The following is a 56,685-nucleotide window of genomic DNA, read 5'->3' on the forward strand; positions in this document are numbered from 1 at the left end:
CGGCCCCCGCGGCTGCCACCGCCGGGGCCCCGGCGGTGGCTCCCACGGCGCCCCGGCCGCGCGGGCAGCGGGGCGGCGGCCGTCGGGTGCGGGCCGCGCGACCGCTGGGCGTCGGCGACCGGCAGCGGCTGCTCTCCGGTGCGCACCACGATCCGCACGGGCTGCTGGGGGCGCATCCCGTGAAGGACGGTGTCCTCTTCCGGACGCTGCGGCCGTACGCCCGCGCCGTCACCGTCGTCGCCGACGGGCAGACGCTCCCGGCCGAGCTGAACGACGACGGCGACGGCTTCTTCTCCGGGGTGCTGCCGCTGCGCGCGGTGCCCTCGTACACGCTCCGCGTCCGCTACGGCGACGCCACGCAGGAGCTGAACGAGCTGGAGATCCGGGATCCGTACGGCTTTCTGCCCGCCCTCGGCGATCTGGATCTGCATCTGATCGGCGAGGGCAGACACGAGGAGCTGTGGAGGGCCCTCGGCGCCCGGATCATGACCCACCAGGGCGTCAAGGGCACCCGTTTCACCGTCTGGGCGCCCAACGCCCAGGGCGTCAGGATCGCCGGTGACTTCAACTACTGGGACGGTACGAGCCTCCCGATGCGCTCGCTCGGCTCCACCGGGGTGTGGGAGCTGTTCGTGCCGGGGGTCGGTGAGGGCGCGCTCTACAAGTTCGACATCACCCGTCCCGACGGTTCGCACACCCTGCGCGCCGACCCGATGGCGCGGCGCACGGAAGTACCGCCCGCGACCGCGTCCATCGTCACCGAGTCCCACCATGTCTGGCGCGACGAGGAGTGGATGGCGCACCGCGCGGACCGTCCCGTGCACGAGTCGCCGTTCTCGGTGTACGAGGTCCATCTGGCCTCCTGGCGGCCTGGCCTGACGTATCGTCAGCTCGCCTCCCAGCTGCCCGCGTACGTCAAGGACCTCGGCTTCACCCATGTCGAGCTGATGCCGATCGCCGAGCATCCCTTCGGCGGCTCCTGGGGCTATCAGGTCACCGGCTACTACGCGCCGACGGCCCGGATGGGCACCCCGGACGACTTCCGGTATCTCGTGGACGCCCTGCACCGCGCGGGCATCGGGGTGCTCGTCGACTGGGTGCCCGCCCACTTCCCCAAGGACGACTGGGCGCTGGCCCGGTTCGACGGCCGGCCGCTGTACGAGCACGCAGACCCGCAACGGGCCGAGCACCCCGACTGGGGCACGCTGGAGTTCGACTACGGCCGTACGGAGGTCCGTAACTTCCTGGTCGCCAACGCCGTCTACTGGTGCGAGGAGTTCCATGTCGACGGACTGCGGGTCGACGCGGTCGCCTCGATGCTCTACCTCGACTACTCGCGTGAGGAGGGGCAGTGGACCCCCAACGAGCACGGCGGCCGGGAGAACCCGGACGCCGTCGCCTTCCTCCAGGAGATGAACGCCACCGTCTACCGGCGCTGTCCCGGCGCGGTGACCATCGCCGAGGAGTCCACCGCCTGGAACGGGGTCACCCGCGCCACCCACTATGTGGGGCCCGACGGCTTCGGCGGGCTCGGTTTCGGTCTGAAGTGGAACATGGGCTGGATGCACGACTCCCTGGACTATGTCTCCAAGGAGCCCGTCCACCGCAAGTACCACCACGGCGAGATGACCTTCTCCATGGTGTACGCGTACAGCGAGAACTATGTGCTGCCGATCTCGCACGACGAGGTGGTGCACGGCAAGCGGGCGCTGGTCTCCAAGATGCCCGGCGACTGGTGGCAGCAGCGCGCCAACGAACGCGCGTATCTCGGCTTCATGTGGTCCCACCCCGGCAAGCAACTCCTCTTCATGGGACAGGAGTTCGCCCAGGGAGCGGAGTGGTCGGAGGGGCACGGCCCGGACTGGTGGCTGCTCGATCCGTCGTACGCGGCCGAGCCCGACCACCGGGGCGTGCGCGATCTGGTCCGCGATCTCAACACGGTGTACGGCGCGACGCCCGCGCTCTGGGAGCGGGACACGGTCCCCGAGGGCTTCGCGTGGGTGGACGGTGACGCGGGTGAGGACAATGTCTTCGCGTTCCTGCGGTTCGACGCGGACGGCTCGCCGCTGCTCGCGGTCTCGCACTTCTCCCCGGTGGTGCGCCATGAGTACCGGCTCGGCGTGCCCGAGGAGTTCTCCGCCTGGACGGAGGTCCTGAACACGGACGCGGCGCGCTACGGCGGCGGCGATGTGCTCAACGCGGACCCGGTGAAGCCCGAGCCGGTGGCGGCGCACGGCCGGCCGGTGTCGATCCAGCTGACGCTGCCGCCGCTGGCGACGGTCTGGCTGCGACCGGTCTGATACGGACGTCTCTCCCCCGTATGAGGAGGTGGCGCCGCCCGATGTCCTGGGCGGCGCCACCTCGTCGTTCCGCGATCAGGGGCCGGAGTCAGAGCCAGAGCCCAGGCTCCGGCCTCAGGCCACCGGCGCCTGCTCCGCCGCCAGCGTCGCGGCCACCTCGGCGGGGGCCGGCATCGCCGCGATCTGGTCGGCGACCGTACGGGCCGCGGCCCGGAAGCCCTGGTCCGCCAGTACGGCGGACGCGGCCTTGGCGACGCCCTCGGGGGTGGCCGTGCCCCCCGGAAGGCCCAGTCCGGCGCCCGCCGCGGCCACGCGGTCGGCCTGGATGAACTGGTCGGCGCCCTGGGGAACGACCACCATCGGGATGCCGGCGGCGAGCGTGCCCAGTGTGGTGCCGGCGCCGCCGTGGGTCACCACCAGGTCCGTGTCGTGGAGCAGTTCGCTCAGCGGGGTGAAGCCGACGAACGTCACCCGGTCGTGGTCGACGTCGAAGTCCTCGGCGGACGCGGTGAGTCCGAGCGTGACCCGCAACTCGGCATCCGAGGCGGACAGTTCACGCAGGATCGGGCTGAGCACCTCGGGCGCGGAGAAGACCGTGCCGAAGGTCACCAGCACGCGCGGACGCCGTGGCTCGGGGTCGGCGGGCGCCGACGGCCGCCGGCCGCCCTGCCCGTGGGGCTCCGGGCGCAGCGGCAGCCGGCCGGACGGGGGCTGCCAGCCGTCCTGCTGCATCGCGGGCGGGCAGGTGTCCAGGTAGTGGGCGGCGGGGCGGGCGGTCAGACCGCGCTCGGCGTAGCGGACGGCGGCGACCGCGTCCATGGCCGCGCGGAACTCGGGCGGCATGGCGGGACCGTATGCGAGGGTCGCCACCGGCACATCGAGGTCGGCGGCGGCCAACGGGCCCACGTAGTCGCACAGTTCGGTGACGATCAGCTCGGGCCGCCAGTCGCGGGCGGCGGCCAGCGCCTCGTCCGCGGTGAGGTCGATCCTGGCCCCGGCGAAGAACTCGGCGACCACTTCCGGGGCCGGCTCGCCCTTCGGGTCGGCGCCGGTCCTGCGGGCGGCTTCCGCCACCAGCACATCGACGGTCGGTCCCGCCGGCAGTAAGTCGAAACCTTCCCGGGCCAGTACGGGAGCGAGGCCGCCCGCGGTCAGGAACGCCACGTCGTCGCCTCGTTCACGGAACGCGTGGGCGAGGGGGAATTGTGGCAACAGATGGCCGTGGGCGGGAGTGCTTGAGAAGAGTATCCGCATATCGATCAGCGTATTGCTCCATCGAGTCCGGGGAGCGGAATCCGGACTCCGGGCAGAGGACGCCCGGCGCACGGACCGCGAGCGGACAGACTGGAACGCCGGTCCCCGAACGGGCGGACGCGCGCGGGAGTACGCGCGGCCCGCCCGCGTCCTGGGCGGGGCTCGACGGATACGGCCTACGGCGAGGCCGTTTTCAGCCGGGACGGAACCTCCGCGTCGCGGACGATCCCGAGCCGCTGGGTCGCCCGGGTCAGCGCCACATAGAGATCGTTCGTGCCGCGCGGCGAGCCGTCCATGATCCCCTCCGGGTCGACGACGATCACCGTGTCGAACTCAAGGCCCTTCGCCTGCCGTGCGTTGAGCAGCACGACGGGCCGGGTCAGATCGGGCGCGATGCCCCAGGAGGCGTCGGGCAGCTCGGCGGCGAGCCGCGGCAGCAGCGCGGCCGTGGCGATCACCGCGAGCCGGCCCTCGCCCGGGTGCTCGATCGCCATCGCGGCGGCCGTACGGGCCAGATCACCCGGCTTCGCCGAGCGTACGAGCGGCCCCTCGCCCGTCGCGCGCACGGACCTCGGCGGCTCGAAGAGCGGGTCCGTGAGCCGCCGCACCTCGGCCGCGACCTCCATGATCTCGGCGGGCGTACGGTAGTTGACGCCCAGCTTGGACAGCTCCCAGCGCCGCTGTACATACGGCTCCAGGATCTGCTGCCAGGAGTCGCAGCCCGCCGCGTCCCCGGTCTGGGCGGGGTCGCCGACCAGGGTCATGGACCGGCTCGGGCAGCGGCGCATCAGCAACCGCCAGGCCATCGCGGAGAGTTCCTGTGCCTCGTCCACGACGATATGGCCGAAGGCCCAGGTGCGGTCGGCGGCGGCCCGCTCGGCGGCGCTGCGGGTGTCGGTCTCCTCGTGCCGCTCCGCGAACCGCTCGGCGTCGATGACGTCGTGCGCGGCGAGGACCTCCGAATCCTCGTCGTCCTTGTCCTCGAACTCCTGCGTACGGGAGCCGTAGGAGAGCTCAAGCACACCCTGCGCGTAGGCGATCCGCTCCTGGCGCTCCAGCGCGGCGGCGGCGCGGGCGGCGCTGTCGTCCTCACCGAGCAGTTCGGCCGCCTCGTCGAGCAGCGGTACATCGGCCGGGGTCCAGTCGATCCTGGCGTCGGCGCCGGTCCGGGGCCCGCAGCGGCGTACGGCGGCGGCGTCGCGCGAGCCGAGCAGGGCGCCCGGATCCGCCAGGAAGTCGGAAACGAGCTGCTGCGGGGTGAGCCTCGGCCACAGCGTGTCGATCGCGGCCTGCACCTCGGGGCTGGTGGCGATCTCCTTGCCGAGCTGGGCGATATCCGTCGGGTCGAGGAGGTTGGGACCGCCGAGGGGGTCGGCGCCGATCCGGTCCGCGAGCTGTTCGGTGAGCGCGTCGATGATCCGGAAGGCGAAGGTCGGCCGGGCGGGGTTGTGCGGCAGTCCGGTGTCCCGGGCGCGCTGCCGTGCCTCGTGGACCGTGTCGCGGTCGAGCACGAGCGTGCCGTACTCGGCGTGCGCGATCTCCATGACGGGGCGGGGCAGCGACTGCCGGCCGCGCAGCTCCTCGGCCAGTACGCGCGCCATGTCGGCCCGGCCCTTGACCTCGGCCGCCTCGGGGGTGTCCGTGCCGGTGGCCCGTACGCCCGGGAACAGCTCCCCCACGGTCGACAGCAGCACACCGGTCTCACCGAGCGAGGGCAGCACCTCGCCGATATAGCCGAGGAAGGCGGGGTTGGGGCCGACGATCAGCACGGCACGGCGGGCCAGCTGCTCGCGGTACGCGTAGAGCAGATACGCCGCCCGGTGCAGCGCGACGGCGGTCTTGCCGGTGCCGGGGCCGCCCTCCACCACCAGCACACCGCGGTGCGGCGCGCGGATGATGCGGTCCTGCTCGGCCTGGATGGTCTGCACGATGTCGCTCATCCGGCCGGTACGCGCGGAGTTCAGCGCGGAGAGCAGCACGGCGTCGCCGTCCGGGTCCTCGTATCCGGTGCGTGTGGTGTCGGTGAGGTCCATGATCTCGTCATGGAGGTCGGTGACACGGCGCCCGTGGGTGGTCAGATGGCGTCGTCTGCGCAGCCCCATCGGGGAATGGCCGGTGGCGAGATAAAAGGGGCGTGCGACAGGGGCCCGCCAGTCGATCAGCAGCGGGGTGCGTTCCGGGTCGTCCTGTCGCATTCCGATGCGCCCGATGTGATGGGTCGTCCCCTCGCTGAGATCGATCCGGCCGAAACACAGACCGGACTCCACCGCATTCAGCGCGGATACCCGGCCCGAGTGTTCCGCGACGCTGATATCGCGCTCGACACGGGCCTGCCGCACGGTGGTGACCTGGCCGATCGACGCCTCCACGGCGGTCTCCGCCTGCTCCCTCAAGGCATCGAGACGCTCATAGAGGAGGGAGACGAATTGCTGCTCATTCTGCAATTCCTCGGTTGACAATTCAGCCCCTGTCCGATACGCTGCTTTCCAGTGACCTGGTTCATGTCGTCATTATCGAAGACATGGAAACAGTCAATATATGCAGAGGAAGGCCCCGGTCGTCAATTCGATCCGGGGTCTTTTTATGTTCCACACCTTTCTCGCACATATCGGCCTCGCCGCGCCCTCGGGCCGAAGGCTGTCTGTATACTCGTTGTATGCAACCTTCGCTGTGGGGGAAGTCATGACGTCGGGCAGGGAGAAGGCGTACGCGTTCCTCAAGGAGAACGTGCTCACCGACCCGGACAGACAGGGCGAGTTCCTCTCCGAGCAGGAGCTGGCGAACCGCATAGGGGTCTCCCGCACCCCCATCCGAGAGGCGCTGCTGCTGCTCGCCGCCGAGGATCTCGTACGGCTGGTCCCCAAGCGGGGGGCGCAGATCGTACCGCTGTCGGGGCGGGAGATCACCGAGCTGATGGAGCTGCGCGGCATCGTCGAGCGGTACGCCGCGGAGCAGGTCGTCCCGGGAGACCGGGACGGACTGGTGGCCGAGCTGACCGGGCTCCTGGAGCGCCAGCGGACCCTGAGCGGGCCCGAGCACGCCAAGGAGTTCATCGCGGTGGACCATCTCTTCCACGCCACGATCGTGGCCTCGGCGGGCAACTCGCTGCTCAACCGGCACTATGACGGGCTGCGCAGCCGGCAGATCCGGGCCGGGGTGGTGGCGCTCTACAACCAGCAGGGGCGGCAGGAGTCCGTACTGACCGAGCACCGCGCGATCCTGGCGGCGATCGCCTCCGGTGACCGGTCGGCCGCGCACAGCGCGATCGACGGCCACCTGGAGACGACGCTCAAGGTCCTGCTCGCCGGTTAGACACGTACGGCGGGACGCGTACGGCGGGACGCGTACGCGCCGACCGGCTTCTGTCAGGCGTGCGGATCAGGCGTGTGGATCAGGCGTGTGGATCAGGCGTTGGGGTCGAACGGGATGCCGACGGGCTTGGCCTTCTCCAGGTGGCTGTTGAAGTTGCCGTCCTTGAGACCGAAGACGGCGCTGCCGAAGTTGGCCTGGCTCAGCTTGTCGCGGAGACCCGCGGGGTAGCCGTTCCAGCCGACCAGGGTCGGGAACTGCCAGGTGCCCTTGTGGTTCTCCGGCGGCTCGTCGTTGTTGTTCGCAGCACGGAAGCAGTGGGTGCCGATGCCGTCCTTGTGGTAAACGACCTTCGGGTGGGTACCGTCCCAGCGGATCTGGTCACGGGTGTGGATGTTGAAGTTGCCGTGGGCGGACGTGGAGACGTACTGGGCCACGTTGTTCTGCGTCCACACCACGACATGCTCCCAGTCGTGACGGTGCCCGCCGAGCCCGCTGCCGGCCACGGCCTGGTCCTTCTCGAAGTAGAGGCCGTAAATGATCGCGCACCAGCCGTTGTTGCACTTGGACCGCGCGTATCCGTTGGTGTTGTCGAGGTCCCACGAGTCGCGGCATGAACCGTTGACGGCCCCGGTCGTGTTGAGGCCGGGGGCGATGGTTCCGTCGGGGCCGATGGCGGGGGTGGGGTAGCAGCCGTCCGTGTCGTAGTCGAAGGCCGGCTGGAACGTCTGCTCCAGGCCGTCCGCGTTGCCGGGCAGGGCCTTGGGGGGATCGGCGAGCGCGCTGCCCGGCACAGCGATGACCAGCGCGATGGCGCTGCCGAAGATGAGCGAGACCTTGCGGATGCGCGAGCTTTTCTTCACTGCGTCCTCCTGATCGGCCGCGACGTGGGGGGTACGCCGTCCGGTTGACATGCTCGGATCAGCTTCGCCCGCCCCCGTTGACGCGTCGAGCATCGCCGGATGTCGGAGCGATGAAGGGTCAGCCAATACGGAGGGGGGTGAAGCAGACCGGAGTTACACGCTGGGTGAAGTGTGACGGCAGAGGACGCCGAAGTGAAGCGGGCGGAAGTGAGGCCGCCGAAAGTCGAGTTGAGCCGGGTGCCGGTCCTGGTGCCTACCGCTTCGGCTCAACTCGGTCTTCGCCCTTCCGGGTCTCCGTCAACTCGGGATGGGGGCGGTGGGGGTGGTCAGCCTGCGGTTGGCCAGGACGGGAACGGCACGGCGGACCGCGGCGACCTCGTCCAGGTCCACGTCCGCGAGCAGCGTCCCGGGGCCGGCGCCGAGCCGTTGCCGTACGGTCCCGTCGGGACCGACGAGGGCGCTGTGGCCGATGCCTGTGGGGGCGGCCGACTTGGTGGCGGATGCCGCGGGATCGGAGGCGGCGGGATCGGCCTGGCCCACGGCGGCGAGCCAGAGCGTGGCGTCCAACGCCCTTGCGCGGATGAGCAGTTCCCACTGCTCACGCTTGCCAGGACCGGCGCCCCAGGAGGCGGGGAGCAGCGAGAGCAGCGCTCCGGCGTCGGCGTGCGCCCGGAACAGTTCGGGGAAGCGGACGTCGTAGCAGGTGGCCAGGCCGATCCGGACACCGTCCACCTCGATGGTCACCACCTCGGAGCCCGCCGCGACGGTGTCGGACTCGGCGAAGCCGAAGGCGTCGTAGAGATGGATCTTGTCGTAGGCCGCCTCGACGCCGGGACCGGTCGCGAGCAGGGTGTTGGCCACCTTGCCGTCGGGCGCCGGGGTGAACATGCCCGCGACCACGACGAGTCCGGTCTCCTCCGCGAGCCGCCGCACCGCCGTCGCCCAGGGGCCGTCGAGCGGCTGCGCGAGCGGCGCCAGGGGGGTGCCGAAGCAGGCCATCGCGGCTTCGGGGAAGACGATGACGCGGGCGTCGTCCGCCGCGGCGCGGTGGGCCTCGGTGCGAAGGAGTTCGAGGTTCCGCTCGGGGTCGGGGCCGGTGGTGAGCTGGCTCAGCGCGATGCGCATGAGGTGGTTCCCTTCTCGGGGCGCGTGGCTCGGGGCTCGGGTGTCGGGCTCGGGGCTCGTGTGTCGTGTGTCGTGTGCAGGGGCCTAGGTGCCGGGCTCGGGTGTCGGGCTCGGGTGCCGGGCTCGGGTGTCGGGCTCGGATCTTGGGTGCGGCGTACCGCTCACGCCTGTACGCGGACGGGCTGTTCCGTACCGCTCAGATCCTCGTCGTCGGCCGGGTTCCCGTCGCGGCCCAGGGACAGGCCGACGACCGTGACCACGGCGGTCAGCGCGACATAGAGGGCCAGCGGGATCCAGGAGTCGTACGCGTCGAGCAGGGCGGTGAACAGCAGTGGCGCGACGGCTCCGCCGATGACCCCGGCCAGTGTGTACGCGAGTGAGGAGCCGGTGTAGCGCAGACGCGGCGAGAACTGCTCGGCGATGAAGGCCGCCTGCGGCCCGTACATCAGCGAGTGGATGGCCAGCGCCACCACGACCCCGAGCGCGAGCAGCGGCCAGTTGCCGCCGCTGGTCATCGGGAAGAACAGGAACGGCCAGACGCCGGCGGCCACGGCCGAGGCGCCGTACAGCAGACGCCGGTTGATCCGGTCGGAGAGGGCCCCGGCCAGCGGGATCAGGAAGACCTGGAACGAGGAGCCGATGAGGACGGCGGCCAGCGCGGAGCCGCGCGACATGCCGAGTTCGCCGGTCGCGTAGGTCAGTACGAAGACGGTGAACAGCGCGTACAGCACGTCCGGGGCGACCCGGCTGAGGATCGCGGCAGTGAGCGCGCGGGGATGCGTGGTGAAGACCTCACGGATCGGCGCCTCGGGGCGCTTCTGCTCGGCCTCCATCGCCTTGAAGACGGGGGTCTCCTCAAGCTTCGCGCGGATCCACAGCCCGAAGACGACCAGCACCCCGGAGAGCAGGAAGGCCACACGCCAGCCCCAGCTGGTGAACTGAGCCTCCGTCAGCATCGCGCCGAGGGCGGCGAGTACACCATTGGCCATCAGGTTGCCGGCGGGCGGGCCGATCTGGGCGGCCGAGGCGTAGAAGCCGCGTCGGCGCGGATCGCCGAACTCGCTGGAGAGCAGGACGGCCCCGCCCCACTCGCCGCCGACGCCCACGCCCTGGGCGAAGCGGAGGATGACGAGCGCGATGGGCGCGGCCACGCCGATCGTGGCGTAGGAGGGGAGCAGACCGATCAGGAGTGTCGCGGCCCCGATCAGTACGAGGGTCGCGATGAGGACCTTCTTGCGGCCGATCTTGTCGCCGAGCCGGCCGAAGACGAAGCCGCCGAGGGGCCGGGAGACATAGCCGACGGCGTAGGTGGAGAAGGCGAGGAGCGTACCGGTGGCGGGGTCCTCGGACGGGAAGAAGACATCGCCGAAGACCAGCGCGGCGGCCACGGAGTAGATGGCGAAGTCGTACCACTCCAGGGCGGTCCCGGTGAGGCTGGCGAAGAAGGCGCGGCGGACCGCGGACCCGCCCAGCGATTGCGTTTCCATTCCCTTACCCCTGCTCGTGTCCATGTTCGTGCTGTTCTTCACGATGTCCGTCCTTGCTGAGGTGCGCTATCGACCTTCCGGCATACTTCTTGTATACAGGTCGTATGCGCAAGCCTTCCGCGCAAAGTTAACCTCGCTGATACCGCGATCGATGTGGAGAACCCCATGGCGCTGCTGACCTTCGAACTGCCCGACGGCACCACCAGGCGCGTCGATGTCGTCCAGGTGCTGAACGCCGGATACGCCGGCCGCAGCCAGGACGATGTCGCCGCGCATGTGGCGGAGCTCGCCGAGCTGGGGGTACCGGCACCGTCCGTGACGCCCGCCCTCTACCCGGTCGCCCCGTATCTGGCCCAGCACACCGACCGGGTCAGCGTCCAGCACGGACGTACCTCGGGCGAGGCGGAATGGGCCCTGGTGGTGGACGGCGACGGGGAGCTGCTGCTGACGGCCGCCTGCGACCACACCGACCGTGAGCTGGAGGTGCACGGTGTGGCGTGGAGCAAGAACGCGGGCCCGGACGTCCTCGCCCGGCGGGCCTGGCGGCTGGCCGACGTACAGGAGCGGCTGGACGCGCTGACCCTGCGGGCGTGGGTGACCCACACCGGCTCAGGGGAGGCGGCCCTGATCCAGGACGGCACGCTGGCCGAGCTGCTCACTCCGGGGTACTGGGCCGAGGTGCTGCGGGAACGGGGCGATCTGGTGCCCGGTACGGTGCTGATCTCCGGCACCATCCCCATGGCCGAGGGCGTGGACCAGTTCGCCGACCACTGGCGGGTCGAGCTGGGCGACCCGGCGACGGGGGACGTGATCGAGCTGGCTTACGACGTGGTGCGGATGCCGGCGCCCATCGGCTGAGGCGCGGTCGGCGTCGTCGCCTTGGGGAGGGTCTGGGGCGGGGACCCCGTACGGGATCCCCGCCCGCTCGCCTCGAAGGGTCAGACCACCTCTTCCAGCTCCTGGAGAAGCTTGCGCTTCGGGCGGGCTCCGACCATGGACTTCACCGGTTCGCCCGCGCGGAACACCATCAGTGTCGGCATCGCGAGGACCCCGTACCGGGCCGTGACCTCGGGGTTGCTGTCCACATCGAGCTGGACGACCTTGAGCCGCCCGGCCTGCTCCCCCGCCACGGCGCTCAGCACCGGCGCGAGCTGTCGGCACGGGCCGCACCAGTCGGCGGTGAATTCCACGAGCACGGGCAGTCCGGCTCCGAGCACCTCATGGTCGAAGTCCGCGTCCGTCACGGCGTCGACACCGTCTATCACGATCATTTCGCTGTCTCTCCTCGATTGGCGCGGCCGAGTTCGCGCGCGCTCGTGTCACGCGCGCTCGTGTCACGCGCGCTCGTGTCACGCGCGCTCGTGTGTGGTGTCAGCTCGCACAGCGGCTCAGGCCCTCCCGGCACCTCCGCCTGGTCCGCCAGCCCGGCCCGCGCCGCCTCCGCCTGCGCGAGCTGCGCCCCGACCTGGGCACGTACCGACTGGAGCTCACCGATCAGCCCGTCCAGCTCGCCGAGCTTGCGGCGGTAGACGGCGAGTGAGGCGGGACAGGAGTCCCCGGCCGGATGCCCGGCGCGCAGGCACTCCACGAACGGCCGCGTCTCCTCCAGATCGAACCCGAAGTCCTGAAGGGTCCTGATCTGCCGGAGGAGGCGCAGATCGCTCTCGTCGTAGGTGCGGTAGCCGTTCACGGCCCGCCGGGCGGGCAGCAGCCCGCGTGACTCGTAGTACCGCAGAGTCCGCGTGGTCGTCCCCGCCCGCTCCGCCAGCTCGCCGATTCGCATGTCTTCGACCGTAATCCTTGACGCCGAGGTCAAGGCAAGGAGAAAGGCATTGACGCTGTGCCCGGGCGCCGCTACAAGACGTACTGAGGACATGCTGAGAGCGCTCTCAGCGCGGTCCCTCGGTCTTCTCAGCCCTCTCAGTCCCATCAGTCCTCTCAGTCCCCTCGGCACCATCCGCACCGGAGGTGTTCCTTGAGAACGAGACGCGTCAGAGCCACTTCCCGCACCCCTCGCACACCCCGCACACCCCTCATCGCGGCGATCCTCGCCATGACCGTCGCGCTGGCCGGGTTCATCGGCGTCACCGGCGCCGGCACCGCCCAGGGCGCGATACCGCCCGCTCCCGGCTGGAACCTCCAGTGGAGCGACGACTTCAACGGCGCGGACCGTACCCCGCCCTCCGCCGCCAACTGGCAGACCGACACCGGCCACGGCTACCCCGGCGGGCCGGGCAACTGGGGTACCGGCGAGATCCAGAACTACACCGCGAGCCCCGACAATCTGAGCCTCGACGGCAACGGAAACCTCCGTATCACCCCGCTCAGGGACGGCGCGGGCAACTGGACCTCGGCCCGGGTCGAGACCCGGCGTGCCGACTTCAAGGCTCCGGCGGGCGGCACCCTCCGTATCGAGGGCCGTATCCAGATGCCGAACGTGACGGGCGAGGCCGCGCTCGGCTACTGGCCCGCCTTCTGGGCCCTGGGCTCGCCCTACCGGGGCAACTACTGGAACTGGCCGGGCATCGGTGAGTTCGACATCATGGAGAACGTCAACGGGATCAACTCCGTCTGGGGCGTGCTGCACTGCGGGGTGAGCCCGGGCGGCCCCTGCAACGAGACCACCGGACTCGGCGCCAACCGCGCCTGCCCCGGGGCCAGTTGCCAGTCCGCGTTCCATACCTACCGCTTCGAGTGGGACCGCGCGGTCACACCCAACGAGCTGCGCTGGTACGTGGACGACCAGCTCTACCACACCGTGCGGCAGAACCAGATGGACGCCGGTACCTGGGCCAATATGACCGAGCACGCCGGGTACTTCATCCTCCTCAACGTGGCGATCGGCGGCGCGTTCCCCGACGCGCTCGGCGGCCGGACCCCGACCGCGGCGACCGTCCCGGGCCGCCCCATGCTCGTCGACTACGTGGCCGTCTGGACCCGTGGCGGCACGCCCCCGACGGATCCCCCGACCGACCCGCCGCCGTCGGGCTCCTCGACGCTGTACGCGCGGACGGGCGCCGGACTCGGTGACTCCGCCGGCTCGGCCGCGTCGGCAACCCTCGCCACCGCGGGCGGCGCCAACTACGACGGCACGCCCCACACCCCGCAGGTCTTCACCTCAGGCGGCATCACCCGTACGTACAACGGCGGCGCCACCCAGTTCGACCTGTTCGTGGACGCGGGGACGTCGGTCGGCAACGGCCAGCAGGTGAGGGTGAGTTACGACCGTACGGGCGACGGCACCTGGGACCGTACGGAGACCTACGAGTACTTCGCGACCGATCCGGTGCCGGGCTATGAGCACTACACCCAGGCCAGGGGGCTGAAGTCGGCCACCGGATCGCATGGCGACCTGGTCAACGGAAAGGTGCGGATCGAGGTCTGGAACGCGATCGGCACCGGCGCGAGCACGCTGGGGATCGGCAACCAGTCGGTGATCCGGATCCCGTTCGCCTGACGCGACTCGACATCGGTCGACGCGGTCGGTCGACGCGATGTCGGTCGACGGCAGGGCCGAAAGGACCGACCGGACTCAGCCGCCCGATCGCGGGGCGGTGATCCGCGCCTCGACCGGGATGTTCCGGTACCAGAAGCCGCACAGTCCTTCCCAGAGCTCGCGTTCGGCCGCGCTGCTGAGCGTGCCGGGCGCGGGCGCGGGTGGCTGCTGTTGCTGCTGCCGCTCCGCGGGTCCCGCCTCCGGCAGGGGCGGCCTGCCGCCGTGCCGGGCCGTGTCCAGCAGCAGCCCCCGGTAGAGGTCGAAGGCGACACGTGCCGGTGAACGGGGCGGGCAGGAGCGGGAACAGCCGGGGCCAGACGAGCACGGCGTCGATTCCGTACCGGGTGCGGGGGTAGTCCTCGGCCCCGCGCAGGACATGGAACTCGTCGTGAACGAAGCCTCGTTGAGACGAGAGTGGCAGACCCCACCGCCACGCGCGGCAGAACGCGCAACAACCACCCCATCGAGCCGGAGCGCGCGGTGAGCGGGGCCCGGCCCCGGAACTTCTTGGGATGCCGGGTGCGTCTCATGGCACGATGAGCTGGTCTCTGTGATCGGTCCGGTCGTGGGGGAAATGGGGGCTGTTGCGTCGTGGGTTACACCATTCCAGAGGGCGTCGACACGATGCTCGACGTGGTCGGCGTGGGCTGGCCCAACGTTGACGAGGACGCGTACCGCGACATGGCAGACGCGTTAAGGGAGTTCGCGGATGACGCGGACGACGACGGGCACGCCGCGCATCAGCACATTCAGCGTCTGCTCTCCAGCGGGCAGAGCGAATCACTGACCGCTCTGGATGCCCACTGGTCCAAGGTGCAGGGCAAACACAAGGACCTGGCGAAAGCGGCCCGGATCATCGCAGGCGCACTCGACCGCGTCGCGGACCTCATCGTGGCCCGGAAGATTGCCGCAGTCGGTGAACTCGCCGATCTCTGCGCCACAGTGGGGATCACCCTGGCCTTCGCACCGGTGACGGCCGGTCTGTCGACGCTCCTGGCAGGGGCAAAGATCGCGGCCACCCGTATGGCGTTCAAGAGAATCCTCAAGGAGATGGCGGAGGCAGCCGTCGCGGAGATCGTCGCCACCCTCACGGAGCCGGCCGTCGCCGCGATCGAGAACGTCGTGGCGGACCTGGCTGTCCAGACCGCGCTCAATGTCGTCGGCGTGCAGGACGGCATCAACACCGATCAGACGGTGCAAGCCGGCAAGGACGGTCTCCAACTCAACTCAGTGTCGGGACAGGCAGGTCCGGGCCCTGGCGGCGGCCCGGTCATCGACCATGACGCACACGGCAACACGGGCCTGCACCTGGCCGGCGTGCAGATCTCCATGCGCGACAAAACCGGTGGCAAGCTCACCAAGGCCAAGAACCACCACGGCCGCGCCAAGGGCAAGGACGCCCTGACCGCTGTCCTCGACACCACCATCGACGGCGTCACGGAGAAGCTTGGCAAAGCTCTGAAGGACCTCGGCAGCCACGTCGGCGAGACCCTGCCCAGATCCATTGGCCAAAGCTCGAAGAACCACAAGGACACCGACCAGGACATCCGCGACAGGATCAAGAAGATCGAGTCCCCGGCAGGCAGGAACGAGAGTGACCGCGGCGGCGGGGGCGGGGGAAACGGTGGCGGTGGGGGTGGGGGCGGCACGCCTGGCGGAGGCCCCAACGGGAGGCCGATAAGCCCGCAGCCGGGTTGGCATGGGAAGAGCGCCGGCAAGATGAAACACCATCGGCGCGACGCACTTGACGTGAATCATCTCAGCGCGGAGCAGCAACGGGAGGCCCTCGTTCGGGAAACGCGCAGTCTTGCCGACGACGCCCGCAACCAAGAAGCAGGGCACCATCCACCCGGCAAGGACCGCCTGGTGAAGTCGTGTGCGGGAGGTCTGTTGCACGAGGGAACGCTGACGAGCCACTCAAGCTCTACGAAGCGACACGGACAGACGCTCCTCGACACCCACCCCGCACTCAAGAGCGTCGTGGATCAAGTGGAGAAGGAGATTCGAGCCGAGAACGAGAACCCCGGTGCAGGGCATGGCAAGTGCGCGGAGATCGCGCTTGTATCTGACCGACTCCATGGTATAGAAGAAAGAGATAAGACAGCGATTCGCACACCGGAGGACATTCGCAGAGTGATGAGCGGAGCACTCGTCCACTCCCTGCAAATCGGGGAGCAGGACTCTCCCACCGGATTCAAAAACCATGGCGATTACAAAGAACCGTGTCGTTCTTGCTCAAGGATTCTCCCGTTGATCGGCGTCACGGCACACAGTTAGAATGAGGATTACGATGCCGATACTTTCCACAGCCGAAGAAGTCGACGCGTGGCTGACAGAAGCCGGATGGCACCCGGGGCGCAACGTCGGGGAGGAGGCGTCCGAAGCGATCGCGGCGGTGATCGAGCGCTACAGTTCCTACGGTGTGGATATCGAGCCCTCCGCGCCTGCCCTCGCTTTCATCCGGGAGCACGCGTTCCTTCGGGCGGTCATCGACACCGCTCCGGAGAACTTCGCGATATTCACGCCGCATCTCGTCTTCAAGGGAGACGCCGAGGAGATCTCTGAACTTGCCGAAGATCTCGGCACAAAGCTCTTCCCCGTCGGATACGACACCTACGACGGCTCGACCATACTCATGGACGAAACCGGTCGGTTCTTCTTTTCGCATCACACCGGGGCATATTATCTTGGGCGTGAAAAGTACGAGGCGCTGATGAGTCTGATGAGCAGCGAAATGGAAGATGCGGAGGACTACTTTGTCTGACCTCGTTCCCGGCGTGGCCGCGTCACTGCTCGTCCACGGCGAGATCTTCAGCCACACGAGTCTCCATGGCGACGAGCAGCCCGATCTTCACCCCGCTGTACGGGAGTTCTTCGACACGCTGCCCGTGGACCAACGCGAGCCGTTCATCGGACACTGCGCCGAGTCCGCTCTGGTCTCGGACCAATTGTGGGGCCTGGACCGCCGACACACCGACGGTTCGACGACGACCCTCGACGGGGCCGTCGCCCATTTCGCAGGTGCCGCACTCGTCGCGAAGAAGATCCGCAGCCACGGCGACCCCGAGCACGGCGCCCCTGCACAGGTGTGCCGCTCCTGCTCTGTGCTGCTCAGCCGGCTCGGCATCGAAGTCATCGGCTCATGACACGGGGCCGGGACGCGCTGGCTACCGCAGGCTGGTACAACGGCCGTGATGTCAGGGACGACGCCCTGTCAGCCATCCTCAGGACCGTCGCACTCGTCGAGCCGGTGGCCGATGGAGCGGTATGGGCGCTGTTTCCGGCCGCAGAGCGGGTGTTGCGAGAGTTCCACGGACTGCGCGTACAGCCGACCGGACCCGGTCACGACGTGGCGGCCACTGGATGTGTGATCGACCCCACGGAAGCCCGGCACGCCCTGCGCCCGTTCACGCTTCTCGCTGAGTCCCTGGGCTCCCGGCTGTTCCCGTTCGGCCGTACGGACGCGGACGCGCTGCTCGCAGTCGACGAGAAAGGGCGCCTCTTCTCCATCGATCACGGCGGGCGCTGGCATCTCGGCGACACTGTGCCCGAAGGCCTCGCCGCGCTGGCAGAAGGACGCGCCCCACACAGGATTGCCGCACAGCGGTGGGCTTGGATCGCACCGTCGACAGCGGACGGGAAGCCGCTCGTCAACGCGGTACGCACCGCACTGGTCGCCACGTACGTCCTGCACCATCGCCGGGTGTTCAGCGCCCGCGACCTGCGGCTGACCGTCACCGCGCTGCGCGGCATCGGAGCGGAGGTCCTGAACCGCACCGTTCCTCTGCCAAGCGGCTCGCTGGAGGAGAGCGCGACGCCGCTCGCGGCCGGCATGGAGGCGCTGATCGAGGCCGAGGGAGTCACGGTGCGGGGTGCCGAACTCACTGTGACCGTAAGCGCCCCGCAGAACACCAGCGCCCCGCTGTCCTCCGTCAGCTGCGCCGTGCGCATCGGGCACTCGGCGAAGGCCCCGGGAATGACGGAGCTCTCCCTCTCCGCAGGCGCGGGCGCTTCGGTCGGCGAATCTCGGGCAGCCGTCCAGGCCTGCTCGGAGGACCTGACGCGCTACACCCGACGCTCCTCGCCGTAATGAGGTCGAGAATCCGTACTCCCCTTCTGGGAAAGGACCCTGTGGCCGGAGTTACCCACGGCCAGGTTCCGGGAGGCGAACAGTCCCAGGGATCGTTCTTGGAGAGTGGCTACGGCCTGGCCCGCGAGCACGTGACTGGAAGGGGTGCTCCGTCGCGCCGACGAGCCGTCCGGAGCCGCTACGGTGACGCCAGGGGAGGTGGTGATCATGATGGAGACGGTCTTTCACAGCGATGACCTGCCGCCGGCGGAGCGGCTGGCCCGCTTCGACGCGTTTCAGGTCGACAGTCCGCACCCGATGCGGGTGGAGAGCGGTGAGCCGGCGCGGTTCAGTGCCACGGCGCGGGCGCTGGATCTCGCGGCCGTGAATGTCGTCGAGCTGACCTGTTCGCCCTCGGACGTACGGCGCACCCCGCGGCTGATCCGGCGATGCGACCCCGAGTTGTACTCGGTCGTCTTCGCCCTGCGCGGCGGGCTCGGTGTCGTCCAGGACGCCCGCGAGGCGGAGTTGGGACCGTTCGACTTCGCGCTGTACGACAGCTCGCGCCCCTTCGACGTGAAGATCGCCGGCGACCGCGGGACAGCCGCGCTCGTACGCGCCCATGTACCCCGCGCGCTGCTCCCCCTGCCCGCGGACCGGAGCGCGGCGCTGATGGCGGTGCCGCTCCCGGGTCGCGAGGGCGTGGGGTCACTGCTCACCCAGTTCCTCACCAGCCTGACGACCGACTCCGCCGCCTACCGGCCGGCCGACGCCCCCCGGCTGGGTACGGTCGCCCTCGATCTGCTGACCGCGGTACTCGCCCACCACCTCGAAGCCGACGCGCGCGTGCCGGACGACTCCCGGCAGCGTGCGCTGCTGCTGCGCATCGAGGCGTTCGTACAGCAGCATCTGCACGATCCCGAGTTGTCACCCGGCGCCATCGCCGCCGCACACCACATCTCCGTCAGCTATCTGCACCGCCTCTTCCGCGCGCGCGACGACACCGTCGCGGCCTGGATCCGCGACCAGCGCCTCGAACGCGCCCGTCGCGACCTCACCGACGGCACGCTGCGGACCGTACCCGTGCACCGGATCGCGGCCCGCTGGGGCTTCCCGGACCACGCCACGTTCACCCGCGCCTTCCGCACCGCCTACGACCTCCCGCCCCGGGACTACCGCCGCCAGGCCCTCGAATCCCCGGCGTAACCGGCTTTCGCGCGGCCGCCGTCTCCCCCGTGGACGGCGGCCACGGAGGCCGGCACTCGACAGCGCGACCATCGCCTGCCGCAACAAGGATGCGCGACGCCGCCGGTGCGGTCTTTGACGTGTAGTGCACGACTACTTGACGAAGCGTTCACTCCGGCGCGTGCCTGCCGCTGGAAGTGCGGGCACGGCACGGAGAGTTGAGCCGGCCTGTTCTGGCCGGAGCACGCGGTTCATCCGGGTGGGCAGCCGCCCGGCCGGTTGGCTTTCCCCGGCTTGCTGGTGGGACGGGCATGCCGGTCCCACCAGCGGGTCAGGAGTGGTCAGGCGCGGGAGACGCGCCAGTCGGCCACGTTGGCGGCGCGGTTGTAGTAGGCGTTGGTGCAGACGTCGTACTTGCCGCCGGCCGGGCCGGTGCCGTTGGTCTCCAGGAATCCGCCGTTGCCGCCGTAGACGTTCCACAGATGAACGGTGTCCCCGATGTGGACGACGGTGTCCTGCGGGTCGGAGGTCTGGGCGAAGATACGCCACTCGGCGGTGCCCGTGCCGCGGTCGGCGCTCTTGGCGGTGGAGACGTCGTACTTGCCGCCCGCCTTCTTCTGCTGCGCGGTGGCATGCCCGTTGGTGTCCAGGTAGCTGCCGGCCGAGTACAGGTTGCGCAGGGTGATCAGGTCTCCGCTGGCGACCGGCGTGCCGGCGGCCTTGCCGTCGGCGGAAGCGACCTCCCAGGTTCCGGTGCCCGCGCCCCGGTTCGGGCTGTCGGCGGTGGAGACCCCGTAGACGCTGCCGGTGGCAGAGCTGTGGCCGTTGGTGTCGAGGTAACCGCCGCCCCAGTTGCTGTAGGCGTTCTGCAGGTGAATCCGGTCGCCGTACTTGAGTGCTTCGGCCATGGTGGGGTCCGTTCTGTGGTCGATGGCGTGTGGCCACCCATTGCGGGCGGCCAACCGATCGTCCCGACCTGGCGTCGCGGCGGGAGAACTTTCAAGATCACCCACTCATATCGAGTGAATCGGCCCTGATATACCCGCCTCGATGTTTATGGAGACTGCCTGTGAGATCCCGACGAACACCGGCGACCGACTCAGGCGAACGATGGAAGGACGCCGGCCGGGGTGTTCAGCCAGGGGCGGGTGGTTCCGTCCCGGTCCACGGTCAGGCCGAATCGGTCGACGGCGGGCCGTCCTTGGCTGATCCACCAGGTCAGGGCCTGCTCCACTTCGTCCCAGAGGCGGCGCGGGCCCGACTGGTAGACCGTGGCGTCCGGCGCGCCCGGACTGAAGACGACAGCCGCCCACGACTGGCTGAGGAAGTCGAAGAACCACGCCTTCGCGTCGCCTTCCTTCCCCGAGTCACCGGCGTTCACGACATGGGCGCAGTCAGGCACGCAGAGCCCGACGACAAAGTCGGCCGCGTCGTAACGGCTCCCAATGTCCGCCAGGGTGAGGGAAGTTCTGGAGTCTTCGGCGTTGCCAGGAAACTCTTTCACGTGTTCGACGAACAAGTTCCAGTCGAGACGCTGGTCTCGGAGCTTCATGAACTCGACCATCCGGATGAACGGGCCGACAGCGCGCCCGTCCTCGCCTACCGCTAGCCGAACGAGCCCGTCCTGATGGCTGTAGTGGGTGCCCCAGGGAGCAAGGATGATCCCGCCAGGTCGCGTCTGTTCCAACCACTTGGCCGGGAAATTCCGTACCCCCGCCGTGACGATCACCCGGTCGTACGGGGCGCCGATGGGCCAGCCCTCCCGGCCGTCGCCCTCGACCAGTCGTGGACCGAGTCCGGCACGCGTCAGCGCGGCGGAGGCGCTTGCCGCGACCGCCGGGTCGATCTCGACGCTCACCACGTTCCCGTTGCCCAGACGGTGCGCGAGGAGCCCGGCGTTCCAGCCGGTGCCGGTGCCCACCTCCAGCACCCGCATTCCGTCGCTCAGCTCCAGATCACGGAGCATGGAGACAACGACCGACGGCATGCTCGCCGAACTGGTTGCCTTCGAGCCCGGCTTGTCGCCCGTATGCTGCCCGTCATCCCATTGAGTGACCAAGGGGACATTCTCGTACGCGGCTCTCGCCCAGCGGGCGAGGTCATCGCTTCTGAAGACGGGAACGCTGAGGCTGGTCGTCATGTCATAGGCCCAGAACGGATCCGGCAGGAAGAGCGATCGTGGCACGGCCCTGAGCGCCTCGGCCCACTCAGGCGTCAAAACCCCGATGTCGAGGAGATGCCGCGCCAGTTCTTCACCAGCGCGGCGTTCCTGCTCAGATACAGCTGTCACTTGCGGTGCTTCCCGTCGCCATCCGGCGATCCGCCGTCCGGATGCGGCTCCAGGATCGGTTTCCATGGCTCACCGGGAAGGCTGTCCTTCTTCTCGTCGTCCCTGCCGTCCTCGCTCCTGCCCAGCTGTTCGGCCATCGGCAGACGCTCCCCTCACAAGTCACCCGAATCACCTCTCTCTCACCCATTGAAGCGATCGCCGGGCTTCCCTACGAGAGGTTGGCGTCTTCTCGCCGCCCCCGTGCGCCCCGGGTCTGACACGCCCCCACACCTCGTACCCATTTGCCGGTCAGTAGGCATATCCCCGAAATGGGCGAGGTACTTATCCCTCGCCCACAACGTCCGCGCTCGTCCTGGAGTACGCGATGACCGAAATCGGGGAAACGACCACCTGTCCGTTCGACTTCAGCAAGGGCATGGACTTCGACCCCTCGCTCGGCGACCTCATGTCCCAGGGGCCCGTCACCCGGATCCGGCTGCCCTACGGTGAGGCGGACGCGTGGCTCGTCACAAACTGGGACGGGGTACGGCAGGTGACGACCGATCCCCGGTTCAGCCGCGCGGGGATCATGAGCCACAACTACCCCAGGATGACGCCGGAGCCGATCGTCTCCCCCGAGTCGATCAATGTGATGGACCCGCCCATCAGCAGCCGGCTGCGGCGGCTGGCCTCGCAGGCGTTCACGCCGCGGCATGTGGACCGGATGCGGCCCGCCGTCGAGGGCATCGTCGATCAGCTCCTCGACGAGATGGCCGAGGACGGCCCGCCGGCCGATCTGGTCGGGCATCTGTCGGACAAGCTCCCCCAGCACACCATCTGCGAACTGCTGGGCATCGCGCCGCCGGACAGGCCGCGGATGCAGGAGTACGCTCATCAGCTGCTGTCCACGGCCCCCGACTCCCGGCAGGCTGCCGCGGACGCCAAGGCGCAACTGCGGGAGTACTTCGGCGGGCTGGTGGCGGAGCGGCGGCGTGCGCCCGGGGACGATCTGATCAGCATGCTGGCCGCCGCCAAGGACGGCGACGACGCCCTGGACGACAAGGACCTGGCCGTCATGTCGCTGACGCTCATGCTGAGCGGTCACGACACGGCGACCTGCCAGATCAGCAATATCGCGTTCCTCCTGCTCACCCGCCCGGAGCTGATGGACCTGGTGCGGAGCCGGCCGGAATCGCTCAGGCAGGTGCTGGACGAGCTCCTTCGGTACATCCCCTTCCGCAAGGGCGTGGGCATCCCGCGCGTCGCCACGGAGGATGTGGAGATGGGCGGGGTGCGGATCCGGGCCGGTGACTTCGTCCATGTGTCGTATCTGACGGCGAACCGAGATCCGGAGCGGTTCCCCGACCCCGATGTCATCGATCCGCACCGTCCGCCCACCCCGCACATGACGTTCGGCTGGGGCGGGCACCGCTGTATCGCCGCTCCCCTGGCCATGGCGGAGCTGGAGGCCACCATCGGCCGTCTGGTGGACCGCTTCCCGGGGCTGCGGCTCGCGGTGCCGGCCGAGGAGCTGCGCTGGGACACGGAGACGATCCGGCGCTTCCCGCACGAGCTGCCGGTGGCCTGGTAGACAGCCCGCCCCGGATCGCCGCCCCAGCCCCGGAGCGGCCGTCCGTGCCGCTGCCGTCCGTACCGATGCCCGATCACATCGGTACGGACGGCCGGGGTACGGAGGTTGTCGTCCCGGCGGTCTTCCTCACTTCGTTGCCCCTACGAGGTCGAGTCCCGCCGCGAGCAGTTCTTCGAGCGCCGCGAGATCGTCCGGCCCCGGGTCCATGAGCGGCGCCCGCACCGGTCCGACCGGCCGTCCGCGCAGCCGCGCCGCGGCCTTGACCAGCGAGACGGCGTAGCCGGTGCCGCGGTCGCGCAGTTCGACGAGCGGTACGTAGAAGCCCCGCAGCAGCCGCTCGACGGCCGCGTCGTCGCCGTCGCGCTGTGCGGCGAAGAAGGCGTTGGCGATCTCGGGCGCGAAGGCGTGCACGGCGGAGGAGTACGCGGTGATGCCGATGCTCGCGTACGGCCTGGCCTGGACCTCGGCGGTGGCGGCGCCGTTGAAGAAGAGGAAGTCCTCCGGCGCGGCCAGCTTGAGGCGTTGCAGCCGGTCGAGGTCGCTGTGGCCGTCCTTGAGGCCGATGACTCCGGGGATCCCGGCCAGTTCGCGGACGTTTTCGACGCCGAAGGTGACCTGGTCGCGCTGGTAGGCGATGAGCGGCAGCCGGGTACGGGCGGCGATCTGGCGCAGTTGCGCCACGAGTCCGGCCCCCGGCGCCCTGACGAGATAGTGCGGCAGTACGAGCGCCGCGTCCGCCCCCGCCTCCTCCGCGATCCGGGCGAAGCGCGCGGCCTGGGCCCAGCCGTAGCCGATCCCGGCGACGACCGGCAGCCGTCCGCCGGCCTCCTGTACGGACGCGGTGATCACCTGCCGGTACTCGTCCTCGTCGAGGGAGAAGAACTCTCCGGTGCCGCACGCGGGGAAGATCGCCCCGGGACCCGTCTCGATCTGGGCGGCGAGGTAGTCACGGAACGCGGGCAGATCGAGCGCGGGGCCGCCGGGTCCGCCCCGCTCGCCGGTGAAGCTGGTGAGCGGGAAGGAGAGCACCCCCTTCGCCATGCCGTCGCGCAGCCGGGCCGTCGTCGTCGCCGCGTCGGCCGTGAGGGCCACCATGTGATCGTCTCCCCATGTAGATGACGTCTATGTATGAGGATGGAGGTTAGGGATGTGGACGAGGGTCGTCAAGAGATACGGCAGCGGCGGCGGAGGTATCGCCGCCGTACGGCGGCGGTACGGCTGTCGTACGTCCGCCGTACCGCCGCCGATTACGATCTGAGCCATGTCCGACGACAGCGGCGGCGTACGCGAAGTGAAGTCGGCGGCCCGCACCGTCGAGCTGCTGGAAGTCCTCGCGGCCCGGGGCGACCGGCCCGCCCGGCTGCGTGAGCTCGCCGAGGAACTGGACGTGCCGCGCAGCAGCATGTACGCGCTGCTCCAGACGCTGATCGACCGCGGCTGGGTCCGTACGGACACCACGGGATCGCTGTACGGCATCGGCATCCGGGTGCTGCTCACCGGCACCAGCTATCTGGACGCCGACCCGCGCGTGGGCGCCGCGCGTCCGTTCCTGGACGAGGCGTCCGACGAGCTCGGCGAGACGATCCACCTCGCCCGGCTGGACGGTGGCGATGTCGTCTATCTCGCCACCCGCGAGTCGCACGAGTATCTGCGCCCGGTCAGCCGGGTCGGCCGCAGACTGCCGGCGCACGCCGGGGCGCTCGGCAAGGCGCTGCTCGCGGAGCGCGACCCGGCACGGCTGCCACTGCCGGAGGGCCCGCTGCGCCGGCTGACCCCCAATACCCACCCCGATCGCGCGTCACTCGCCGCGGATCTGGCGCGGGTTCGGGAGCGCGGCTTCGCGATCGACCGCGAGGAGAGCATGGCGGGCATCACCGGGTTCGGCTTCGCGCTGCGTTACGACGTACCGGCCACGGATGCCGTCAGCTGCTCGGTGCCGACCACACGCCTGACGGAGGAGCACGAGCGGCGGATCGTCTCGGTCATGCGCGAGATCAGGGCCAAGATCGAGGCGACGGCCCCGAGGGCGGCGGGCTCCGCGCCGCAGTGGCGTTAGGGCGTGTACCGAAAGTCCCGCCTGGCTCGTATCGAAAGTCCCGCCTGGCTCGCGACGCCCTGCGGGCGGACGGCGCTACTTTCGCCACACGCCCTAGGCCCTGCCGTTCGGCTCGGGCCCGAGCGCCCGTTCCGGGCACGCGACAGACCGGCCGCACGGAAGCGTCTCCGTACGGCCGGTCTTCGTGGGGCCGGGGTGAGGGGGGAGACCCCGGCCGGGATCATGGTGCGAGTGGGGGGATCAGACCCCCGCCTTGTCCGCCTTCTCCATGCTGCGCGGCTCGGGCACGCTCTGGGTCGCGTCCCCCGTGTCCCCCGCGTCGCCGACCGAACCGTGGTCGTCCACCAGGGTCTTCTCGTCGAACGGGATCTTTCCGGCCAGCACCTCGTCCACGCGCTGCTTGTCGATCTCCTTGGTCCACGTACCGACCAGGACCGTGGCGACCGCGTTGCCCGCGAAGTTCGTCATGGCACGCGCCTCGCTCATGAAGCGGTCGATACCGACGATCAGACCGACACCGTCGACCAGTTCGGGCCGGTGCGACTGGAGACCGCCGGCCAGCGTCGCCAGGCCCGCGCCGGTGACACCCGCCGCGCCCTTGGACGCGATGATCATGAAGAGGAGCAGCGAGACCTGTTCACCGATCGAGAGCGGGTCGCCCATGCCCTCGGCGATGAAGAGCGAGGCCATCGTCAGATAGATGGCCGTGCCGTCCAGGTTGAAGGAGTAGCCGGTCGGGACGGTGATACCGACGACGGGCTTGCTGACACCCAGGTGCTCCATCTTCGCGATGAGCCGCGGCAGCGCCGACTCGGAGGAGGAGGTCGAGAGGATCAGCAGGAACTCACGGCCCAGGTACTTCAGCAGCGTGAAGATGTTCAGGCCCGCGACCAGCCTCAGCAGCGCGCCGAGGATGACGAAGACGAAGAGCGCGCAGGTGATGTAGAAGCCGATCATGATGATCGCGAGCGACTTCAGCGCGTCGAGACCGGTCTCGCCGACCACCGCCGCGATGGCGCCGAAGGCACCGACCGGCGCGGCCCACATGATCATCGCGAGCATCCGGAAGACCAGGCGCTGGATGTGCCCGATACCCCGCAGCACCGGCTCGCCCGCGGAGCCCATGGCCTGGAGCGCGAAGCCCGCCAGCAGCGCGACCATCAGCGTCTGGAGGACCGAGCCCTCGGTGAAGGCCGAGACGATCGTCGTCGGGATGATGCCGAGCAGGAAGTCCGCGGTGGACTCGCTCGCACCGGTCGCCTGGGCGGCGCCCGCTTCACGGGTGGCCTCGGTGAGGTGGAGACCCGAACCGGGCTCCAGGATGTTTCCGACGACCAGGCCGATGGCCAGGGCGACGGTCGACATCGCCATGAAGTAGCCGAGGGCGAGCCCGCCGACCGCGCCGACCTTGGCCGCCTTCCTGACCGACCCGACTCCCAGCACGATCGTGCAGAAGATCACGGGCGAGATCATCATCTTGATGAGGTTCACGAAGCCGGTACCGATCGGCTTCAGTTCGACGGCCACGCCAGGAGCCGCGAAGCCCACCAGAATGCCGAGCGCGACGGCGACGATCACCGCGATGTACAGATAGTGGGTACGGTCCCGCCTTGCGGCCACGGGTCCTCCTCGACTCGTCTCCTGCGAATCCCCCGTCCCTGTCCCGAGGGGTCCCGGTGACTATCCACCACCGTGTGACGCCGGTCACCCTTACGTTCATTTCGTTCATATGAATCCGGCCAGGCATTCTTGTTTCATGCATCTGCCGCTCCCCCGCAGTCTCGCCGCCCAGCTCTTCGCGATGCAGGTCGTGCTGGTCGCGGCTGTCGTCGCGGGGTGCGCGGTCTTCGCGTTCGTCACCGGTCGCGCCAATACGGGCGAGACCGCGCGCAAGCAGGTTCTGGCCACGGCGTACACGCTCGCCGACTCGCCGTCGGTACGGGAGGCGATCCGTACCCCTGATCCGAGCGCCGCACTCCAGCCATACGCGGAACGCGTGCGGCTGGACACCGGAATCGACTTCATCACGATCATGAACCCGGAGGGGATCCGCTGGACGCACCCCGACCCGGCGCAGATCGGGATGCCCTTCCTGGGCCGCACGGCGCCCGCGCTGCGCGGCGAGACCTTCACCGAGACCTACACGGGCACGCTCGGCCCCTCGGTCCGGGCGGTCACTCCGGTACGGGACGGCGACCGCATCACCGGTCTGGTCAGCGTCGGGATCACCGTGGACCGGATCTCCAGCGAGGTCACCGAGCAGGTCAAGGTGCTGGCCCTGGCAGCGGGCGCGGCCTTGGCACTCGGCGGCCTGGGTACGTATGTGATCAACGCGCGGCTGCGCCGGCACACCCACGGGATGAACGCGGCGGAGCTCAGCCGGATGCACGACTACCACGAGGCGGCGCTGCACGCCGTGAGCGAGGGGCTGCTGATGCTCGACGGCGGACGCAGGATCGCGTTGATGAACGACGGCGGGCGCGAGTTGCTGGGTCTGGACGACTCCGCGGTGGGCCGTCCCATCGCCGAGCTGGGGCTGCCCGTCCCGCTCACCGGCGCGCTGCTGGCCTCGGAGCCCCGGGTGGACGAGGTGCATATGACCGCCGACCGGGTCGTGGTCGTGAACACGCGACCGGTGGTCGGCGGGGAGCAGCGCGGTACGGTCGTCACCTTGCGCGACCACACCGAACTCCAGGCGCTGTCGGGCGAGTTGGACTCCGAGCGGGGCTTCACCCAGGCCCTGCGCTCACAGGCGCACGAGGCGGCCAACCGGCTGCACACGGTGGTGTCGCTGATCGAACTGGGACGGGTGGAGCAGGCGGTGGAGTTCGCCACGGCGGAGCTTGAGCTGGCACAGGCGCTCACCGACCGGGTGGTGGGCGCGGTCGGCGAGCCTGTTCTCGCGGCCCTGCTGCTGGGGAAGGCGGCGCAGGCCAATGAGCGCGGTGTGGAGCTGGAGCTCGCCGAGAACAGCCGGATCGACGACGGCGTCCTCCCCTCGACGCTCCCGGCCCGCGATCTGGTGACCATCCTGGGCAATCTGATCGACAACGCGATGGACGCGGCGCAGGGCGGCGAGGGCGCGCGGATCACCGTGACGGCCCTGGTGGAGGACGGCGAACTGCTGCTGGGCGTGCGGGACACCGGCGCCGGGGTCGCGCCCGGGGACATGGACGAGGTGTTCCGGCGCGGCTGGTCGACCCGGGGCCCCGGGCGCGGTCTCGGCCTGGCGCTCGTACGGCAGGCGGTGCATCGCGCGCGGGGGACGGTGAAGCTCGCGGAGGGCCCTGAGGGCGGGGCGGAGTTCACCGTACGGCTGCCGCTGGCGGGGCGGCCGGGACCCGATCCGGCCGACGATCCGGCCGACGGGCGGGCCGGCGGCCCGGTCGTCGCCGCCAGGACCGCCGGCGACGGGATGGAGGCGGCCCGGTGAGCCCCGGCCCCGCAGGTCCGGCCGGCCCCACGGGCCCCGGCCCCGGAGTCACGCCGATCCGCGTCCTCGTGGTCGAGGACGATCCGGTCGCGGCGGACGCCCATCAGCTCTACGTCGGCCGGGTCCCCGGCTTCACCGTCGCGGGCGTCGCCCACTCCCGGGTGGAGGCCGGCCGGCTGCTGGAGCGTACGGACATCGATCTGATCCTCCTCGACCTGTACCTCCCGGACGGGCACGGCCTCCAGCTCCTGCGCAGCCTGCGGGCCGGCGGGCACCACGCGGATGTCATCGCGGTCACCTCGGCACGCGATCTCGCGGTGGTTCGGGAAGGGGTGTCGCTCGGGGTCGTTCAGTACGTACTGAAGCCCTTCACCTTCGCGACCCTCCGTGACCGGCTCGTGCGGTACGCCGAGTTCCGGGCGGCGGCCGGCGAGGCGAGCGGCCAGGAGGAGGTGGACCGGGCGCTCGGCGCGCTCCGGGCGCCGCAGCCCGCCTCGCTGCCGAAGGGGCTGAGCGCCCCGACCCTGTCGGCGGTGACCCGGGCGCTGCGCGCCTCGGCCGAAGGACTCACCGCCGCCGAGGCCGGTGCGAAGGTGGGGATCTCCCGGATCACCGCGCGGCGCTATCTGGAACATCTGGTCACCAACGGACGGGCGCAGCGCAGCCCGCAGTACGGCCAGGTCGGGCGCCCCGAGTTGCAGTACCGCTGGCTCCCCGCGGGCCACTGACCGGACCGCGATCCGCGCGGGACATACCGGAAGCCACCCCCGTCAGCGGGCGCCGGGCGCCAACCACTCGACCCTGCACGGGGATTGACCTTGGTAATGGCCCAGTCCTACGGTCGCGGCAGCCCACTGTGGCTCAGAGGAGGTCGTGCCCGTGCGCCCCACCGCCCCGCTGGTCCTCGTCGCCGTGCTCGCCGCCGGTTCGCTCACGGCGTGCGGCGGCGGTTCAGGAAGCGATCCCGACACCGTCAAGGTCGCCTACAACCGCTCCACGGACAACAAGATCCGCTTCAAGGACAACTATCTGGAGTCCGTGAAGCGGCAGTTCGAGAAGGAGAATCCGGGCAAGAAGGTCGAGCTCATCCCGATCCAGGCCCCGGACAACGACTACGCCACCAAGGCGCAGCAGATGATGCGCTCCCCGAAGACCGCCCCCGATCTGGTCTACGAGGACACCTTCCGGATCAACTCCGACATCAAGGCAGGCTATCTGCGCCCGCTGGACGACTACTTGGCGAAGTGGGCCGACTGGGACCAGTTCGTCGACACGGCGAAGTCGGCGGCCAAGGCGGAGGACGGCAAGACATACGGAATCCCCGACGGCACCGACACCCGCGGCCTCTGGTTCAACAAGGAGATCTTCGCGAAGGCGGGGCTGCCCGCCGACTGGCAGCCCAGGAACTGGGCGGAGATCCTGGACGCGGCCCGTACCGTCAAGCGGAAGGTGCCCGGGGTCATCCCGCTCAATGTCTACACCGGCAAGGGCCCCGGCGAGGCGGCCGTGATGCAGGGCTTCGAGATGCTGCTGTACGGCACGGGCGCCGACCCGCTCTACGACGCCTCCGCCAAGAAGTGGGTGACGGGCGGCCAGGGCTTCCGGGACGCGCTGGGCTTCGTGGAGACGGTGTACGGCGAGAAGCTCGGCCCGGACGTCTCCGACGCCCTCGACCCCAACGTCGGCACCCGCGTCGCCACGGAGTGGTTCCCGGAAGGGAAGCTGGCGATCTCGCTGGACGGATCCTGGATGGGCCAGAACTGGATCAACAAGGGCCCCAAGGAGTGGCCGGACTGGTCAAAGGATCTCGCCCAGACGCCCATGCCGACCCAGCACGGGCAGGCGCCGGGCAAGGTGTCGATGTCGGGCGGCTGGACATGGGCGATCCCGGCGAAGGCCAAGAACCCCGATCTCGCCTGGGAGTTCATCAAGACCCAGCAGACCAAGGAGAACGCGGTCGAATGGGACATCGTCGGCGCGCAGATCGCCGTACGGAAGGATGTGGCGGCCGATCCGCGCTATCTCAAGTCCATGCCGGGCATCGAATTCTTCACCGGGCTGGTCGAGTTCACCCACTACCGCCCGGCCCTGCCCGTCTATCCGCAGGTCTCCACGGCGATCGGCGAGGCGATGGAGACGGTGACCACGGGTGACGGCTCACCCGAGCAGGCGGCGAAGGAGTACGACGACCAGCTGAAGACACTCACCGACGGCGCGGTGGTCGGCAGGTGAGCACCGCGCACGCGGGCCGCCGGCAGGGCCGGCTGTGGCGCTGGGTGCCACTCGCCCCCGCCACGCTCCTGCTGGTGCTCTTCCTGGCCGGCCCCATCGCCTACTGCGTCTGGATCGCCTTCACCAACACCCAGCTGACCGGCTCGTCCTCCTCGGACTTCGTGGGCCTGGCGAACTTCCGCCGGGCCTTCGCCGACGAGAACTTCCGCAACGCCGTCTGGCTGACGCTGGTCTTCACCTTCGTCTCCTCCATCGTCGGCCAGAACACCCTGGGACTCGCCCTCGCCGGCCTGATGCGGGCCGCGTCCCGGCCGGTCCGTACGCTCACCGGCGCCCTGGTCATCGCCGCCTGGGTACTGCCGGAGATCGTCGCGGCGTTCCTGCTCTACGCCTTCTTCCGCCGCGAGGGCACCCTCAACGCGGTCCTGGACTGGCTCCAACTCCCCTCCCAGAACTGGCTGTACACCCTGCCGATCCTGGCGGTGTCCTTCGCCAACGTCTGGCGCGGCACGGCGTTCTCGATGCTGATCTACTCCGCCGCGCTCTCCGAGATACCCAAGGACATCACGGAGGCGGCGCAGGTCGACGGCGCGAGCGGGGTGCGCAGGCTCTGGCACATCACCCTGCCGATGATCCGCCGCTCCATCGGCACGAACCTGATGCTCAACACTCTCTCCACCCTCTCCGTCTTCGGTCTGATCTGGGCGATGACGCGCGGCGGCCCCGGCAACCGCAGCCAGACCCTCCCGGTCTTCATGTACGACCAGGCGTTCCAGAAGAGCCTGATCGGCTACGGAACGGCGGTCGCGCTGCTCCTTCTGCTGGTCGGCTCGCTCTTCTCGCTCGTCTATCTGCGCCTGATGAGGGTGGAGGTCTGACGTGCCGACCCGCCGCACCCGCACCCGCCTCTCGGCCGACGCCGCGCTGCTCCTGACCGCCGCCGCGTTCGCACTACCGCTGCTCTGGCTGGCCCTCGCCTCGGTCGACGCCGACGCGGATCTGCGCGTACGGGCGCCCTCGTCGCTCACCGGCGACAACTTCAGCGCGGTCCTCACCGACGAGATCACCTTCACGCCGATGCTCAACAGCCTGCTGCTGTGCGGCAGCGCGACGATCCTGACCGTGATCTGCGCGGCGCTGGCGGCGTACCCGCTCTCCCGCTACCGCTCGCGCTTCAACCGGCCGTATCTGCTGACGATCCTGTTCACGACCTGTCTCCCGATCACGGCGATCATGGTGCCGGTGTACGGGCTGTTCGTGCAGGTCAACCTCATCGACACCACCTACGGCACGTCCCTCTTCCTCGCCACGTCCCAACTGCCGTTCTCCATCTGGCTGATGAAGAACTTCATGGACGGGGTACCGACGGTCCTCGAAGAGGCGGCCTGGACGGACGGGGCGTCGAACTTCCAGGCGCTGACGCGGGTGGTGCTGCCGCTGATGGGGCCGGGGGTGACCGTGGTGACGATCTACACCTTCATCCAGCTGTGGGGGAACTTCTTCGTACCCTTCATGCTGCTGCTGAGCCCGGACCAACTGCCCGCGTCCGTGTCGATCTTCACGTTCTTCGGCAACTACGGGTCGGTGATCTACGGGCAGTTGGCGGCGTTCTCGATCTTGTACTCGGCGCCGGTGCTGATCCTGTACGTGCTGATATCGCGGCGGCTGGGAGGGGGGTTCGCGCTGGGCGGCGCGGTTAAAGGGTGACGGCGTTGGGTTGCGGTCGCGTCGTTGTCGGCCGGGGGCCGGGGCCTCCGGAGGTACATGTCCGGACGGCATGCTGTGCTTTCCCGGGGGACACCCCCGGACCCCCGTACGGCGCGACCCTGCCCAGACGATGGTTCGGGCGTCCGCGCGCCACAAATCACGCTTTAGTGTCCGGACACGCACCTCCTACGACCCCGACCCCCTCCCCCCGGTGGGCACACTCGCCCTCGCGCACGGCCGGGCCGCTTGTGCGGGCGGTGAAGGGGGGCGCGCAGGGATCGTGTCCGGGACGTAGAGCGTGATTTGTGGCGCGCGAACGCCCGAACCAACGACAGGCCAGNCGGTGGGCACACTCGCCCTCGCGCACGGCCGGGCCGCTTGTGCGGGCGGTGAAGGGGGGCGCGCAGGGATCGTGTCCGGGACGTAGAGCGTGATTTGTGGCGCGCGAACGCCCGAACCAACGACAGGCCAGCGGCGCGCCGTAAATCATGCAGTCCCGGACGCGAACCCGGAGCGCACCCCGGCAACAACCCGCACCCGGCCACGCATCCGCACCCCGCCGGAGGCGCACCGCACCCCGGCAACAACCCGCACCCAACCACCGGCCCCCGCCGAAACGAACCCCCCTCAGAACACAGACTCCGCCTCGAACATCCTGTTCTCCGGCACCGTCTTCAGTTGCGTCACCGCCTCCGCCAGCGGCACCATCTCCACCGTCGTCCCCCGCAGCGCCGTCATCCGCCCGAACTCCCCCCGGTGCGCCGCCTCCACCGCATGCCAGCCGAACCGCGTCGCCAGCACCCGGTCGTACGCCGTCGGCGTACCCCCGCGCTGGACGTGGCCCAGGATCACCGGCCGCGCCTCCTTGCCGAGGCGGCGCTCCAGCTCCGCCGCCAGTACGTTGCCGATGCCCCGGAAGCGCTCGTGCCCGAACTGGTCGATCTCGCCCTTGCCGTACTCCATGGAGTCCTGCGCGGGATGCGCGCCCTCCGCGACGCAGATGACCGCGAACTTCTTGCCCCGCGAGAACCGCGCCTCGACCATCTTGACCAGGCTGTCGACCTCGAAGGGCCGCTCCGGCAGACAGATGCCGTGCGCGCCGCCCGCCATGCCGGACTCCAGCGCGATCCAGCCCGCGTGCCGGCCCATGACCTCGACGACCATGACCCGCTGGTGGGACTCGGCGGTGGTCTTGAGCCGGTCGATCGCCTCCGTGGCGACCGTGACCGCCGTGTCGAAGCCGAAGGTGCGGTCCGTGGAGTAGATGTCGTTGTCGATGGTCTTGGGGACGCCGACGACGGGCATCCCGGCGTCGGAGAGCAGCCGCGCCGCGGTCAGCGTGCCCTCGCCGCCGATCGGGATGAGCGCGTCGATGCCGTACCGGCGGGCCAACTCGGCGCAGTTCTCCGCCGCTTCGCGGAGCCGGCCGCGCTCAAGACGGGCCGAGCCGAGGATCGTACCGCCGCGGGCCAGGATGCCGCTGACGGCGTTCAGGTCCAGTGGCCGGAAGTGGCCGTCGAGCAGCCCCTTGAAGCCGTCCTCGAAGCCGATGACCTCATCTCCGTGCCCGGTCATGGCCCGGTGCACGACCGAACGGATCACTGCGTTGAGGCCCGGACAGTCGCCGCCTGCGGTGAGAACTCCGATACGCATCGTGCTGTGTCTCCTGCTCGCTAGTGCTCGCCAGTGCTGTGCTTGTCCGGGAAAGGAGGGCCCCGGGCTTGAGCGGTCCGATCCTCCCACGGGTGATCCAGGCCACGTGCCGACCGCTCGGGCGGCGATCGCGGCTCCGGCGGTCACGCCGGGCGGTGCCCGGATGCCCGGTCAGGGGGTCCGTTCGGCGGGCGGGAACGGTCCGACCTGGGGTTTTCCGGTGCCGGGGGGCGTCTCGTACTCCCCGGGCGACTTAACCACCCCCGGAGGTATTGTCAAGAGGGCATTGCCACCCTAACGGGAATCGCTGATCACAGGAGCCGGGACCTCCTACGGGCCGCGGGGCCACCCCGTCGGAGTGGGACGTCCCCATGAACAGGGACGGGAGAGCACGCGTGACGCGCAGCGTGTACGTGACCGGGATCGACCGCGGGGACGGCCGCCAGGTCGTGGAGCTGGGGGTCATGGAGCTACTGACCCGGCAGGTGGACCGGGTGGGGGTCTTCCGTCCGCTGGTCCATGACGGTCCCGACCGGCTCTTCGATCTGTTGCGGGCCCGCTACCGGCTGTCACAGGATCCGGCGACGGTGTACGGACTCGACTACCACGAGGCGTCCGCGCTCCAGGCCGAGCGGGGCACCGACGAGTTGGTCTCGCGGCTGGTCGAACGGTTCCACCGGGTGGCGCGGGAGTACGAGGTCGTGCTCGTGCTCGGTACGGACTTCGCGGCGACGCAGCTGCCCGACGAGCTGTCGCTCAACGCCCGGCTCGCCAACGAGTTCGGCGCGTCGGTGATACCCGTGGTGGGCGGCAAGGGGCAGACGGCCGAGTCCGTACGGGCCGAGGCGCGCAACGCCCACCGCGCGTACCAGGTGCTGGGCTGCGATGTGCTGACCATGGTCGTCAACCGGGTGGCCGCCGAGGACCGCGAGGCGATCGCCGAGGGGCTGGCGGCCCAGCTCCCGGTGGACTGTTACGTACTGCCGGACGAGCCGGCGCTGGCGGCCCCGACGGTGGCCCAGATCACCGCGGCCCTGGGGGGCACGGTGCTGCTCGGGGACGATTCGGGCCTGGCAAGGGACGCGCTGGACTTCGTCTTCGGCGGCGCGATGCTGCCGAACTTCCTGGGTGCGCTGACCCCCGGGTGCATGGTGGTCACCCCCGGGGACCGTGCCGATCTGGTCGTGGGGGCGCTCGCCGCCCACTCCGCGGGGACACCGCCCATAGCGGGGGTGCTGCTCACGCTGGACGAGCGTCCCGGGGACTCGATACTGACCCTGGCGGCGCGGCTCGCGCCCGGCACTCCGGTGGTGTCGGTGCCCGGCCGCTCCTTCCCCACGGCCACCGAACTCTTCGGGCTGGAAGGGAAGTTGAACGCCGCGACGCCACGCAAGGCGGAGACGGCGCTGGGTCTGTTCGAGCGGCATGTGGACACCGGGGCGCTGCTGGCCCGGATGTCGGTGGCGCGCAGCGGCCGGGTGACGCCGATGATGTTCGAGCACGAACTGCTCGAACAGGCCCGCGCGCACCGCCGTCGTGTCGTCCTGCCCGAGGGCGCGGAGGAACGTGTGCTGCGCGCCGCCGATGTGCTGCTGCGCCGCGATGTGTGCGAGCTGACGCTGCTGGGCGACACGGATGTCATCCGTAAGAAGGCGGCCGACCTCGGTATCGATCTCTCCGCGACACAGCTGATCGATCCGGCCACCTCCGAGCTGCGCCAGTCCTTCGCGGAGCGGTACGCGCAACTGCGCGCCCACCGGGGCGTGTCGGTGGAGCTGGCGTACGACGTGGTGGCGGACGTCAACTACTTCGGCACGCTGATGGTGCGGGAGGGGCTGGCCGACGGCATGGTCTCCGGTTCCGTGCACTCCACGGCCGCCACCATCCGGCCGGCCTTCGAGATCATCAAGACGCGGGCGGACGCCTCCATCGTCTCGTCGGTCTTCTTCATGTGCCTCGCCGACAAGGTGCTGGTGTACGGCGACTGCGCGGTGAACCCGGATCCGGACGCGGCGCAGCTCTCGGACATCGCCGTCCAGTCCGCCGCCACCGCCGCCCGTTTCGGGGTCGAGCCGCGGATCGCGATGCTCTCGTACTCCACGGGTACGTCGGGCTCGGGCGCGGATGTCGACAAGGTGCGCGAGGCCACGGAGCTGGTGCGGGCGGCGCGGCCGGATCTGCGGATCGAGGGGCCGATCCAGTACGACGCGGCGGTCGAGCCGTCCGTGGCGGCGACCAAGCTGCCCGAGTCGGAGGTGGCGGGCCGGGCGACGGTGCTGATCTTCCCCGACCTGAACACCGGCAACAACACCTACAAGGCCGTGCAGCGCTCGGCGGGAGCCGTGGCCGTGGGCCCGGTGCTCCAGGGGCTGCGCAAGCCGGTCAATGACCTTTCGCGCGGGGCGCTCGTGCAGGACATTGTGAATACGGTCGCCATCACGGCCATCCAGGCGCAGGGCGAGGGCGCGTGAGCACCGCCGCCCGCGACGATGACCACGATTCCATGACTACGACAGAAGGCCGACAGCCCGTGACCGCGCACTCCCCCGCCACCCGTGTCCTCGTCCTCAACTCCGGCTCCTCGTCGGTGAAGTACCAACTGCTGGAGATGCGGGACAGCTCCCGGCTCGCGGTCGGTCTGGTGGAGCGCATCGGCGAGGAGACCTCGCGGCTGGTGCACACCCCGCTGGCCGGAGGGCCCGGGGGGAAGCGCGAGCGTACGGGGAGAATCGCCGATCACGCGGCGGCGCTTGAGGCGGTCGCGGACGAGCTGGCGCGCGACGGGCTGGGGCTCGACTCCCCCGATCTGGCGGCCATCGGCCATCGCGTCGTCCACGGCGGGCTGGAGTTCAGCGAGCCGACCCTCATCGACGACGCCGTGCTGAAGGAGATCGAGCGGCTGGTGCCGGTGGCGCCGCTGCACAATCCGGCGAACCTGATCGGTATCCGTACGGCGCGGGAGCTCCGTTCCGATCTGCCGCAGGTGGCGGTCTTCGACACCGCGTTCCATACGACGATGCCGGAGTACGCCGCGCGGTACGCGATCGACACCGCGACGGCCGACGCGCACCGTATCCGCCGCTACGGCTTCCACGGCACCTCGCACGCGTATGTCTCCCGGAAGACCGCCGAGTTGCTCGGCAAGGATCCGTCCGAGGTGAATGTGATCGTGCTGCACCTCGGCAACGGCGCGTCGGCGTCCGCCGTCGAGGGCGGGCGGTGCGTGGACACCTCGATGGGGCTGACTCCGCTGGAGGGGCTGGTGATGGGGACGCGGTCCGGCGACATCGATCCGGCGGTCACCTTCCATCTGAAGCGTGTCGCCGGAATGTCCGTTGACGAGATCGATGAACTTCTGAACAAAAAGAGTGGTCTGGTCGGCCTCTGCGGGGACAACGACATGCGGGAGATCCGCCGCAGGGTCGACGAGGGCGACGAGCGGGCGGCTCTCGCTTTCGACATCTATATCCACCGGTTGAAGAAGTACATCGGCGCTTATACCGCGGTTCTCGGGCGGGTGGACGCGCTGGTCTTCACGGCGGGTGTGGGTGAGAACGCGGCGCCGGTGCGGGAAGCTGCCGTCGCAGGTCTGGAGAGTCTTGGCCTGGCGGTGGACGCGGAGCGCAATACCGTACGTTCCGACGAGCCGCGGATCATCTCTCCGGAGTCCGCCGGGACCGTGGTCGCCGTGGTCCCGACGGACGAGGAGCTGGAGATCGCGCAACAGACCTTCGCACTGGTCGTCGAGGATCGAGCAGTCGACGCCTGAGCGGGCACCCGCCCATTTGTACTTTCCACCAGACGGAATATTCCGCATCGAAACAAACCGATAGGATCCGCCTCATGCGCCGTTCCAAAATCGTCTGCACACTGGGCCCCGCCGTCGACTCGTACGAGCAGCTGAAGTCGCTCATCGAGGCCGGTATGAATGTGGCCCGACTCAACATGAGCCACGGAAGCCACCCGGAGCACCAGGAGCGGTACAACCGCGTGCGGAAGGCGGCCGAGGACACCGGCCGCGCCGTGGGTGTCCTCGTCGACCTCCAGGGCCCCAAGATCCGTCTGGAGACCTTCGCCGAGGGCCCGGTCGAGCTGGTGCGCGGTGACGAGTTCACCATCACCACCGAGGATGTCGCCGGCGACAAGTCCATCTGCGGCACCACCTACAAGGGCCTGCCCGGGGATGTCTCCAAGGGCGACCAGATCCTGATCAACGACGGCAATGTCGAGCTGCGGGTGGTCGAGGTCGACGGCCCGCAGGTCAAGTCCATCGTCATCGAGGGCGGGGTGATCTCCGACCACAAGGGCATCAACCTGCCGGGCGCGGCGGTCAATGTCCCCGCCCTGTCCGAGAAGGACATCGAGGACCTGCGCTTCGGTCTGCGGATGGGCTGCGACATGATCGCGCTCTCGTTCGTCCGCGACGCGCACGACGTACTGGACGTCCACAAGATCATGGACGAGGAGGGCCGCCGGGTCCCCATCATCGCCAAGGTCGAGAAGCCGCAGGCGGTCGCCAACATGGAGGCCGTGGTCGCGGCCTTCGACAGCGTCATGGTGGCGCGCGGCGACCTGGCCGTCGAGTACCCGCTCGAAAAGGTCCCGATGGTGCAGAAGCGGCTGATCGAGCTGTGCCGCCGCAACGCCAAGCCGGTGATCGTGGCGACCCAGATGATGGAGTCGATGATCACCAACTCCCGCCCCACCCGCGCCGAGGCGTCCGATGTCGCGAACGCGATCCTGGACGGCGCGGACGCGGTCATGCTCTCCGCCGAGTCCTCGGTGGGCGCGTACCCGGTCGAGACGGTCAAGACGATGTCGAAGATCGTGGTCGCGGCCGAGGAGGAGCTGCTCTCCAAGGGCCTCCAGCCGTTGGTCCCGGGCAAGAAGCCGCGTACCCAGGGCGGTTCGGTGGCCCGCGCCGCCTGTGAGATCGCGGACTTCCTGGGCGGCAAGGCGCTGGTCGCCTTCACCCAGTCCGGCGACACGGCCCGCCGCCTCTCCCGCTACCGCGCGGCCCAGCCGATCCTGGCCTTCACGACGGACGAGTCCACCCGTAACCAGCTCACCCTGAGCTGGGGCGTGGAGTCCTTCATCGTGCCCTGGGTGAGCAGCACGGACGCGATGGTCGATCTGGTGGACGAGGAGCTGCTGAAGCTCCAGCGCTACAACGAGGGCGACGCCATGATCATCACCGCCGGCTCCCCTCCCGGCGTCCCCGGCACCACGAACATGGTCCGCGTCCACCACCTGGGCGGCGGCGACCGCGACTGAGGCGTACGCCCGACGCGGTGACGCGCTTGTACGGCCGTGGGCCGCGCCCTTGAGGGGGCGCGGCCCACAGTCGCTTCGCCGTAAGGGCGCCGGATCAGTCCTCGTCCGCCGACGGGGGTGCCAACTCCACGAGCAGCGAACCCAGTTCACCCCGCGCGTGAGCCATCTCCAGGACGCGCGTCATCGCGGGAACCCCCGCGTACCGGGTGATCACCAGATCGAAGACGGCGTCGAAGTGCTCGGTTCTGACACGGTGCAGCGGATCACCCATAGATCTTCTTCAATCTCTTGATGACGTTGTCCTCGTTCGCCGCCCCGCGAGCCGCGGGAACGGCTGTGGCCCGCACCGGCCGGCGGTGCGGGCCACAGTCCTCCCCGCGGCTCACGGGGGATTCAGGTCAGTTCGTGAGGTAGTTCTGGAGGCCGGGGACCGTGAGCGTGCCGCCGAACTGGCCCGCCTGGGTCACCTCGACGTCGGTGAAGAAGGCGAACGGGATGTTCAGCGGGGGCGGGGTCTCCGGGCTGAAGGTGATCGGGATGAGGCCGAAGAGGTTGCCCTTGAGCCGTTCCGTGTACATTGTCACCTCGCCGTCGCGGATCGTGGACGTGGAGCCTTCGCGCGCCTTCACATGCGCCGTCCTGCCCTGGGGGTAGACGAGGGTCTGGTGCAGGTCCTTGATGTCCACCGAGGTGGAGGTGAACTTCAGCGCCTTCTTGATCTTGCCGCTGCCGGTCTTCACCTCGACGATCCCCTTGTAGTCCAGGCCACGCAGCGTCAGCAGTGAACTGTGCAGCGTCCAGGGGTCGTCGGGCAGCAGCGGAATGCCCTGCTCCTGCTCGGCCGCGGCCAGGGCCTCGGGGTCGGCCGTCGGGCAGGGGAAGGGCTCCTTGCCGTCCGCGCCCGCCGGGATGTCGTCGTCCTTACGGGCGTCGAGCCCCTTCGCGTCCTCGTCCAGCTCCTCGACCTCGGCGCCGACCTTGTCCGCCGCGTCCTTGATGGCGTCCTTGGTTTCGTCGACGGCCTTGTCGGCCGATGCGTCGCTCGTCCCCTTGTCGTCGGTGGAGCCGTCCGCCGGGCCCTCCGTCCCGGAACTCCCCGGCTCGGACGTCGGTTTCGTGGACGGTTCGGTGTCCGGCTTCCGTGTGGCGGAGGTACTGGGCGCCGGGCTGCTCGTCTTGCCCGTGTCCTTGTCCGGTACGCCGAGGAGGTCTCCCAGCGCGTCTCCCAGCCCCAGCGGGTCCAGCGGGTTCCTGGACTCCGTGGGGGCCGGGGTCGAGTCCGGTCCGGACGACTCGTCGGCGGGCCGCTCGTCGGCGGGCCGCTGCGAGTCCGACGTTGCGGAGTCCGAGGAACCTGAATCCCCGGATTCCGACGCTGAACTCCCGCTCGCCGTCGGCTCCGGCGACCCCGGCTCCGACGGTGACCCGCCCGGCTCCGGCGACGCCGACTCCGACGCGGTCGGCGTGGGACCGGGCGACTCCGACGCCGAGGCGGACGGCTCGTCCGAGCGGGTCACGCACGGCCCCGGCGCGAAGGGGATGTCCTTGCTGTCGTCGGCCAGCGCGAGCCGGGGCGTGAGCCCCATGCCCACGAAGACGGCCGTCGGCATCGCCGCCAGCGCCATCGCCTTGCCGGCGGGTATCTGGAGCTTGGTCAGGAGCGACTTCTTGGGGGCCGCGTGTCGCGGCCCTTTTCTCACCCGGGAATCATCGCCTCCGGCCGCGACTCGCTGCGTGCTGTCACCCCGCACTGTTCCTCCCGCCGTTGGCATGGGCAGTCGTATCCGTCACGTTCGGGTCCTCCCCGTCGCGCGGACCGGGGAAGAAGGGGTCACCGTCGCCGTCGGACTCCGGTGCCTCGTGGGGGGTGTCGAGCTCGACGGCCGGCCTGACCCACTTGTCGGGTGCCCAGGAGATCGAGAGCGCGCCGCCGAGCATGGCGAGCAGGAAGCCCAACAGGAAGCCGCCGATGTTGGAGACCGGGATCGATACCAGCGCCAGCAGAATGGCGGCGACACCGGCGAAGACCCGGACGATGCTCTGGAACCACATCGTCAGGCCCAGGGTCACCAGCAGTACGCCGATGATCAGCGAACCCGCGCCGGCCGTGGTGGACATGGCCAGGGTCAGATTGCCGAGATGGAGCTGGGCATAGGGGAAATAGGCGATCGGCAGCCCGCCGAGAAGAGTGAACAGACCCGCCCAGAACGGCCGGGCGCCACGCCAGGCGCGGAACCGAAGCCGCCAGTAGGTGAATCCGCGGGAACCTGTGGACTCGGCGCTCATGGAAAACAGCTCCCTGGAAAGCGGTATGCGGTATTGCGATCAGAGACGGGGGGACGGGTGGGCCGAACAGTCAGGGGACCGCCCGGCCCACCCGGCGGTGGTATCTAGTAGCACTCGTATTTCTTGGGGTCGCCGACGTTGAGCCTCAGATTGAGGTCAGGCAGCTTGAACGTGCCCGCGGTGGTCGCCCACGCGGTCTGCTCCACGTCCCTCAGAATCGCCTCATCGGCCTGCTGGGCGAAGCCGTTCGGGTCCGCCTTCGTCCCCGGCTGGATGCCGGGGGTCTTCGTGGAGCCGGCCGCCACACCGATGTCGATGTTCTTGAACTCCGCGTCGGCGTCGAGCGATTCGACGTCGAGGTAGAGGTTCTCCGCCCGGATCTTCGTGCCCTTGTCACCGGCCTTGAGCACCAGCGTCACACTGGTACCGAACAGCGGGGTGACCACGGACTGGCACATGTTCGTGATCTGGGCGGTCTTGAACCCCGAGACGGCCACCGGGTGCGAGACCTTGTTGCCCTTGGAGTCGACACCCTCGGCGACACCGCCGTACTGCACGAAGTTCTGGCCGACCAGCTTGTCGGCGGTCACCTTGAAACTCTGCCCCGACACGCTGAACGACGCGGCCAACGCCCCCTGTGCGAGCGCGACACCTATCGCCGCGGTCGCGGCCACACTCGGCACCATGACGACGGCGAACCGCCGCCATCTGGTCCCGCCTCGAACTTGGGACTCCATGAATGTCCTCCTTCTCGGACGTACATCTCCGGATCGGGTGGGAGCCCGTCCTGGGATGGGAGAAGTGCTACGTCCTCGGTAAGGAGAGCGCCCGTGCCCGAGGCGCCAACCGCGTCCGGAACCACCGGCGATCACCCCCGAGCGACAACCACTGGCCACGCCTTCGCGCAACCTCTGGACAGGCCCTGCCGGGTAGGCAGGAACCCCCCTGTCCGGGCCGGCGGACGCTGCCGCCGGTCCGCTCGGTGGGGACCCAGGACCGACGGCGCGGCTGGCTGCCGTGCTGGTGCGGAATTGGACCGAGCGTCGCCGATCGTGGTGCATTCGCGCCCGGGACACAAGGGGGTTCGTTACTGGCTAGTAACGGCCCGATAACCAGCGGGCGACCCGGCGGTATCGGGCGGCCACACAGGGTGTGACCCAACGGTGCGACAGAAGCGGCGATTGTCCCTCATAGCGGGACAGGGCAAGGGGGTCGATTTACTGCGAGTAACAGCGGCCGCTTTTACCAAGTTTTGGTAAAGCGCGACCGCTGTCGTCGCCGCGTCGCCAAATCCGCGAGCACACCGCGGAGTCGGCGACCGTGAAACCGGCGAATACCTCAACTACCTCAACGCATCAGAAAAGAACCCTCGCCAGAGCCGAACGCGCCGCCGTCACCCTGGAGTCGTCCCCGCCGATCACTTCGAACAGCTCCAGCAGCCGCACCCGCGCCGCCTCCCGGTCGTCACCGGCCGTCCGGCGCACGGCCTCGACCAGCCGGCCGAAGGCGTCCTCCACATGTCCGCCGACCAGATCGAGGTCGGCCGCCGCGATCTGCGCCTGGACATCGCCGGGCTTGTCCGCCGCGTCCTTACGTACCCGCGCCTGGTCCATGTCCTGTACGCGCGCGAGCAGTTCGGCCTGGGCGAGGCCGAGCCTGGCCTCCGAGTTGCCGGGGTCGTCGGCCAGTACGTCGCGGTACGCCCGCGAGGCGCCGGCGAAGTCATTGGCGTCCAGCGCGCGTACGGCCGCCTCCAGCAGGGCGTCGTACGGTCCCTCCGGCTCGACGGCCTCCTGCTCGGCGCCGTCCCCCGCGTCCGTCTCCGCGCCGGGGTCGACCGCGATGCCGGTCAGCCCGAAACGCTCCTCGCCGACCTGGATCAACTGGTCCAGGGTCCCCCGGATCTGGGCCTCGGGGGCCGCGCCCTGGAAGAGCGGCAGCGCCTGTCCCGCCACCACCGCGAAGACCGCGGGGATGCCCTGGATCCCGAACTGCTGCATCAGCATCTGATTGGCGTCGACATCGATCTTGGCGAGGACGAACCGGCCGTTGTACTCACGCGCCAGCCGTTCGAGCACCGGGCTGAGCTGCTTGCAGGGTTCGCACCACTCGGCCCAGAAGTCGATGACGACCGGGACTTCGGTGGAACGCTGGAGGACATCGCGCTCGAAGCCCGCCTCATCGACGTCGATCACCAGACTGGAGGGGGGTACGGCAGCGGTGCCGCCCTGACGGGCCGCCTCCGCGCGGGCCTGCTCCGCCTTCGCCTTGGCCTCACCGGCCGCCTTCACAGCGGCGAGGTCGACGACGCCGCTCATGGACATGTTCCTAGGCTGCATGAGTACATCCTCCCCCCTCCGCGCACACTTCTGAAAAGCGGTAGGCCCACCGCCGCGTGACGGGCGTACCGGACTCCGCTTTCGCTACGGCCCGTAGCGTAACGGCCGGGCGGCATGGCGGGGAAGATCCATCCGGTGAACTGGCTCACAGCGCCTGGGCTACTGGCCGGTATGGTCGCCGTCATGTGCAGTCGAAGAGGGCGCCCTCGCAGCGCCGAGGCCGACTCCGCCATCCTGGCGGCGACCCGGGCCGCGCTGGGTGAGCTGGGCTGGTCCAAGCTGACGATGGGCGATGTGGCGACCCGGGCGGGCGTCGCCAAGACCACGCTCTACCGGCGGTGGCCGGCCAAGAGCGAGCTGGTCGTGGACGCGGTCGCGGTGCTCTTCGACGAGCTGGAGCTGCCGGACCGGGGCAGCCTGGCGGCCGATGTCGAGGGCGTGGTCGTCCAGTTCGCGGCGCTGCTGGAACGGCCCGAGACCAAGACGGCCCTGATGGCGGTGGTCGCGGAGTCCACCCGGGACGAGGCGCTGCGGGCCCGTATCCGCGCCTCGATCGTCGACCGCCAGAAGCGGCTGGTGCTGCTGGGCCGCGAGCGCGCCCAGAGCCGCGGTGAACTCCCCCGCGAGCCGGACGCCGTGCGGGCGGCCCGTACGGCGGACCTGATCTTCGATGTGATCGCCGGCGCGGTGGTCCACCGCACCCTGGTCAGCGCGGTGCCGGTCGACGAGGAGTGGGCGCGCATGTTCACGGCCCTGCTGCTCGGCGGTCTGGCCGCCGTACAGGACTGACTCGGACATACAGGACTGACTCGGGCGTGCGCGCCCGGCTCAGGCGTGCCGGGCGCGTCAGCGGGCCAGCCGTCCCAGCAGCGACGAGGCCGCCGCGATGCCCACGGCCGCCGCCCCCAGCAGTACACCGAAGTCGAGCAGCAGATGGGACGGCGTACCGAGCAACAGCCCGCGCAACGCGTCGACCTGGTAGCTCAGCGGGTTCATCTTGCTCAGCACCTGGAGCCAGCCGGGCATGATCGCCACCGGATAGAGGGCGTTCGAGGCGAAGAAGAGCGGCATGGTGATGGCCTGCCCGATACCCATCAGCCGATCGCGCGTCAGCACGATCCCGGCGATCGTCATCGACAGACAGGAGAAGAACGCCGAGCCGAGGACCACCACGACGGCGACCCCGAGCAGCCGCAGCGGGTTCCAGGTCAGACCGACGCCCAGGGCCGCGGCGATGACGATCACCACCACCGCCTGGATCAGCGCCTTCACCCCGGAGGCGAACGCCTTGCCGCTGATGAGCGCGGCTCTGGGGGTCGGCGTGACCAGCAGTTTGGTCAGAATACCGGCGTCCCGCTCCCAAATGATCATGATGCCGTAGAAGATCGCGATGAACATCGCGGACTGGGCGATGATGCCGGGCGCGAGAAAGTCGATATACGGAATGCCGCCGGTGGGGATGGCCTTGATCCGGGTGAAGGTCTCACCGAAGATCAGCAGCCAGAGCGCGGGCTGAACGGCCCGGGTGTACAGCTCGGTCCGGTCGTGCCGCAGCTTCTGCAGCTCGACCACGCACATCGCGACGACCCTGGCGGTCAGCACCCGCCAGCCGGTGCGGGCACGGGGCGGTACGAGCAGCAGGTCCAGCCGGCCGGTACCGGTCTCCTCAGCCGACGCGGGACGCGGTGCGGCGGGTGCTCCTGACATCTCGGAAGTCGCCTCCCTCCTCGTCGAGACCGCTGCCTGCCACATCCCTGAAGACGTCCTCCAGCGTCGGCAGTGCGTCCTTCCCGCCCGAGCCCGGGGCACCAGACGCACCCGACGCCGCGCGGCGCTCGCGCAGCTCGGCCCTCAGCTCACCGGGGGTGCCGAGCGCGTGAATCCGCCCGTGGTGCATCAGCGCGACGCGGTCGCAGTACTGGTCGGCCTCGTCCATGTAGTGCGTGGTCACCAGCACGGTCATGCCCGTGGCCCGCCGTACGGCGTTGATGCGCTCCCAGACGCTGGTGCGGGCGATCGGGTCGAGGCCGATCGTCGGCTCGTCGAGCATGAGCAGTCTGGGCGCGCTGACCAGCGCCTGGGCGAGTTCGAGCCGACGGATCATGCCGCCGGAGTACGTCTTGGCCATCCGGTCGGCCGCGGCGGTCAGATCGACGGCGGCCAGCGCCTGCGCGACCCGTTCCGACCGCTCGCGGCGCGGGACGTCGAAGACCCGGGCGAACAGCGTCACGTTCTCGCGGCCCGTCAGCGCGGCGTCGGCGGACAGTTGCTGGGGTACGTAGCCCAGCAGGCGGCGTACCGCCATCTTCTCCTTCGCCGCGTCGTGCCCGAACACCCGCACCATGCCCGTCGGTACGGGCAGCAGGGTGGTGATGCAGCGGATCGCGGTGGTCTTGCCCGCGCCGTTCGGACCGAGCAGCCCGAAGACCTCGCCCGCGTGGACCGAGAGGTCGAGGTCCTGGACGGCCCTGGTCTCGCCGAACGCGTAGTCCAGCCCGCGGCAGCTGACGGCGTCGGGCCCGGCGGGGTCCACGCCGTCCGGCCCGGCGTCGCCGGTGAACGGTGTGTCGGTCATGTTCCCTCCGCTCTCCGTCCCCCCGTTCCCACTCCCCCCGCCGCCTCTGCTCGCACCGCCTCTGCTCGCGCTCCTCCGTCGTGCAGGTTCTCGGCGAGCCCGCGCAGTGCCGGAAGGGCCGCCATCAGCGCCGCGCGGTCCTCGTCCGACAGATGTTCCACCTGCTCGCGCAGGAGCGCGCGGCGGCGCGATTCCCATTCGCTCAGCCGCGCCTCGGCCGCCGGGGTGGGTAGCAGACGCGCCGAGCGCCGGTCCTCCGGGTCGGTCTCACGCAGGAGATAGCCGGCCCGGCCGAGCTGATTGACCAGGGTGGAGACCGAGTTGCCGGCCAGGAACAGCTCCTTGGCGGCGTCCGACACCCGGATCCCCGGACGGGCCGCGACCAGCCGCAACAGCTCGATCTGCGCGCCGCGCAGCGGCGGCACGGGGGAGCCCTCGCGCAGCCGCCGCCGGATCATCCGCTGGACGCCCGCGAGGACGACCGCGAGCGAGTCGGGGAACTCCTCCGTGGCCATACCACCATTTTAGCTCTCACTCAGAGGTATTCACGAGGAGAGGAGAAGGAGAGGAGAGGAGAACAGAGGAGAAGGAGGAGGCGAGAAGAGGAAGCGGCTGCGGAGGCCGGGTGGCTCGGCAGCCGGGCGACCTCAGAAGCCGGGCGGTTCCGTGTACGTCCCCCACTCCTCGCGCAGCACGCCGCAGATCTCGCCGAGCGTCGCCTCGGCCCGTACCGCCTCCAGCATCGGGGCGATCATGTTCGAGCCTTCGCGGGCGGCGCTCAGCATGGCCTCCAGGGCCGTACGGACCCGGGCGTCGTCCCGGGCGCCCTTGCGCTCGGCCAGGACCTGGACCTGGTCGCGCTCGACCTCATGGCTGACCCGCAGGATCTCCAGATCGCCGGTGACCGAGCCATGGTGGACATTGACGCCGACGACCCGCTTGTCGCCCTTCTCCAGCGACCGCTGGTACCGGAACGCGGACTCGGCGATCTCGCCGGTGAACCAGCCGTCCTCGATCCCCCGCAGGATGCCGGAGGTGATGGGGCCGATCGGGTGCTGTCCGTCCGGGTGGGCGCGCAGACCGCGCTCCTTGATCTGTTCGAAGATCTTCTCGGCGTCGGCCTCGATCCGGTCGGTCAGCTGCTCGATGAACCAGGAGCCGCCCAGCGGGTCGGCCACGTTCGCGACGCCCGTCTCCTCCATCAGCACCTGCTGGGTGCGGAGCGCGATCTCGGCGGCCTGCTCGCTGGGCAGGGCGAGGGTCTCGTCCAGCGCGTTGGTGTGCAGGGAGTTCGTGCCGCCGAGGACGGCCGCCAGCGCCTCCACCGCCGTCCGCACGACGTTGTTGTACGGCTGCTGCGCGGTGAGCGAGACACCCGCCGTCTGGGTGTGGAAACGCAGCCACTGCGCCTTGTCGGTCCGCGCGCCGTACACCTCCTTCATCCAGCGTGCCCAGATCCGGCGGGCCGCGCGGAACTTGGCGATCTCCTCGAAGAAGTCGAGATGGGCGTCGAAGAAGAAGGAGAGACCGGGCGCGAAGGTGTCCACGTCCAGGCCCCGGCTCAGCCCCAGCTCCACATAGCCGAAGCCGTCCGCGAGGGTGTACGCGAGCTCCTGCGCGGCCGTCGCCCCGGCCTCGCGGATGTGGTACCCGGAGACGGAGAGCGGCTTGTACGCGGGGATGGAGGTGGCGCAGTGCTCCATCAGATCGCCGATCAGACGCAGATGCGGCTCGGGCTGGAACAGCCACTCCTTCTGCGCGATGTACTCCTTGAAGATGTCCGTCTGGAGCGTGCCGTTGAGTATGGCCGGATCGACGCCCTGGCGCTCCGCCGCGACCAGGTACATGCAGAAGACCGGCACCGCGGGGCCGCTGATGGTCATCGAGGTGGTGACCTCGCCGAGCGGGATCCCACCGAAAAGGATCTCCATGTCGGCGGCGGAGTCGATGGCGACCCCGCAGTGGCCGACCTCGCCGAGCGAGCGCGGGTCGTCGGAGTCGCGGCCCATGAGCGTCGGCATGTCGAAGGCGACGGAGAGGCCGCCTCCGCCGTTGGCCAGGATCGTCTTGTAGCGCTCGTTGGTCTGCTGGGCGTTGCCGAATCCGGCGAACTGGCGGATCGTCCACGTCCGGCCGCGGTAGCCGGTGGGGTGCAGCCCCCGGGTGAAGGGATACTCCCCGGGCCAGCCGATCCGCTCGAAGCCCTCATAGGTGTCACCGGGCCTGGGCCCGTAGACCGGCTCCACCGGGTCACCGGAGAGCGTGCTGAAATCCGCGTCGCGCTTGCGGGCCTTGTCGTACCGGGCCTGCCAGCGCAGGCGGCCCTCCTCCATGGCGTCCATGCCTTCAAATTTACTAGGACGTCCAAGTAAATGTCGATGCCAAACCGCCCACACCTCGTGCGGGCGGGGCCGTCAGGCCTCGGCGGTGGCGGGCTCGCGGTCCGTGACCAGCGGCCGGACCTCGCGGGTGATCTTCGGCTCGACGAAGAACGACGCGACCGGGATACAGCCGGCGGCCAGCACCCAGAGGAGCTTGCCGAAGGGCCACTTCGCCTTGGAGCCCAGGTCGAAGGCGAAGACGACGTACACGATGAACAGCACACCGTGGATCTGGGAGATCAGCATCGTGTCGCCGGTGTCGAATCCGTACTTCAGGATGATCGCCACGGTGAAGACCAGCAGCCATACGGCGGTGACGTACGCCATCACCCGGTAGCGGGACAGCACGCTCTGTTTCATGGCCCCGAGCGTATCCCGGGCCTTTCCGGCGCCGACGGGCCCCCCGGCTCAGCCCGCGTCGTCGAAGTCCCTGGCCGCCACCCGCAGCGGGCGGAGCATCGCGAAGATCTCCGCGCACTCCTCCGCGTCGTACGCCCCGAGCCCGAAGTCCATCTCCACCAGATCGCGGGTGGCCGCCTCCACCACCTCGCGGCCCTTGTCGGTGATGGACGCGAGCGTGCCGCGGCCGTCGTTCGGGTTGGGCCGCTTGTCGACCAGACCGGATTTCACCAGCCGGTCGACGGTGTTGGTGACCGACGTCGGATGGACCATCAGCCGCTCGCCGATCTTGGACATCGGCAGCTCGCCCGCCTTGGAGAAGGTGAGCAGCACCAGTGCCTCGTACCGGGCGAACGTCAGCCCGTACGGCTTGACCACCGCGTCCACGCCCGCCAGCAGGATCTGTTGCGCGCGCATGATCGAGGTGATCGCCGCCATGGCCGGCATGGGCCCCCAGCGCTGCTGCCAGAGTTCGTCGGCGCGGGCGATGGGATCGAAGGGAAGGCTGAGCGGTTTCGGCACGACCCCGACCCTACCGAGAGGTCACTTGGCGGCGGGGCCTGTCTCGCACTTCGGTCCGTTCGGTCGGCTCGGCCGCCCCGGCAGGTGTCGCACCTCACAGTCCATGCAGTGTTATGTAACGATATGCCGGTCTTGTCACTGCCCAGTCATCTTCCGAGGGGGCTGGATGTCCAGCCGGGGACCACACCGCCCGTACGCAACGCGCCGCCGCCCGCGCTCGCTCGCCAGCGCCGCCGTCGCGGCGGCGCTGGCGCTGACGGCCACCGGCTGCTCCCCCGAAGCCCGGGAGGACTCCGTCGAACGGACCGAGCGGGCCGGGCGGACCGGCCCCTCCGCGCTCCGGGGCGAAGCCGACCCCACCACCTCCTCGCCCTTCTGGATCGACCCGGAGAGCGACGCGGCCCGCCAGGTCCGGGTGTGGGAGAAGCAGGGACGCGCGGACGACGCGAAGGCCCTGCGGCGGATCTCCGAACGCGCGGTGGCCGAATGGCCGGCCGGTGACAACCCCGAGCCCGGGATCGACCGGGTCGTACGCGGCGCGAAGGCCACCAGGAGCACGGCCGTCCTCGTCGCGTACAACATCCCCCACCGCGACTGCGGGCTCTACTCCGCGGGCGGCGCCCATGACGCCCAGTACTACCGCGACTGGATCGGCGCCTTCGCCGAGGCCATCGGCGACGCCGAGGCCATCGTGATCCTGGAGCCGGACGCCATCCCGCATCTGACGGACGGCTGCACCCCGGCGGAGCATCATGACGAGCGGTACGAGCTGCTCGCCCACGCCATCGACAGGCTCAAGCGGCAGCCGCGTACCAGGGTCTATCTGGACGCCGGCAATCCGGACTGGATCTCCGACCCCGCCAGGCTCACCGAGCCGCTTCGGCGGGCCGGGATCGCCTCGGCCGACGGCTTCTCGCTCAATGTCTCCAACTTCCAGACGAACGACGTGGTCAAGGCGTACGGCACCCGGCTCTCGGGGCTGCTCGGCGATGTCCACTTCACCATCGACACCAGCAGGAACGGCGCGGGCCCGCTGCGGGGCAACCGGGACGAGTCCTGGTGCAACCCGCCGGGCCGGGCACTCGGCTCACCGCCCACCACCAACACCGGCAACGAGCTGCTGGACGCCTATCTCTGGATCAAGCGCCCCGGCGACTCGGACGGCCCCTGCCGCGGCGGCCCGGCGGCCGGTACGTGGTGGCCCGACTACGCGCTGGGCCTCGCCCTCAGGACGAAGGACACGAACGAGGCGAAGGACAAGACCTAGTGTCTTTGGCTCGGGCGTACTCGTCTCGGTCCACCCGGATCAGTCCACCCGGACCCACTTCGCCCGGGACGGGACGCCGTCGGAGTCGGTGACGAAGAGCATGTACCAGCCCGGCGGCACCAACGCCCGGTCCTTCGGCACCTCGACGGTCACCGCGTCCTTGCTCTTCGTGAGTGCCAGCTCGATCGAGCGCTGCTCCACATCCGTCGTGTGGGTCACGGCGCTCGGCCGCATCAGCCTCGCCTTCACGATCCGGTCGGGCCGGGCGGCGCGGAAGGTGGCCCGGCCGTTGAGGTCGACCTCCTTCGGGCCCTCCCCCAGCGCCGGTCTGTTCGCACCGGCCCTGTCGCCCTGAAGATAGGGCGGCGTATAGATCTCCACACGCTGTTCGAAGGTGCCGAGCCGGGTGTTGTCCGCGTCGCGGAAGAGCGGGTCGGAGCCGAAGGTGACCACTCGGCCGTCGGGCAGCAGCAGCGCCTCCGAGTGGTAGTTGCGCCCCACGGTCGGGTCGGCGGCCGGCCGGAACGTATTGGTCCGCGGCTCGTAGAACTGCGCCTTGAGGATGTCGCTGGCGCTGCGCCCGCGGTAGTCGGAGGAGCCGCCGGTGGTGAACACCGTGTCGTCAGGGAGCAGCACGCTGCTCAGATAGCGGGTGCCCTGCGGCAGCCTGGGCCCTTCCTGGAAGGCCGGGCTGTCCTGCTTGAGGTCGACGATCGCCGTGCGGCTGGTGGCCTTGGAGGACTCACCGACGCCCCCGCCACCGAGCACCATCACCCGCTGGTCCTGCGCCGGCGGCAGCATCAGGGAGGCCGAGGTCTCCGTCTGGTCCTGATCGGTGAGCCCGCCGACCTCGGTGAAGGTGTTCTTCGTGAGGTCCCAGAGCCCCGGCTGCCGGCCCTTCTCGGCGGGCCCGTATCCCGCGTTGGAGCCCGAGTAGAACAGCTTGCCGCCCTTGGTGAGGAAGAGCGCGGGATAGGTCGGGAAGTAGCGGGTGGGGCCCTGGGACCACTCCTTGGTGGCCGGGTCGTACAGCTCGTTGTCCCCGGTGAGTACGGCGCCGACATCGTCGAGACCGGAGACGGCCAGCACCTTCCCGTTGTCCAGCGTCACCAAGGTGGGGTACCAGCGGGCTTCCTTCATCGGGTTCACCGGGACGTACTTCTCGGCCCTGGGGTCGAACTCGTACGCGGATCTGATGCCCTGGAAGTCCTGCTTCTCCGTGGTGAGTTTCTGCGCGAGGCCGTAGAGATTGTCCGCGTCCTTGCCCGTGAGCCCGACGATCTCGTACTGCGCGGCCTGGGTGGTCAGCCCTCGCGGGCCCTTCTCGGCCGCCTCCACGAACACCCGCGCCTCGCCTGCCGTCACCTTCGTACGCCAGGGCAGCATCCGGCCGCCCTGCCCGTACCCGACCTTGAGTTCCTTCTTCGCCCTGGGCACGTCGACATCGAACTTGCTGATGAACTCGACGCCCGAGGGGGAGCGGAAGCGGGTGCCCTTCTTGAAGGTGTAGGCCCGGTCGGGGTTCTCGTTCTTGACCCGCATCCGGCCGCCGGCCCGCTCCACCTCGCCGTCGAGGACCTCGTAGCGCGCCGTGCCGCCCGCCACCAGCAGCCGTCCGTCGGGGAGTTGGGAGTGGCCCGAGCAGAAGAAGTCCTCCGGCGTGGGGATCTTCTTGAAGGAGTTGTCGGCCGGGTTCCAGAGGATCGTGTCGAACGACCCCTCGTCGAACTTCTTCTGGTTGTTGCCGGAGCCGGCGATGATCAGCACCTTGCCGGTGTGCAGCAGGGCCGCGTGGATCGCGTTCGTACGGTATTCCTTCGGGACGTCGAGGATCTCCCAGGAGCCGTACCGCTGTTTGTAGCCCGGCTGCGCGATCTTGTAGGCGTGGTACTTCTCCTGGGCGAAGGAGAAGGCCGCGGGAGCGTTGAGGGCGGCCAGCACCACCAGCGCTCCGCCGCCGAGCAGCGTCCTCTTGAACTTCTCCGACGGCCTGCGGCGCGGCCGGTAGCGCGGGGACATGGGTCAGTTCCCTCCTGTCGTCGTCACAGGCGTCACGGCGAACGCCGCTTCCGGTGCCAGCTCCAGTTCCAGTTCCGGGGTCGGTTCGGGGGCCGGCCCCGGGTCCTCGACGGCTTCCACGCCGGTACGTACGGTGGCGCGCTCGGCGCGCTCGGCGAGCAGCGTCCAGCACCAGACACCCACCGGCGCGAGCGCGATCGCCAGCGCCAGGACCGCCCAGGTGCGCATGGCCGCATGGGTGTTGCCGAGGAACACGGACGCGACGAGCGAGGCGATCAGCACGGCGGCCCAGAACAGATGGAGCCGGAAGGTCATCAGCCGGTCGGGGCTCGCCCGGCCGCCCTTGGGGGTGACCACGAACCGGCCGCGGGTGCGGAGTACGGCCGAGATCAGCGACCTCAGATAGACCGGCGCGGAGAGCGCGGACATCGCCATACCGGCGAGACCGCCCGAGCCACGCGGCTCGTGGGGGGAGACGTTGTGCCGCCTGTTCCAGAGATAGAGCCCGATCTGCAGGGCGGCGGCGTCGCTGTAGAGCATCAGCAGGACCGAGGACGAGACCTGGGTGCCCGAGGCGCCGAACCAGAGGAAGAGAACGCAGCTGAGAATGCCGAGGAACCAGTTGATCGCGGTCATCGGGTAGTAGACGAGCATCAGCGTGTAGCTGAGCAGCCGGCCGGGCGACATCCGGAACGGCGCCTTCCAGTACTGCTTGAGCAGCGTCTCGTACGTCCCTCGCGACCAGCGCAGCTGCTGGGTGAAGAAGTCGGTCCAGGAGGCGGGGCCCTCGCCCACGGCCAGTACGTCGGGGGTGTAGACGGAGCGCCAGAACCGGCCGGTGACGGGGTTCCTGGTGCGGTGCAGCTCGAACCCGGTGGCCATGTCCTCGGTGATCGAGTCGTACAGACCGCCGATCTGCATGACCGCCCTGATCCGGACGACATTGTTCGTACCGACGAACATCGGGGCGTGGTAGCGGTTGCCGGCCCGCTGGATCAGCGCGTGGAACAGGAACTGCTGGGACTCGGCGGCCTTGGTGACCGGCGCGCTGTAGTTGCCGTACACCTGGGGGCCGACGACGAACGCGGTGTCCGGGTCGCGGAAGTAGCCCATCATCCGCTCCAGGAAGTTCGGGAGCGGTATGTGGTCGGTGTCGACCGAGGCGAAGAAGTCGTAGTCCTCGCCGTGCATGGCGAGCCAGGCGTTGTAGTTGCCGTGCTTGGTGCGTGCCCGGTGCACGCCCCGCCGGCGGTTCCACTCCGGTATGCCGTGCCGGGTGAAGTGGCGTACCCCCAGGTCCTCGCAGAGCGCCCGGGCCGCGCCGTCGTCGCCCTCGTCCAGCAGCCAGACGTCGAGCGGGCCGGGGTGGCGCAGCCGTACGGCTCCTTCGAGCGTGGCCCGCACCATGGCGAGCGGTTCCTTGCCCGGGACGTAGGTGGTGAGGAACGCGACGCGGGTGCCCGGTTCCGCGGGGACGGGTATGGGGTCCCTGGCGACCATCGTGGCGTGGGCGACCGAGGTGACGTTGACGAGCATGAAGAGGGCGATGAGCCCGATCGAGCCCAGCATCACCTGGTCGAGGACCACCAGCCAGCGGTCGGCGCCCTCGCGCTCGGTGCGGTGGGTGGGCCAGACCAGATAGACGAGCAGGGCGCCGGAGAGCAGCGGCGCCAGCGCCATCAGCAGGACGGCTCTTATTCGGTGGGGTTCCCGCGCGAGCAGACTCCGGTAGCGCACCCGGTAGGCCATGGCCCGGTCCGGTTCCCTGAGCGGGCCGGCCAGGCAGCTGTGGACGTCGTAGTCGTACTCGGAACCCTCCGGCCGCACGGATGCCTCCAGCTGTCGCACCAGATTGATATCCCTACAAAAAAGGACATTTACCCGCGTGTCGACTTGAGGCGTCCGTGCGAGCGGTACTCCGTGCGGAGGTTACGGCGTACGGGTCAGTCAGTCGGCGAGGTAGCGCTCCACCGTCTCGACCTTCGAGGTGAGCCCGTCCGTGACCCCCGGCCGGATATCGGCCTTGAGGACGAGGGAGACCCGCCCGGCGCGGGCCTCGACCGCGGCGACGGCCCGCTTCACGACGTCCATCACCTCGTCCCACTCCCCCTCGACCGAGGTGAACATGGCGTCCGTGCGGTTGGGCAGCCCGGACTCGCGGACGACCCGGACGGCGTCGGCGACATACTCGCCGACGTCCTCCCCCACGCCCAGCGGGCTCACCGAGAAGGCGACGATCATGCGTTCACCGTACCCTCGCGGCGCGCGCGGGAGGCGATGACCTCGTCATCGGCGGCGCGCTTGAGCTTGCGCTCGGCGAAGAAGCCGCCGGCCGGCAGGACGGAGAGGACGAAGTAGAGGGCCGCGGTGCCGAAGGACCACTTGGTGCGGTTCCAGGCGTCCAGCCAGAAGACCACGTAGAGCACGAAGAGCAGCCCGTGGACGGCGCCCATCACGGGGACCGCGTTGAAGTCCGTCGTGCGCTTGAGCACCGAGCAGACCAGGAGCAGCAGGAAGGAGACGGCCTCCGGGGCGGAGACCAGACGGAGGCGATGGAGGGAGGAGGCGGTCTTGATGTCCACGAGGAGGCACCTTCGGCGTCGGGGGCAGACGTGATCTTGTGAATGTGTGCACAAGCGCGCTCTCATTGTGGCAGCCCGGCTTTGCCCGACCGTTATCAGGGTCGGGTCGGGGGTGATCCCGGACCATGGGCCCTGTTCCCTGTCAGTGCCGCCCGTTACCTTCGATCCGTGGCTCAGTTCCGACTGCAAGGCAGCAAGGTGCTCGCCGTCGACATGACCGGCGACGCCGTCAAGGCGAAGAACGGCTCGATGGTCGCGTACGACGGCCGGATGGCGTTCAAGAAGATGTCCGGCGGCGGTGAGGGTCTGCGCGGGATGGTGACCCGCCGGCTCACCGGCGAACAGATGACCGTGATGGAGGTGAAGGGTCAGGGCACCTGCTACTTCGCCGACCGCGCGAGCGAGATCAGTCTGGTCTCGCTGCACGGCGACAAGCTCTTCGTCGAGGCGAGCAATCTGCTGTGCACGGACGCGGGGCTGCGTACGGGCACATCGTTCACCGGCCTGCGGGGCGGGGCGACCGGCACCGGCCTGTTCACGACCACCGTGGAGGGCATGGGCCAGGCCGCGATCATGTCGGAGGGCCAGGCGGTGATCCTGCGGGTGACCCCGCAGTACCCGCTCTTCGTCGACCCCGGCGCCTATGTCGCGCACCAGGGGAACCTCCAGCAGAAGTTCCAGTCCGGCGTCAACTTCCGTACGTTCATGGGCGAGGGCTCGGGCGAGGCCTTCCAGATCCGCTTCGAGGGCGACGGGCTCGTCTACGTACAGCCCAGTGAGCGGAACACGATCGGGGGCGATGTCTGATGCCGTTCCGTGAGGTCAACTCGAAGATGGTCGAGGCGACGGTCCTGCCCGGCCAGAAGATGTTCAGCCAGCGCGGCGCGATGCTCGCGTACCGCGGCGATGTCAGCTTCACCCCCAACATCCAGGGCGGTCAGGGCGGTCTGATGTCCATGATCGGACGGCGGGTGGCCAATGAGGCGACCCCGCTGATGACGGTCGAGGGGAG

At 69.6% G+C, this 56,685-nt stretch carries 52 protein-coding genes (1 of these 52 only partly in view); 23 read left to right on the forward strand and 29 right to left on the reverse strand.

Annotated elements, in window-relative coordinates:
* On the forward strand, nucleotides 1-2,300 hold a 2,300-nt coding region (gene glgB, locus M1203_RS32430; protein ID WP_374404540.1), incomplete at its 5' end, for a 1,4-alpha-glucan branching enzyme.
* Nucleotides 2,301-2,414: 114 nt separating this feature from the next.
* Here the strand turns inward: glgB and M1203_RS32435 are convergent.
* Together M1203_RS32435 and M1203_RS32440 are read right to left on the reverse strand one after the other, a co-directional pair.
* On the reverse strand, nucleotides 2,415-3,554 hold the full coding sequence (locus M1203_RS32435) for a glycosyltransferase (RefSeq protein ID WP_249953415.1): 1,140 nt from the start codon (nucleotides 3,552-3,554) through the stop codon (nucleotides 2,415-2,417).
* Nucleotides 3,555-3,730: 176 nt separating this feature from the next.
* Complete coding sequence (locus tag M1203_RS32440; RefSeq protein WP_249953416.1) at nucleotides 3,731-6,013, reverse strand: ATP-binding domain-containing protein; 2,283 nt, start codon at nucleotides 6,011-6,013, stop codon at nucleotides 3,731-3,733.
* A gap of 223 nt (nucleotides 6,014-6,236) precedes the next feature.
* Between M1203_RS32440 and M1203_RS32445 the strand changes: the two genes are divergently transcribed.
* Complete coding sequence (locus M1203_RS32445) at nucleotides 6,237-6,866, forward strand: GntR family transcriptional regulator (RefSeq protein ID WP_249953417.1); 630 nt, start codon at nucleotides 6,237-6,239, stop codon at nucleotides 6,864-6,866.
* 92 nt (nucleotides 6,867-6,958) lie between these two features.
* Here M1203_RS32445 and M1203_RS32450 read toward each other — a convergent pair whose 3' ends face one another.
* From M1203_RS32450 to M1203_RS32460, 3 genes are all read right to left on the reverse strand, one after another.
* On the reverse strand, nucleotides 6,959-7,726 hold the full coding sequence (locus M1203_RS32450) for an NPP1 family protein (protein WP_249953418.1): 768 nt from the start codon (nucleotides 7,724-7,726) through the stop codon (nucleotides 6,959-6,961).
* Between the two features lie 297 nt (nucleotides 7,727-8,023).
* Complete coding sequence (locus M1203_RS32455) at nucleotides 8,024-8,851, reverse strand: carbon-nitrogen hydrolase family protein (protein ID WP_249953419.1); 828 nt, start codon at nucleotides 8,849-8,851, stop codon at nucleotides 8,024-8,026.
* Nucleotides 8,852-9,012: 161 nt separating this feature from the next.
* Nucleotides 9,013-10,338: an MFS transporter gene (locus M1203_RS32460; RefSeq protein ID WP_249953420.1), complete on the reverse strand. Its 1,326-nt coding sequence runs from the start codon at nucleotides 10,336-10,338 to the stop codon at nucleotides 9,013-9,015.
* Nucleotides 10,339-10,503: 165 nt separating this feature from the next.
* On the opposite strand from M1203_RS32460, the gene M1203_RS32465 reads away from it, so the two are divergent.
* Nucleotides 10,504-11,196 (forward strand): DUF2848 domain-containing protein, encoded by a 693-nt coding sequence (locus tag M1203_RS32465; RefSeq protein WP_249953421.1) that lies wholly within the window; start codon nucleotides 10,504-10,506, stop codon nucleotides 11,194-11,196.
* Between the two features lie 80 nt (nucleotides 11,197-11,276).
* On the opposite strand, the gene trxA is transcribed toward M1203_RS32465, so the two are convergent.
* Nucleotides 11,277-11,609 carry a thioredoxin gene (gene trxA / locus M1203_RS32470; RefSeq protein WP_249953422.1) on the reverse strand — a complete coding sequence of 111 codons (333 nt, stop codon included), beginning with the start codon at nucleotides 11,607-11,609 and terminating at the stop codon, nucleotides 11,277-11,279.
* Nucleotides 11,606-12,121: a MerR family transcriptional regulator gene (locus M1203_RS32475; RefSeq protein ID WP_249953423.1), complete on the reverse strand. Its 516-nt coding sequence runs from the start codon at nucleotides 12,119-12,121 to the stop codon at nucleotides 11,606-11,608. The genes trxA and M1203_RS32475 overlap by 4 nt, the downstream gene beginning before the upstream one ends.
* A gap of 270 nt (nucleotides 12,122-12,391) precedes the next feature.
* On the opposite strand from M1203_RS32475, the gene M1203_RS32480 reads away from it, so the two are divergent.
* Nucleotides 12,392-13,795 carry a glycoside hydrolase family 16 protein gene (locus M1203_RS32480; RefSeq protein WP_249953424.1) on the forward strand — a complete coding sequence of 468 codons (1,404 nt, stop codon included), beginning with the start codon at nucleotides 12,392-12,394 and terminating at the stop codon, nucleotides 13,793-13,795.
* A gap of 75 nt (nucleotides 13,796-13,870) precedes the next feature.
* Here the strand turns inward: M1203_RS32480 and M1203_RS32485 are convergent, their stop codons facing one another.
* Nucleotides 13,871-14,212 carry a hypothetical protein gene (locus M1203_RS32485; protein ID WP_249953425.1) on the reverse strand — a complete coding sequence of 114 codons (342 nt, stop codon included), beginning with the start codon at nucleotides 14,210-14,212 and terminating at the stop codon, nucleotides 13,871-13,873.
* 213 nt (nucleotides 14,213-14,425) lie between these two features.
* On the opposite strand from M1203_RS32485, the gene M1203_RS39120 reads away from it, so the two are divergent.
* From M1203_RS39120 to M1203_RS32510, 5 genes are all read left to right on the forward strand, one after another.
* On the forward strand, nucleotides 14,426-16,111 hold the full coding sequence (locus M1203_RS39120; RefSeq protein WP_249953426.1) for a YwqJ-related putative deaminase: 1,686 nt from the start codon (nucleotides 14,426-14,428) through the stop codon (nucleotides 16,109-16,111).
* A 13-nt stretch (nucleotides 16,112-16,124) separates the two neighbouring features.
* The gene (locus M1203_RS32495) at nucleotides 16,125-16,598 is read left to right on the forward strand and encodes an SUKH-3 domain-containing protein (RefSeq protein WP_249953427.1); all 474 of its coding nucleotides are present in this window, start codon (nucleotides 16,125-16,127) and stop codon (nucleotides 16,596-16,598) included.
* Nucleotides 16,591-16,980 carry a YwqJ-related putative deaminase gene (locus M1203_RS32500; RefSeq protein WP_249953428.1) on the forward strand — a complete coding sequence of 130 codons (390 nt, stop codon included), beginning with the start codon at nucleotides 16,591-16,593 and terminating at the stop codon, nucleotides 16,978-16,980. The genes M1203_RS32495 and M1203_RS32500 overlap by 8 nt, the downstream gene beginning before the upstream one ends.
* Nucleotides 16,977-17,924, forward strand: a complete 948-nt coding sequence (locus M1203_RS32505; RefSeq protein WP_249953429.1) for an SUKH-3 domain-containing protein — start codon at nucleotides 16,977-16,979, stop codon at nucleotides 17,922-17,924. The genes M1203_RS32500 and M1203_RS32505 overlap by 4 nt, the downstream gene beginning before the upstream one ends.
* A 183-nt stretch (nucleotides 17,925-18,107) precedes the next feature.
* Nucleotides 18,108-19,109: a helix-turn-helix domain-containing protein gene (locus M1203_RS32510; RefSeq protein WP_249953430.1), complete on the forward strand. Its 1,002-nt coding sequence runs from the start codon at nucleotides 18,108-18,110 to the stop codon at nucleotides 19,107-19,109.
* A 320-nt stretch (nucleotides 19,110-19,429) separates the two neighbouring features.
* Here the strand turns inward: M1203_RS32510 and M1203_RS32515 are convergent, their stop codons facing one another.
* The 3 genes from M1203_RS32515 to M1203_RS32525 form a co-directional block, all read right to left on the reverse strand.
* Nucleotides 19,430-19,996 (reverse strand): hypothetical protein, encoded by a 567-nt coding sequence (locus tag M1203_RS32515; RefSeq protein WP_249953431.1) that lies wholly within the window; start codon nucleotides 19,994-19,996, stop codon nucleotides 19,430-19,432.
* Between the two features lie 191 nt (nucleotides 19,997-20,187).
* A complete protein-coding gene (locus M1203_RS32520) occupies nucleotides 20,188-21,378 on the reverse strand; it encodes a methyltransferase domain-containing protein (protein ID WP_249953432.1) in 1,191 nt (396 codons plus the stop codon).
* Nucleotides 21,375-21,515, reverse strand: coding sequence for a hypothetical protein (locus M1203_RS32525; protein ID WP_249953433.1), 141 nt, complete (start codon nucleotides 21,513-21,515; stop codon nucleotides 21,375-21,377). The genes M1203_RS32520 and M1203_RS32525 overlap by 4 nt, the downstream gene beginning before the upstream one ends.
* A 227-nt stretch (nucleotides 21,516-21,742) precedes the next feature.
* Between M1203_RS32525 and M1203_RS32530 the strand changes: the two genes are divergently transcribed.
* A complete protein-coding gene (locus M1203_RS32530) occupies nucleotides 21,743-22,948 on the forward strand; it encodes a cytochrome P450 (RefSeq protein WP_249953434.1) in 1,206 nt (401 codons plus the stop codon).
* Nucleotides 22,949-23,074: 126 nt separating this feature from the next.
* Here the strand turns inward: M1203_RS32530 and M1203_RS32535 are convergent, their stop codons facing one another.
* Nucleotides 23,075-24,043 (reverse strand): 5-dehydro-4-deoxyglucarate dehydratase, encoded by a 969-nt coding sequence (locus M1203_RS32535; RefSeq protein ID WP_249953435.1) that lies wholly within the window; start codon nucleotides 24,041-24,043, stop codon nucleotides 23,075-23,077.
* Between the two features lie 166 nt (nucleotides 24,044-24,209).
* On the opposite strand from M1203_RS32535, the gene M1203_RS32540 reads away from it, so the two are divergent.
* The gene (locus M1203_RS32540; RefSeq protein WP_249953436.1) at nucleotides 24,210-25,004 is read left to right on the forward strand and encodes an IclR family transcriptional regulator; all 795 of its coding nucleotides are present in this window, start codon (nucleotides 24,210-24,212) and stop codon (nucleotides 25,002-25,004) included.
* A gap of 240 nt (nucleotides 25,005-25,244) precedes the next feature.
* On the opposite strand, the gene M1203_RS32545 is transcribed toward M1203_RS32540, so the two are convergent.
* Nucleotides 25,245-26,624 carry a cation:dicarboxylate symporter family transporter gene (locus tag M1203_RS32545; protein WP_249953437.1) on the reverse strand — a complete coding sequence of 460 codons (1,380 nt, stop codon included), beginning with the start codon at nucleotides 26,622-26,624 and terminating at the stop codon, nucleotides 25,245-25,247.
* A 136-nt stretch (nucleotides 26,625-26,760) separates the two neighbouring features.
* Between M1203_RS32545 and M1203_RS32550 the strand changes: the two genes are divergently transcribed.
* From M1203_RS32550 to M1203_RS32570, 5 genes are all read left to right on the forward strand, one after another.
* Complete coding sequence (locus M1203_RS32550; RefSeq protein ID WP_249953438.1) at nucleotides 26,761-28,437, forward strand: sensor histidine kinase; 1,677 nt, start codon at nucleotides 26,761-26,763, stop codon at nucleotides 28,435-28,437.
* On the forward strand, nucleotides 28,434-29,165 hold the full coding sequence (locus M1203_RS32555; RefSeq protein ID WP_249953439.1) for a response regulator: 732 nt from the start codon (nucleotides 28,434-28,436) through the stop codon (nucleotides 29,163-29,165). The genes M1203_RS32550 and M1203_RS32555 overlap by 4 nt, the downstream gene beginning before the upstream one ends.
* A gap of 151 nt (nucleotides 29,166-29,316) precedes the next feature.
* A complete protein-coding gene (locus M1203_RS32560) occupies nucleotides 29,317-30,669 on the forward strand; it encodes an ABC transporter substrate-binding protein (protein ID WP_249953440.1) in 1,353 nt (450 codons plus the stop codon).
* Complete coding sequence (locus M1203_RS32565) at nucleotides 30,666-31,547, forward strand: carbohydrate ABC transporter permease (RefSeq protein ID WP_249953441.1); 882 nt, start codon at nucleotides 30,666-30,668, stop codon at nucleotides 31,545-31,547. The genes M1203_RS32560 and M1203_RS32565 overlap by 4 nt, the downstream gene beginning before the upstream one ends.
* Before the next feature lies 1 nt (nucleotide 31,548).
* Complete coding sequence (locus M1203_RS32570; RefSeq protein ID WP_249953442.1) at nucleotides 31,549-32,376, forward strand: carbohydrate ABC transporter permease; 828 nt, start codon at nucleotides 31,549-31,551, stop codon at nucleotides 32,374-32,376.
* A gap of 627 nt (nucleotides 32,377-33,003) precedes the next feature.
* Here M1203_RS32570 and M1203_RS32575 read toward each other — a convergent pair.
* Nucleotides 33,004-34,029: an ATP-dependent 6-phosphofructokinase gene (locus M1203_RS32575; RefSeq protein WP_249953443.1), complete on the reverse strand. Its 1,026-nt coding sequence runs from the start codon at nucleotides 34,027-34,029 to the stop codon at nucleotides 33,004-33,006.
* A gap of 395 nt (nucleotides 34,030-34,424) precedes the next feature.
* Between M1203_RS32575 and pta the strand changes: the two genes are divergently transcribed.
* From pta to pyk, 3 genes are all read left to right on the forward strand, one after another.
* Nucleotides 34,425-36,500, forward strand: a complete 2,076-nt coding sequence (gene pta / locus M1203_RS32580; RefSeq protein WP_249953444.1) for a phosphate acetyltransferase — start codon at nucleotides 34,425-34,427, stop codon at nucleotides 36,498-36,500.
* 32 nt (nucleotides 36,501-36,532) lie between these two features.
* Nucleotides 36,533-37,798, forward strand: coding sequence for an acetate kinase (locus tag M1203_RS32585; protein ID WP_249953445.1), 1,266 nt, complete (start codon nucleotides 36,533-36,535; stop codon nucleotides 37,796-37,798).
* Between the two features lie 74 nt (nucleotides 37,799-37,872).
* Nucleotides 37,873-39,303 (forward strand): pyruvate kinase, encoded by a 1,431-nt coding sequence (gene pyk, locus M1203_RS32590; RefSeq protein ID WP_249953446.1) that lies wholly within the window; start codon nucleotides 37,873-37,875, stop codon nucleotides 39,301-39,303.
* 94 nt (nucleotides 39,304-39,397) lie between these two features.
* Here the strand turns inward: pyk and M1203_RS32595 are convergent, their stop codons facing one another.
* The 5 genes from M1203_RS32595 to M1203_RS32615 all read right to left on the reverse strand — a co-directional run bounded on the left by M1203_RS32595 (nucleotide 39,398) and on the right by M1203_RS32615 (nucleotide 43,928).
* Nucleotides 39,398-39,574 carry a hypothetical protein gene (locus M1203_RS32595; RefSeq protein ID WP_249953447.1) on the reverse strand — a complete coding sequence of 59 codons (177 nt, stop codon included), beginning with the start codon at nucleotides 39,572-39,574 and terminating at the stop codon, nucleotides 39,398-39,400.
* Nucleotides 39,575-39,701: 127 nt separating this feature from the next.
* Nucleotides 39,702-41,054, reverse strand: coding sequence for a hypothetical protein (locus M1203_RS32600; RefSeq protein ID WP_249953448.1), 1,353 nt, complete (start codon nucleotides 41,052-41,054; stop codon nucleotides 39,702-39,704).
* Nucleotides 41,044-41,589, reverse strand: a complete 546-nt coding sequence (locus tag M1203_RS32605) for a DUF6114 domain-containing protein (RefSeq protein ID WP_249953449.1) — start codon at nucleotides 41,587-41,589, stop codon at nucleotides 41,044-41,046. Before M1203_RS32605 ends, M1203_RS32600 begins: the two co-directional genes overlap by 11 nt.
* 104 nt (nucleotides 41,590-41,693) lie before the next feature.
* Nucleotides 41,694-42,326, reverse strand: coding sequence for a DUF6230 family protein (locus M1203_RS32610; RefSeq protein ID WP_249953450.1), 633 nt, complete (start codon nucleotides 42,324-42,326; stop codon nucleotides 41,694-41,696).
* A gap of 618 nt (nucleotides 42,327-42,944) precedes the next feature.
* Complete coding sequence (locus M1203_RS32615) at nucleotides 42,945-43,928, reverse strand: tetratricopeptide repeat protein (protein ID WP_249953451.1); 984 nt, start codon at nucleotides 43,926-43,928, stop codon at nucleotides 42,945-42,947.
* A gap of 183 nt (nucleotides 43,929-44,111) precedes the next feature.
* Between M1203_RS32615 and M1203_RS32620 the strand changes: the two genes are divergently transcribed.
* Nucleotides 44,112-44,717 carry a TetR/AcrR family transcriptional regulator gene (locus M1203_RS32620; RefSeq protein WP_249953452.1) on the forward strand — a complete coding sequence of 202 codons (606 nt, stop codon included), beginning with the start codon at nucleotides 44,112-44,114 and terminating at the stop codon, nucleotides 44,715-44,717.
* 57 nt (nucleotides 44,718-44,774) lie between these two features.
* On the opposite strand, the gene M1203_RS32625 is transcribed toward M1203_RS32620, so the two are convergent.
* The 6 genes from M1203_RS32625 to M1203_RS32650 all read right to left on the reverse strand — a co-directional run bounded on the left by M1203_RS32625 (nucleotide 44,775) and on the right by M1203_RS32650 (nucleotide 49,805).
* Complete coding sequence (locus tag M1203_RS32625; RefSeq protein ID WP_249953453.1) at nucleotides 44,775-45,635, reverse strand: ABC transporter permease; 861 nt, start codon at nucleotides 45,633-45,635, stop codon at nucleotides 44,775-44,777.
* Nucleotides 45,595-46,503, reverse strand: a complete 909-nt coding sequence (locus M1203_RS32630; RefSeq protein ID WP_249953454.1) for an ATP-binding cassette domain-containing protein — start codon at nucleotides 46,501-46,503, stop codon at nucleotides 45,595-45,597. Before M1203_RS32630 ends, M1203_RS32625 begins: the two co-directional genes overlap by 41 nt.
* Nucleotides 46,500-47,018, reverse strand: coding sequence for a MarR family winged helix-turn-helix transcriptional regulator (locus M1203_RS32635; protein ID WP_249953455.1), 519 nt, complete (start codon nucleotides 47,016-47,018; stop codon nucleotides 46,500-46,502). The genes M1203_RS32630 and M1203_RS32635 overlap by 4 nt, the downstream gene beginning before the upstream one ends.
* Nucleotides 47,019-47,150: 132 nt before the next feature.
* Nucleotides 47,151-48,845: a methylmalonyl-CoA mutase gene (locus tag M1203_RS32640; protein WP_249953456.1), complete on the reverse strand. Its 1,695-nt coding sequence runs from the start codon at nucleotides 48,843-48,845 to the stop codon at nucleotides 47,151-47,153.
* Between the two features lie 72 nt (nucleotides 48,846-48,917).
* Entirely contained in the window at nucleotides 48,918-49,244 is a 327-nt protein-coding gene (locus tag M1203_RS32645; protein WP_249953457.1) for a DUF3817 domain-containing protein, read from the reverse strand.
* 48 nt (nucleotides 49,245-49,292) lie between these two features.
* Nucleotides 49,293-49,805 carry a MarR family transcriptional regulator gene (locus tag M1203_RS32650; protein ID WP_249953458.1) on the reverse strand — a complete coding sequence of 171 codons (513 nt, stop codon included), beginning with the start codon at nucleotides 49,803-49,805 and terminating at the stop codon, nucleotides 49,293-49,295.
* Nucleotides 49,806-49,971: 166 nt separating this feature from the next.
* Here M1203_RS32650 and M1203_RS32655 point away from each other — a divergent pair, with 166 nt between their 5' ends.
* Nucleotides 49,972-51,072, forward strand: a complete 1,101-nt coding sequence (locus M1203_RS32655) for a glycoside hydrolase family 6 protein (RefSeq protein ID WP_249953459.1) — start codon at nucleotides 49,972-49,974, stop codon at nucleotides 51,070-51,072.
* Between the two features lie 39 nt (nucleotides 51,073-51,111).
* On the opposite strand, the gene M1203_RS32660 is transcribed toward M1203_RS32655, so the two are convergent.
* The 4 genes from M1203_RS32660 to M1203_RS32675 all read right to left on the reverse strand — a co-directional run bounded on the left by M1203_RS32660 (nucleotide 51,112) and on the right by M1203_RS32675 (nucleotide 55,673).
* A complete protein-coding gene (locus M1203_RS32660; protein ID WP_249953460.1) occupies nucleotides 51,112-53,091 on the reverse strand; it encodes a kelch motif-containing protein in 1,980 nt (659 codons plus the stop codon).
* 3 nt (nucleotides 53,092-53,094) lie between these two features.
* The gene (locus tag M1203_RS32665; RefSeq protein ID WP_249953543.1) at nucleotides 53,095-54,918 is read right to left on the reverse strand and encodes a glycosyltransferase family 2 protein; all 1,824 of its coding nucleotides are present in this window, start codon (nucleotides 54,916-54,918) and stop codon (nucleotides 53,095-53,097) included.
* Nucleotides 54,919-55,038: 120 nt separating this feature from the next.
* Nucleotides 55,039-55,332 carry an MTH1187 family thiamine-binding protein gene (locus M1203_RS32670; protein WP_014048385.1) on the reverse strand — a complete coding sequence of 98 codons (294 nt, stop codon included), beginning with the start codon at nucleotides 55,330-55,332 and terminating at the stop codon, nucleotides 55,039-55,041.
* Entirely contained in the window at nucleotides 55,329-55,673 is a 345-nt protein-coding gene (locus tag M1203_RS32675; RefSeq protein ID WP_249953461.1) for a DUF3817 domain-containing protein, read from the reverse strand. The genes M1203_RS32670 and M1203_RS32675 overlap by 4 nt, the downstream gene beginning before the upstream one ends.
* A gap of 168 nt (nucleotides 55,674-55,841) precedes the next feature.
* On the opposite strand from M1203_RS32675, the gene M1203_RS32680 reads away from it, so the two are divergent.
* Nucleotides 55,842-56,480 carry an AIM24 family protein gene (locus tag M1203_RS32680; protein ID WP_308404942.1) on the forward strand — a complete coding sequence of 213 codons (639 nt, stop codon included), beginning with the start codon at nucleotides 55,842-55,844 and terminating at the stop codon, nucleotides 56,478-56,480.
* Nucleotides 56,480-56,685 carry the 5' end (the start) of an AIM24 family protein gene (locus M1203_RS32685; protein ID WP_249953462.1) on the forward strand. Its footprint extends 445 nt past the window's final position, so 206 of the gene's 651 nt are visible here — the first part of the coding sequence; the start codon lies at nucleotides 56,480-56,482; its stop codon lies beyond the right edge, outside the window. The genes M1203_RS32680 and M1203_RS32685 overlap by 1 nt, the downstream gene beginning before the upstream one ends.

The sequence above is a fragment of the Streptomyces sp. 35G-GA-8 genome, from assembly GCF_023534745.1.
In the GTDB taxonomy this organism is placed as follows: domain Bacteria; phylum Actinomycetota; class Actinomycetes; order Streptomycetales; family Streptomycetaceae; genus Streptomyces.

Excerpts from the sequence above, each read along its gene's own strand:
- M1203_RS32595 (WP_249953447.1), bottom strand. The coding sequence starts at position 39,574 with ATGGGTGATCCGCTGCACCGTGTCAGAACCGAGCACTTCGACGCCGTC.
- M1203_RS32525 (WP_249953433.1), bottom strand. The coding sequence starts at position 21,515 with ATGGCCGAACAGCTGGGCAGGAGCGAGGACGGCAGGGACGACGAGAAG.
- M1203_RS32655 (WP_249953459.1), top strand. The coding sequence starts at position 49,972 with ATGTCCAGCCGGGGACCACACCGCCCGTACGCAACGCGCCGCCGCCCG.
- M1203_RS32535 (WP_249953435.1), bottom strand. The coding sequence starts at position 24,043 with ATGGTGGCCCTCACGGCCGACGCGGCGACGACGACGGCCCGGCTGCGC.
- M1203_RS32495 (WP_249953427.1), top strand. The coding sequence starts at position 16,125 with ATGCCGATACTTTCCACAGCCGAAGAAGTCGACGCGTGGCTGACAGAA.
- M1203_RS32475 (WP_249953423.1), bottom strand. The coding sequence starts at position 12,121 with ATGCGAATCGGCGAGCTGGCGGAGCGGGCGGGGACGACCACGCGGACT.
- M1203_RS32465 (WP_249953421.1), top strand. The coding sequence starts at position 10,504 with ATGGCGCTGCTGACCTTCGAACTGCCCGACGGCACCACCAGGCGCGTC.
- M1203_RS32515 (WP_249953431.1), bottom strand. The coding sequence starts at position 19,996 with ATGGCCGAAGCACTCAAGTACGGCGACCGGATTCACCTGCAGAACGCC.
- M1203_RS32480 (WP_249953424.1), top strand. The coding sequence starts at position 12,392 with ATGACCGTCGCGCTGGCCGGGTTCATCGGCGTCACCGGCGCCGGCACC.
- M1203_RS32445 (WP_249953417.1), top strand. The coding sequence starts at position 6,237 with ATGACGTCGGGCAGGGAGAAGGCGTACGCGTTCCTCAAGGAGAACGTG.
- M1203_RS32550 (WP_249953438.1), top strand. The coding sequence starts at position 26,761 with ATGCATCTGCCGCTCCCCCGCAGTCTCGCCGCCCAGCTCTTCGCGATG.
- M1203_RS32585 (WP_249953445.1), top strand. The coding sequence starts at position 36,533 with ATGACTACGACAGAAGGCCGACAGCCCGTGACCGCGCACTCCCCCGCC.
- M1203_RS32455 (WP_249953419.1), bottom strand. The coding sequence starts at position 8,851 with ATGCGCATCGCGCTGAGCCAGCTCACCACCGGCCCCGACCCCGAGCGG.
- M1203_RS32610 (WP_249953450.1), bottom strand. The coding sequence starts at position 42,326 with ATGGAGTCCCAAGTTCGAGGCGGGACCAGATGGCGGCGGTTCGCCGTC.
- M1203_RS32605 (WP_249953449.1), bottom strand. The coding sequence starts at position 41,589 with ATGAGCGCCGAGTCCACAGGTTCCCGCGGATTCACCTACTGGCGGCTT.
- M1203_RS32635 (WP_249953455.1), bottom strand. The coding sequence starts at position 47,018 with ATGGCCACGGAGGAGTTCCCCGACTCGCTCGCGGTCGTCCTCGCGGGC.
- M1203_RS32645 (WP_249953457.1), bottom strand. The coding sequence starts at position 49,244 with ATGAAACAGAGCGTGCTGTCCCGCTACCGGGTGATGGCGTACGTCACC.
- M1203_RS32660 (WP_249953460.1), bottom strand. The coding sequence starts at position 53,091 with ATGTCCCCGCGCTACCGGCCGCGCCGCAGGCCGTCGGAGAAGTTCAAG.
- pyk (WP_249953446.1), top strand. The coding sequence starts at position 37,873 with ATGCGCCGTTCCAAAATCGTCTGCACACTGGGCCCCGCCGTCGACTCG.
- M1203_RS32530 (WP_249953434.1), top strand. The coding sequence starts at position 21,743 with ATGACCGAAATCGGGGAAACGACCACCTGTCCGTTCGACTTCAGCAAG.
- M1203_RS32460 (WP_249953420.1), bottom strand. The coding sequence starts at position 10,338 with ATGGAAACGCAATCGCTGGGCGGGTCCGCGGTCCGCCGCGCCTTCTTC.
- M1203_RS32630 (WP_249953454.1), bottom strand. The coding sequence starts at position 46,503 with ATGACCGACACACCGTTCACCGGCGACGCCGGGCCGGACGGCGTGGAC.
- M1203_RS32575 (WP_249953443.1), bottom strand. The coding sequence starts at position 34,029 with ATGCGTATCGGAGTTCTCACCGCAGGCGGCGACTGTCCGGGCCTCAAC.
- M1203_RS32435 (WP_249953415.1), bottom strand. The coding sequence starts at position 3,554 with ATGCGGATACTCTTCTCAAGCACTCCCGCCCACGGCCATCTGTTGCCA.
- M1203_RS32615 (WP_249953451.1), bottom strand. The coding sequence starts at position 43,928 with ATGCAGCCTAGGAACATGTCCATGAGCGGCGTCGTCGACCTCGCCGCT.
- trxA (WP_249953422.1), bottom strand. The coding sequence starts at position 11,609 with ATGATCGTGATAGACGGTGTCGACGCCGTGACGGACGCGGACTTCGAC.
- M1203_RS32625 (WP_249953453.1), bottom strand. The coding sequence starts at position 45,635 with ATGTCAGGAGCACCCGCCGCACCGCGTCCCGCGTCGGCTGAGGAGACC.
- M1203_RS32670 (WP_014048385.1), bottom strand. The coding sequence starts at position 55,332 with ATGATCGTCGCCTTCTCGGTGAGCCCGCTGGGCGTGGGGGAGGACGTC.
- M1203_RS32640 (WP_249953456.1), bottom strand. The coding sequence starts at position 48,845 with ATGGACGCCATGGAGGAGGGCCGCCTGCGCTGGCAGGCCCGGTACGAC.
- M1203_RS32620 (WP_249953452.1), top strand. The coding sequence starts at position 44,112 with ATGTGCAGTCGAAGAGGGCGCCCTCGCAGCGCCGAGGCCGACTCCGCC.
- M1203_RS32540 (WP_249953436.1), top strand. The coding sequence starts at position 24,210 with ATGTCCGACGACAGCGGCGGCGTACGCGAAGTGAAGTCGGCGGCCCGC.
- M1203_RS32485 (WP_249953425.1), bottom strand. The coding sequence starts at position 14,212 with ATGTCCTGCGCGGGGCCGAGGACTACCCCCGCACCCGGTACGGAATCG.
- M1203_RS32505 (WP_249953429.1), top strand. The coding sequence starts at position 16,977 with ATGACACGGGGCCGGGACGCGCTGGCTACCGCAGGCTGGTACAACGGC.